Source organism: Streptacidiphilus sp. PAMC 29251, from assembly GCF_054208735.2.
Map to the genome: position 1 here is coordinate 111158 of NZ_CM135725.2, position 55952 is coordinate 167109.

57 protein-coding genes and 2 pseudogenes (2 of these 59 running past the window's edge) are annotated in these 55952 nt (G+C 70.2%); 14 read left to right on the plus strand and 45 right to left on the minus strand.

Features of this window, described 5'->3' with window-relative positions:
• Together ACXKR8_RS00620 and ACXKR8_RS00625 are read right to left on the minus strand one after the other, a co-directional pair.
• On the minus strand, positions 1-102 hold the 5' portion of the coding sequence (locus ACXKR8_RS00620) for an IS3 family transposase (RefSeq protein WP_458266876.1). It extends 831 nt beyond the left edge of the window; only the first 102 of its 933 coding nucleotides appear in the window; the start codon lies at positions 100-102; the stop codon falls past the left edge of the window.
• Entirely contained in the window at positions 78-368 is a 291-nt protein-coding gene (locus ACXKR8_RS00625; RefSeq protein ID WP_458266877.1) for a transposase, read from the minus strand. Before ACXKR8_RS00625 ends, ACXKR8_RS00620 begins: the two co-directional genes overlap by 25 nt.
• A gap of 39 nt (positions 369-407) precedes the next feature.
• On the opposite strand from ACXKR8_RS00625, the gene ACXKR8_RS00630 reads away from it, so the two are divergent.
• The gene (locus tag ACXKR8_RS00630) at positions 408-6143 is read left to right on the plus strand and encodes a LamG-like jellyroll fold domain-containing protein (protein ID WP_462100206.1); all 5736 of its coding nucleotides are present in this window, start codon (positions 408-410) and stop codon (positions 6141-6143) included.
• Between the two features lie 366 nt (positions 6144-6509).
• Here the strand turns inward: ACXKR8_RS00630 and ACXKR8_RS00635 are convergent, their stop codons facing one another.
• The 8 genes from ACXKR8_RS00635 to ACXKR8_RS00670 all read right to left on the minus strand — a co-directional run bounded on the left by ACXKR8_RS00635 (position 6510) and on the right by ACXKR8_RS00670 (position 13280).
• Entirely contained in the window at positions 6510-7142 is a 633-nt protein-coding gene (locus ACXKR8_RS00635; RefSeq protein WP_458270954.1) for a helix-turn-helix domain-containing protein, read from the minus strand.
• Positions 7142-9262 carry a hypothetical protein gene (locus ACXKR8_RS00640; RefSeq protein WP_458270955.1) on the minus strand — a complete coding sequence of 707 codons (2121 nt, stop codon included), beginning with the start codon at positions 9260-9262 and terminating at the stop codon, positions 7142-7144. Before ACXKR8_RS00640 ends, ACXKR8_RS00635 begins: the two co-directional genes overlap by 1 nt.
• A 311-nt stretch (positions 9263-9573) precedes the next feature.
• A complete protein-coding gene (locus tag ACXKR8_RS00645) occupies positions 9574-9939 on the minus strand; it encodes a GntR family transcriptional regulator (protein WP_458270956.1) in 366 nt (121 codons plus the stop codon).
• A gap of 551 nt (positions 9940-10490) precedes the next feature.
• Complete coding sequence (locus ACXKR8_RS00650; protein ID WP_458270957.1) at positions 10491-10793, minus strand: hypothetical protein; 303 nt, start codon at positions 10791-10793, stop codon at positions 10491-10493.
• A 170-nt stretch (positions 10794-10963) separates the two neighbouring features.
• Positions 10964-11614 (minus strand): YhjD/YihY/BrkB family envelope integrity protein, encoded by a 651-nt coding sequence (locus ACXKR8_RS00655; RefSeq protein ID WP_458275271.1) that lies wholly within the window; start codon positions 11612-11614, stop codon positions 10964-10966.
• Between the two features lie 15 nt (positions 11615-11629).
• Entirely contained in the window at positions 11630-12562 is a 933-nt protein-coding gene (locus tag ACXKR8_RS00660) for an IS3 family transposase (RefSeq protein ID WP_458266876.1), read from the minus strand.
• The gene (locus tag ACXKR8_RS00665) at positions 12538-12828 is read right to left on the minus strand and encodes a transposase (protein ID WP_458266877.1); all 291 of its coding nucleotides are present in this window, start codon (positions 12826-12828) and stop codon (positions 12538-12540) included. Before ACXKR8_RS00665 ends, ACXKR8_RS00660 begins: the two co-directional genes overlap by 25 nt.
• Positions 12829-12890: 62 nt before the next feature.
• Positions 12891-13280 carry a YhjD/YihY/BrkB family envelope integrity protein gene (locus ACXKR8_RS00670; protein WP_458270958.1) on the minus strand — a complete coding sequence of 130 codons (390 nt, stop codon included), beginning with the start codon at positions 13278-13280 and terminating at the stop codon, positions 12891-12893.
• A 622-nt stretch (positions 13281-13902) separates the two neighbouring features.
• Here ACXKR8_RS00670 and ACXKR8_RS00675 point away from each other — a divergent pair.
• The gene (locus ACXKR8_RS00675; protein ID WP_458270959.1) at positions 13903-14145 is read left to right on the plus strand and encodes a hypothetical protein; all 243 of its coding nucleotides are present in this window, start codon (positions 13903-13905) and stop codon (positions 14143-14145) included.
• A 255-nt stretch (positions 14146-14400) separates the two neighbouring features.
• Here the strand turns inward: ACXKR8_RS00675 and ACXKR8_RS00680 are convergent, their stop codons facing one another.
• Positions 14401-14544, minus strand: a complete 144-nt coding sequence (locus tag ACXKR8_RS00680; protein ID WP_458270960.1) for a hypothetical protein — start codon at positions 14542-14544, stop codon at positions 14401-14403.
• A gap of 50 nt (positions 14545-14594) precedes the next feature.
• Entirely contained in the window at positions 14595-15302 is a 708-nt protein-coding gene (locus ACXKR8_RS00685) for a hypothetical protein (RefSeq protein WP_458270961.1), read from the minus strand.
• Positions 15303-16018: 716 nt separating this feature from the next.
• Between ACXKR8_RS00685 and ACXKR8_RS00690 the strand changes: the two genes are divergently transcribed.
• Positions 16019-16207 carry a hypothetical protein gene (locus ACXKR8_RS00690; protein WP_458270962.1) on the plus strand — a complete coding sequence of 63 codons (189 nt, stop codon included), beginning with the start codon at positions 16019-16021 and terminating at the stop codon, positions 16205-16207.
• Between the two features lie 43 nt (positions 16208-16250).
• Here the strand turns inward: ACXKR8_RS00690 and ACXKR8_RS00695 are convergent, their stop codons facing one another.
• The 3 genes from ACXKR8_RS00695 to ACXKR8_RS00705 all read right to left on the minus strand — a co-directional run bounded on the left by ACXKR8_RS00695 (position 16251) and on the right by ACXKR8_RS00705 (position 17063).
• Positions 16251-16550, minus strand: coding sequence for a hypothetical protein (locus ACXKR8_RS00695; RefSeq protein WP_458270963.1), 300 nt, complete (start codon positions 16548-16550; stop codon positions 16251-16253).
• On the minus strand, positions 16543-16860 hold the full coding sequence (locus ACXKR8_RS00700; RefSeq protein ID WP_458270964.1) for a hypothetical protein: 318 nt from the start codon (positions 16858-16860) through the stop codon (positions 16543-16545). Before ACXKR8_RS00700 ends, ACXKR8_RS00695 begins: the two co-directional genes overlap by 8 nt.
• 71 nt (positions 16861-16931) lie before the next feature.
• Positions 16932-17063 (minus strand): hypothetical protein, encoded by a 132-nt coding sequence (locus ACXKR8_RS00705; protein WP_458270965.1) that lies wholly within the window; start codon positions 17061-17063, stop codon positions 16932-16934.
• 550 nt (positions 17064-17613) lie between these two features.
• Between ACXKR8_RS00705 and ACXKR8_RS00710 the strand changes: the two genes are divergently transcribed.
• Positions 17614-18915, plus strand: coding sequence for a hypothetical protein (locus ACXKR8_RS00710; RefSeq protein WP_462100207.1), 1302 nt, complete (start codon positions 17614-17616; stop codon positions 18913-18915).
• Positions 18916-19083: 168 nt separating this feature from the next.
• Here the strand turns inward: ACXKR8_RS00710 and ACXKR8_RS00715 are convergent, their stop codons facing one another.
• Together ACXKR8_RS00715 and ACXKR8_RS00720 are read right to left on the minus strand one after the other, a co-directional pair.
• Complete coding sequence (locus ACXKR8_RS00715) at positions 19084-19410, minus strand: hypothetical protein (RefSeq protein ID WP_458270967.1); 327 nt, start codon at positions 19408-19410, stop codon at positions 19084-19086.
• Complete coding sequence (locus ACXKR8_RS00720; protein ID WP_458270968.1) at positions 19411-19701, minus strand: hypothetical protein; 291 nt, start codon at positions 19699-19701, stop codon at positions 19411-19413.
• A gap of 433 nt (positions 19702-20134) precedes the next feature.
• Between ACXKR8_RS00720 and ACXKR8_RS00725 the strand changes: the two genes are divergently transcribed.
• A complete protein-coding gene (locus ACXKR8_RS00725) occupies positions 20135-21469 on the plus strand; it encodes a hypothetical protein (protein WP_458270969.1) in 1335 nt (444 codons plus the stop codon).
• 203 nt (positions 21470-21672) lie between these two features.
• Here the strand turns inward: ACXKR8_RS00725 and ACXKR8_RS00730 are convergent, their stop codons facing one another.
• Both ACXKR8_RS00730 and ACXKR8_RS00735 read right to left on the minus strand, forming a co-directional pair.
• Entirely contained in the window at positions 21673-23436 is a 1764-nt protein-coding gene (locus ACXKR8_RS00730; RefSeq protein ID WP_458270970.1) for an ABC transporter ATP-binding protein, read from the minus strand.
• Between the two features lie 170 nt (positions 23437-23606).
• Positions 23607-23744 carry a SapB/AmfS family lanthipeptide gene (locus ACXKR8_RS00735; RefSeq protein ID WP_458270971.1) on the minus strand — a complete coding sequence of 46 codons (138 nt, stop codon included), beginning with the start codon at positions 23742-23744 and terminating at the stop codon, positions 23607-23609.
• Positions 23745-23978: 234 nt separating this feature from the next.
• Between ACXKR8_RS00735 and ACXKR8_RS00740 the strand changes: the two genes are divergently transcribed.
• Positions 23979-24266, plus strand: coding sequence for a hypothetical protein (locus tag ACXKR8_RS00740; RefSeq protein ID WP_458270972.1), 288 nt, complete (start codon positions 23979-23981; stop codon positions 24264-24266).
• Positions 24267-24445: 179 nt separating this feature from the next.
• On the plus strand, positions 24446-24595 hold the full coding sequence (locus ACXKR8_RS00745) for a hypothetical protein (RefSeq protein ID WP_458270973.1): 150 nt from the start codon (positions 24446-24448) through the stop codon (positions 24593-24595).
• 10 nt (positions 24596-24605) lie between these two features.
• On the opposite strand, the gene ACXKR8_RS00750 is transcribed toward ACXKR8_RS00745, so the two are convergent.
• From ACXKR8_RS00750 to ACXKR8_RS00760, 3 genes are all read right to left on the minus strand, one after another.
• On the minus strand, positions 24606-24794 hold the full coding sequence (locus tag ACXKR8_RS00750) for a hypothetical protein (RefSeq protein ID WP_458270974.1): 189 nt from the start codon (positions 24792-24794) through the stop codon (positions 24606-24608).
• 93 nt (positions 24795-24887) lie between these two features.
• Positions 24888-25343: a hypothetical protein gene (locus ACXKR8_RS00755; protein ID WP_458270975.1), complete on the minus strand. Its 456-nt coding sequence runs from the start codon at positions 25341-25343 to the stop codon at positions 24888-24890.
• Positions 25344-25429: 86 nt separating this feature from the next.
• Positions 25430-25600, minus strand: a complete 171-nt coding sequence (locus tag ACXKR8_RS00760; RefSeq protein ID WP_458270976.1) for a hypothetical protein — start codon at positions 25598-25600, stop codon at positions 25430-25432.
• 398 nt (positions 25601-25998) lie between these two features.
• On the opposite strand from ACXKR8_RS00760, the gene ACXKR8_RS00765 reads away from it, so the two are divergent.
• The 3 genes and pseudogenes from ACXKR8_RS00765 to ACXKR8_RS00775 all read left to right on the plus strand — a co-directional run bounded on the left by ACXKR8_RS00765 (position 25999) and on the right by ACXKR8_RS00775 (position 28888).
• Complete coding sequence (locus ACXKR8_RS00765) at positions 25999-27417, plus strand: IS4 family transposase (RefSeq protein WP_458267007.1); 1419 nt, start codon at positions 25999-26001, stop codon at positions 27415-27417.
• Positions 27418-27491: 74 nt separating this feature from the next.
• Positions 27492-28159 (plus strand): annotated as a pseudogene (locus tag ACXKR8_RS00770) (IS6 family transposase).
• A 75-nt stretch (positions 28160-28234) separates the two neighbouring features.
• Complete coding sequence (locus tag ACXKR8_RS00775) at positions 28235-28888, plus strand: helicase associated domain-containing protein (protein ID WP_458275273.1); 654 nt, start codon at positions 28235-28237, stop codon at positions 28886-28888.
• 171 nt (positions 28889-29059) lie between these two features.
• On the opposite strand, the gene ACXKR8_RS00780 is transcribed toward ACXKR8_RS00775, so the two are convergent.
• The 4 genes from ACXKR8_RS00780 to ACXKR8_RS00795 form a co-directional block, all read right to left on the minus strand.
• On the minus strand, positions 29060-29257 hold the full coding sequence (locus tag ACXKR8_RS00780) for a hypothetical protein (RefSeq protein ID WP_458270977.1): 198 nt from the start codon (positions 29255-29257) through the stop codon (positions 29060-29062).
• Positions 29258-29421: 164 nt separating this feature from the next.
• Positions 29422-30750, minus strand: a complete 1329-nt coding sequence (locus ACXKR8_RS00785; RefSeq protein WP_458270978.1) for an alpha/beta hydrolase family protein — start codon at positions 30748-30750, stop codon at positions 29422-29424.
• Positions 30751-31192: 442 nt separating this feature from the next.
• Positions 31193-31621 (minus strand): hypothetical protein, encoded by a 429-nt coding sequence (locus ACXKR8_RS00790; RefSeq protein ID WP_462100208.1) that lies wholly within the window; start codon positions 31619-31621, stop codon positions 31193-31195.
• A complete protein-coding gene (locus tag ACXKR8_RS00795; RefSeq protein ID WP_462100209.1) occupies positions 31618-31908 on the minus strand; it encodes a hypothetical protein in 291 nt (96 codons plus the stop codon). The genes ACXKR8_RS00790 and ACXKR8_RS00795 overlap by 4 nt, the downstream gene beginning before the upstream one ends.
• Before the next feature lie 623 nt (positions 31909-32531).
• On the opposite strand from ACXKR8_RS00795, the gene ACXKR8_RS00800 reads away from it, so the two are divergent.
• On the plus strand, positions 32532-33008 hold the full coding sequence (locus tag ACXKR8_RS00800) for a helicase associated domain-containing protein (protein ID WP_458270980.1): 477 nt from the start codon (positions 32532-32534) through the stop codon (positions 33006-33008).
• A 335-nt stretch (positions 33009-33343) separates the two neighbouring features.
• On the opposite strand, the gene ACXKR8_RS00805 is transcribed toward ACXKR8_RS00800, so the two are convergent.
• Positions 33344-33628, minus strand: a complete 285-nt coding sequence (locus ACXKR8_RS00805) for a hypothetical protein (RefSeq protein WP_462100210.1) — start codon at positions 33626-33628, stop codon at positions 33344-33346.
• Positions 33629-33736: 108 nt separating this feature from the next.
• Between ACXKR8_RS00805 and ACXKR8_RS00810 the strand changes: the two genes are divergently transcribed.
• Positions 33737-34168, plus strand: a complete 432-nt coding sequence (locus tag ACXKR8_RS00810) for an SMI1/KNR4 family protein (RefSeq protein ID WP_458270982.1) — start codon at positions 33737-33739, stop codon at positions 34166-34168.
• A 337-nt stretch (positions 34169-34505) separates the two neighbouring features.
• Here ACXKR8_RS00810 and ACXKR8_RS00815 read toward each other — a convergent pair whose 3' ends face one another.
• From ACXKR8_RS00815 to ACXKR8_RS00830, 4 genes are all read right to left on the minus strand, one after another.
• Complete coding sequence (locus tag ACXKR8_RS00815) at positions 34506-34892, minus strand: hypothetical protein (RefSeq protein ID WP_458270983.1); 387 nt, start codon at positions 34890-34892, stop codon at positions 34506-34508.
• Positions 34893-35187: 295 nt separating this feature from the next.
• On the minus strand, positions 35188-36465 hold the full coding sequence (locus ACXKR8_RS00820) for a carbohydrate-binding protein (RefSeq protein WP_462100211.1): 1278 nt from the start codon (positions 36463-36465) through the stop codon (positions 35188-35190).
• On the minus strand, positions 36459-38228 hold the full coding sequence (locus ACXKR8_RS00825; RefSeq protein WP_462100212.1) for a glycosyl hydrolase family 65 protein: 1770 nt from the start codon (positions 38226-38228) through the stop codon (positions 36459-36461). Before ACXKR8_RS00825 ends, ACXKR8_RS00820 begins: the two co-directional genes overlap by 7 nt.
• Positions 38219-39388: a hypothetical protein gene (locus ACXKR8_RS00830; protein WP_462100213.1), complete on the minus strand. Its 1170-nt coding sequence runs from the start codon at positions 39386-39388 to the stop codon at positions 38219-38221. Before ACXKR8_RS00830 ends, ACXKR8_RS00825 begins: the two co-directional genes overlap by 10 nt.
• Positions 39389-40032: 644 nt before the next feature.
• On the opposite strand from ACXKR8_RS00830, the pseudogene ACXKR8_RS00835 reads away from it, so the two are divergent.
• Positions 40033-40985 (plus strand): annotated as a pseudogene (locus ACXKR8_RS00835) (transposase).
• 199 nt (positions 40986-41184) lie between these two features.
• Here ACXKR8_RS00835 and ACXKR8_RS00840 read toward each other — a convergent pair.
• The gene (locus ACXKR8_RS00840) at positions 41185-42237 is read right to left on the minus strand and encodes a helix-turn-helix transcriptional regulator (protein ID WP_458270985.1); all 1053 of its coding nucleotides are present in this window, start codon (positions 42235-42237) and stop codon (positions 41185-41187) included.
• 66 nt (positions 42238-42303) lie between these two features.
• Positions 42304-42882, minus strand: coding sequence for a hypothetical protein (locus ACXKR8_RS00845; protein WP_458270986.1), 579 nt, complete (start codon positions 42880-42882; stop codon positions 42304-42306).
• Positions 42883-42961: 79 nt separating this feature from the next.
• On the opposite strand from ACXKR8_RS00845, the gene ACXKR8_RS00850 reads away from it, so the two are divergent.
• The gene (locus ACXKR8_RS00850; RefSeq protein WP_458275274.1) at positions 42962-44578 is read left to right on the plus strand and encodes an IS1182 family transposase; all 1617 of its coding nucleotides are present in this window, start codon (positions 42962-42964) and stop codon (positions 44576-44578) included.
• Positions 44579-44669: 91 nt separating this feature from the next.
• Here ACXKR8_RS00850 and ACXKR8_RS00855 read toward each other — a convergent pair whose 3' ends face one another.
• From ACXKR8_RS00855 to ACXKR8_RS00910, 12 genes are all read right to left on the minus strand, one after another.
• A complete protein-coding gene (locus ACXKR8_RS00855) occupies positions 44670-46088 on the minus strand; it encodes an IS4 family transposase (RefSeq protein WP_458267007.1) in 1419 nt (472 codons plus the stop codon).
• Positions 46089-46175: 87 nt separating this feature from the next.
• Entirely contained in the window at positions 46176-47195 is a 1020-nt protein-coding gene (locus tag ACXKR8_RS00860) for an AAA family ATPase (RefSeq protein WP_462100214.1), read from the minus strand.
• A gap of 724 nt (positions 47196-47919) precedes the next feature.
• Positions 47920-48804, minus strand: coding sequence for a recombinase family protein (locus tag ACXKR8_RS00865; protein WP_458270988.1), 885 nt, complete (start codon positions 48802-48804; stop codon positions 47920-47922).
• A 210-nt stretch (positions 48805-49014) separates the two neighbouring features.
• On the minus strand, positions 49015-49473 hold the full coding sequence (locus ACXKR8_RS00870; RefSeq protein ID WP_462100215.1) for a hypothetical protein: 459 nt from the start codon (positions 49471-49473) through the stop codon (positions 49015-49017).
• Entirely contained in the window at positions 49395-50198 is an 804-nt protein-coding gene (locus ACXKR8_RS00875; RefSeq protein WP_462100216.1) for a hypothetical protein, read from the minus strand. Before ACXKR8_RS00875 ends, ACXKR8_RS00870 begins: the two co-directional genes overlap by 79 nt.
• A gap of 33 nt (positions 50199-50231) precedes the next feature.
• The gene (locus tag ACXKR8_RS00880; RefSeq protein ID WP_458270990.1) at positions 50232-51908 is read right to left on the minus strand and encodes a radical SAM protein; all 1677 of its coding nucleotides are present in this window, start codon (positions 51906-51908) and stop codon (positions 50232-50234) included.
• A 50-nt stretch (positions 51909-51958) separates the two neighbouring features.
• Positions 51959-52096: a hypothetical protein gene (locus tag ACXKR8_RS00885; RefSeq protein WP_462100217.1), complete on the minus strand. Its 138-nt coding sequence runs from the start codon at positions 52094-52096 to the stop codon at positions 51959-51961.
• Positions 52093-52686: a TIGR04283 family arsenosugar biosynthesis glycosyltransferase gene (locus ACXKR8_RS00890; RefSeq protein WP_462100218.1), complete on the minus strand. Its 594-nt coding sequence runs from the start codon at positions 52684-52686 to the stop codon at positions 52093-52095. The genes ACXKR8_RS00885 and ACXKR8_RS00890 overlap by 4 nt, the downstream gene beginning before the upstream one ends.
• Positions 52683-53357, minus strand: a complete 675-nt coding sequence (locus ACXKR8_RS00895) for a TIGR04282 family arsenosugar biosynthesis glycosyltransferase (RefSeq protein ID WP_458270992.1) — start codon at positions 53355-53357, stop codon at positions 52683-52685. Before ACXKR8_RS00895 ends, ACXKR8_RS00890 begins: the two co-directional genes overlap by 4 nt.
• Complete coding sequence (locus tag ACXKR8_RS00900; RefSeq protein WP_458270993.1) at positions 53354-54142, minus strand: MTAP family purine nucleoside phosphorylase; 789 nt, start codon at positions 54140-54142, stop codon at positions 53354-53356. The genes ACXKR8_RS00895 and ACXKR8_RS00900 overlap by 4 nt, the downstream gene beginning before the upstream one ends.
• A 4-nt stretch (positions 54143-54146) precedes the next feature.
• Entirely contained in the window at positions 54147-55580 is a 1434-nt protein-coding gene (locus ACXKR8_RS00905; RefSeq protein WP_458270994.1) for a radical SAM domain-containing protein, read from the minus strand.
• On the minus strand, positions 55580-55952 hold the 3' portion of the coding sequence (locus tag ACXKR8_RS00910; protein ID WP_458270995.1) for a MauE/DoxX family redox-associated membrane protein. Its footprint extends 89 nt past the window's final position; the window shows 373 of its 462 coding nt (coding positions 90-462); its start codon lies off the right edge, out of view — the gene reads right to left on this strand; the stop codon is at positions 55580-55582. The genes ACXKR8_RS00905 and ACXKR8_RS00910 overlap by 1 nt, the downstream gene beginning before the upstream one ends.

The window sequence follows — 55952 nt, forward strand, 5'->3', positions numbered from 1 at the left end:
CATGAAGTTGATGGGATATATGAAGCGGCGTGGCTTGCCGACCTGCTCGTCGTGGACTTGCAGGATGAAGGCGAACTTTATTGGTTCTGGCTCGCAAACCACGCCGCTGCTTTTTTTAGGAAGTCCCGCTCCATGCGGAGCTTCCGTACTTCGTCTTCGAGTTCCTTCATATGGACGCGCTCGTCGATGGTCAGCGGCTTGTCTTTGATGCTTCCGCTCCTCTTCGCGGCATTTACCCAGTTTCCTAGGGTTCCCTCGTTCAGACCGAGGTCCCGGGCAATCTCAGCCACGGGCCGGCCGGAGCTCACCACTAGCTCTACGGCCTCTGCCTTGTACTCCTGGGTGTACTTCTTCCGCTTTGAAACCATCGTGCACTTCCCACTTGACACTTGAGTGAACTACTTCCAGTGTCCACGAAAGTGGTCGGGGTTCAGTTCTCCCGCTGGCAGGTCTTCGCTTCGGACGGCGAGGCCATCTACAGCTACAACCTGGAGCAGAGCGCCGAGGGGCTGTTCAACGTCGCGGGGACCCAGCTCTACACCAGCCCCGATCCGAGGTTCGCCGGCTCGGTACTGGAGCGCGCCCCGGGCATCGACTCGAACACGATGCGGCCGCTGGTGCCGGTGGCTGTGGCCAAGGACCGCGGTGGTACGGCGCTGCGTTTCGAGGGGAGTGCTAGTGGGCCGGTGATCGCGGGCAGGGTCGCCATGGCGGTGCCGCAGGGCCCTTACACGGTGGAGGCGTGGATCAGGCCCACGGCGCCCCGGGGGCTGATCGTGGCGCGCACCGATGCGTCTACCTTCGGGACTCCGGTGTATGTGAGCCTGAACGCGGCGGGGAACCTCGTGTTCGGCCATGGCGCCCAGACGCTCACCTCCACCGCTGCGGTTCCGATGGGGGTGTACGCGCATGTGGCGGCGGTGTTCGACGGGGCGGTGATGCGGCTGTTCCTGGACGGCGCGGCGGTGGGGACCTGTGAGACGACCGCGGCGGTGGCGGTCACCGCTCAGCTGTTCATCGGCAAGCGCATGGTCTCGGGCACCGCGTCGCCGGACCCTTTCACGGGCGAGATCGACGAGGTGCGGATCTGGGGTGTGGAGCGCACTGATTTCACCGATCGGGCGCGGCGGCTGGTCGGCACCGAGCCGGGCCTGTTCGCCTATTTCCCGTTCGACGAGGGCGCCGGCAGGAAGGTGTCGGACCGTACCGACAACCGCTTCTCGGGCACGCTGGGCCCCAGTCCGGTGTGGGTGACCTCGCAGGCGCCGCTGTACGAGGGCCCGGGGGTGTCGCGCACCTCCTTCGCGGTCTCCGGGCGCACAGTGACGTCCGGGCTGTCGGCGACGCTGTACTTCCAGCAGGAACCCGCGGTGACGGGGTATGCGGTGACCGCGTCGCAGGAGAAGCGGCAGGCGCGGGTGCTTTTGGCGTTCGCCACCGCCGGGCCACCGCCCCAGGGCGAGCCCGCGGACCGCTCGTACGTGGCGAGCGTGGACTGCGCGCTGACAAAGGACGGCCGCGTGGCCACACCCTCGGGGTCCATCGACCTGGCCTGGGTGGGCCGCCCGGATCCCACCGCCGATATACAGAAGCTGGGGGCGGCGCAGGCCGCCGTCACGGCAGCGCGCGGCCAGCTCGCCAACGACCAGGCCCTGTCCAACAGCCTCGATGCCTACACCGCGCGCCTGAACTACCTGTACGACAAGGTCTACGGCGGCACGCCGGGTTTCACGCTGCGCGACCTGAACAGGAACATCGTCGGGCCCGCCCGCAACAGCCAGCGTGAGGAGGAGCGGAACTACCTCGCGGAGGCGGCCACCTTGGAGCCTCTCAAGGCCCAGGCCATAGCGGCCCGGGGGCGGTTGGGTGCGGACGGTGCGGCGCTGAGCGCGGCGTTGAACACACTGTCCACGCTCAGCGGCGGAATGCTGGGCGCGGCCGAGGCGGTGCTGCCGATGCCGACGGTGTACACCGACCGGTCGGGTCTGAGCGTGCTGGGGGCGCTGCTGTCGTTCGCCTGGACCGGGCAGGCGCCGTTCCTGCTGGACAGCTCGAGCGGCGAGGTGGTGCTGTACTTCCGCGGCGGGCAGGGCCAGTTCTTCGCCGTCTACTACGCCACCACCGTCTCGCGGGCCGTCAAACGGATCACCGTGCCCGACGGGGCACTGTGCCTGACCAGCAGCGACGCCGCTACCACCCAGGCGGACCTCGAGGTGACGGTGAGCGCGACCGGCACCGGCACACGCACCGTGGTCATCACCCGGGGCACGAGCACCGAGACGTTCACCTCGGTCCCGGAGCGGGCCGACCTGCTGGCCGGCGTCCTGAACGGGACCCTCAGCGGCGTCGACCTCGGCACGGTCCTGTCGGCCAAGGACACGAGCGTGACGCTGCAGGAACCGCTCACCACCACCCTTGTCCCGGGGTCAGCCGTCACCATCGGCCAGGAGAGCCGCACGGTCGCCTCCGCCCAGGCCGGCTCCGCCCAGATCACGGTGACCACCGGCAACCTCACCCCCGCGCCGGGCACCAGGGTCCGCACGGCGGCCTACGACTACAGCCTGGCCTCCGCCAACACACCCGGCGTTTCGCTGGCCCGCGGCTCCCAGCTCATCAGCGCCCACGCCGGGACCGCCGTCGGACCGGTGGCCGCCGGAACGGCAGAGAACCTCAGCGAACCGCTGGTGCCGCGGTGGCACGGCGACGCGCCGGGCCGGGCATTCTCCTTCGACGGCACCGGCCAGCGCCTGGAACTGGCGAGCACAGCGAACCTGGCAGGGCTCGCCACCCCCGGGGACCTGACCCTGGAGGCCTGGGCCTTCCCAACGTTCGTCAACGCAACCGTGCGGATCCTGAACACCGAACTGGGCGACACCCGCTACTCCCTGGGCCTGGAAAAAGCCGTGCTGCCCTCAGGCACGGCCGGCTACACCCTCCTGGGGGTGGTCAACGACCAGGTCGTACGCGGCACCGAGGTCTTCCCCCTGTCCCAGTGGGGGCAGGTCGCGATGGTGTTCGAGCAGAACTGGGCCATCGCCATGAACGGGAGCGGCTACCTGGACGCCGGCGGCCCCGGCGGCCTGGACATCGTCGATGACCTGACGCTCGAGGCGTTCGTCAGACTCGACTCCCTGGGCACCGTGCAGGGACTGATCGGCAAGGGCGCGATCGGCGGCGCCGCCTACCAGGCCGTCCCCTACTCCTTGTATGTGGAGGCCGACGGGCAGCTCGCCTTCACCTTCGAGTCCGGTTCCGGCGGCGCGGGCGCGCAGGTGACCCACCAGTCGGGGGTCAACCTGATCGCAGGCGTCTTCTACAAGGTCGCCGTGACCCGGAAGAACCCCACCAGCCCCGGCGGCAAGGTGGAGATCCGCTTCTACGTCGACAAGGCAGGCTTCACCCCTGTCCAGCAGACCTACGCCGGTGCCAAGCCGGTCGGCAACGACGCGCCGGTGCAGTTGGGGCGCCACCGCGTGGGCAAGGACGCCTTCGGGCTGCGGGGCGCGCTCGCGCAGGCGCGGATCTGGAACATCGTGCGCGACGCGGACCAGATCGGAGCCCCGATCACGGAGAAGGCATCCGGCCTGGTGGCGTGGTGGACCTTCGCGGAGTCCACCGGCGCACAGGCAGCGGACCGGCTCGGCTCCTACCCCGCCACGCTGTACTCGGTGGCCCGCGTCCGCACCCCGGACCCGGCAGGCAACCGCTTCACCCTCTACCTCAACGGCACCGCCACCCCCGCCAAGCTGTCCCCCCCGCCCAGCCTCGTGTCCAGGGACGACGGGAAGAGCCCCCAGCACAGCGCCGTGGCCGGGCGCAGGTCGCCCACCGGCTACGGCCAGGCCTTCACCGGGGACCTGGACGAGATCCGGGTCTGGCGCACCGCCCGCACCCAGGAGCAGATCCTGGACAACATGTTCGGCCGCATCCACGGGGACCGCGAGGACCTGATCGCCTACTACCCCTTCGACACCGACGACACCCTCGCCGGCGCGCAGATCCGCGACCGGGGACTGGGCGGCCAGGACCTGCTCCAGTCCTCCCCTCCCCCGAAGATCGTCCTGTCGACGGCGCCGATCTCCAACGACAGCTCCCAGGTCCGCTCGGCGCTGACCGGCATCCGCACCCCCTTCCACCTCAACATCGCCGCCACACCGGCCACCACCGAGTACGGCGACGTCCAGCAGGCCGTGCACGGCGCCACCTTCGGGGTGATGAAACGCGCCTACAGCCACCTGCAGGGCACGGACTGGGTGCTGACCAGCGGGTACAAGATCGGCGAGCTGGCCACCACCTGGGTGGGACAGGTCCAGTTCGACCCCCAGCTCATCGGCTACATCGAAGGCGCCCCACCGGTCCCCTCGGAGAACCTGGTCGCCGGCACTGCCACCGACTACGCCGGCGCCTCCTCGATCGCCTTCGTCCAGGCCGACAACGTCGTCAACGCCCTGTCCTCCTCCAGGAACCACAGCGTCGACGCCTCCGTGAAGCTCAAATTCGACGTCTCGGTCAAAGACGAGACCTTCCTGATCGCCGCACCGCTGGGCGTCGGCACCGCCAAGCCCGCCGGCTCCCTCGCCTTCGACTTCGGGGCGAGCCTTGAACTGAAGTTCTCCAACAGCTGGACCAACGAGACCAAGGTCACCCAGGGCACCAACACCACCCGCACCAGCCGCGTCGACCTGACCGGCGGCTGGGAGAACCCCAAGAAACAGGTCAACCCCACCGCCGGGCAGCGGTGGGTCCCGGCCAACACCGGCTTCGCCGTCGTCCAGTCCGAAACCGCCGACCTGTACGCGCTGCGCCTGGTCCACACCGGCGCCATCGTCGCCTACCGGACGCTGCCCAGCCCCGACATCCCCCGCGACTGGAACCTCATCCCGTTCCCCATCAACCCCCGCTACACCAAGCAGGGCACCCTGGACGGGGTCGTCGGCTACGCCGAGCAGGGACCCGGCAAGGAACTGCGGCCCTTCGCGGACCCCAGCTTCCCCAAGGCCGCCGACGGGGTGCGCGGGGAGTTCAGCTACTACCGGCCCGCAGAGGCCTACCGGATCAAGAAGCGGATCCAGCGCGAGCAGCAGCAGCTGCAGGGTTTCTACGAATCGACCTCCACCGAGACCCACGCCCCGGACCCCACCCACGGGCAGGCTGCCAAGGTCCTGAACGGGATGATGGGAGGTACCGGCGCCGAGGCGGCTCTGGGCACCGACCCCGGCAAGGCCCGCGAGGCCGCACGCTCGGGGTCGCGCCGCAACATCGTCAACACCTACGTGTGGACCGCCGCGGGCGGGTTCTTCGCCGAGACCACCGGCACCACCGACCAGGTCACCGAGACCACCACCGGCAGCTTCACCTTCACCGGCACCATCGGCGGCAGCTTCGCGGTGAGCTTCGACGTCTTCGGGGCCGGCGGCAAGTTCGGCATGGAGTCCTCCTACGGCACCGGCTACAGCGTCACCCGCAGCAAGTCCAAGGACGCCACCCGCACCTTCAGCCTGGACGTCACCTGCACACCCGGGCGCCAACTGCAGAAACACGACGGCGACACCCCGCTCTTCGACGCCCAGGACCGACCCGTCCTGGTACCCGGCCGCGTCGACGCCTACCGGTTCATGAGCATCTACCTCGACACCACCACCGACAACTTCGAGGACTTCTACGGCAAAGTCATCGACCCCGAATGGCTGGACCGCGGCAAGGACCCTGGCGCCCTGGCCCTGCAGGGCGCCCGCCAGTCCGACCGCAAACCCCCCTGCTGGCGCATCCTGCACCGCGTCACCTTCGTCAGCCGCGTCCAGGACACCACCCCCACCACAACCCCCTCCCTGGCCCAAGCCATGGGCACCCTCGGCATCACCAGCGACTACCAGCTCATCAAGCAACTGGAGCCCTACCTCGCCGGCGCCACCACCAACCCCGCCGCCCTGACCGCCGCGGCAAAAACCGCCCTGGCCGCCCACTTCCCAACCCTGACCCCCTACACCGACACCATCACCACCCGCCTGGCCGACTACTACACCACCCCCACCCCGCCCCCCGCATCGGCACCCATCCCGGCCCCGACTCCAATCGCTCCCATCCCGGCCCCGGCCATCCCCGATGCCACGCCGGCCCCCACCCCACCCCGACCACCACGCTGACCAGCAGTACCGGCACGGTCCCCAGCGGAACCGGCATCACCTTCCAGTACGCCACCACAGCCGCCACCGCCGGCCCCAAGAACTGGATCGGCATCTACGTCGCAGGCGTAACACCCGGCACTGCGGCGTCCCTCACCTACCTCTACGCCCCCGGCACCACCGGAAGCCTCACGTTCCCCACCACCGGCAACATCACAGCCCCGGGAAGCTACGCCGCCTGGTACCTCCTCAACGACGGCTACACCCCCATGACCAAACCCGTCCCCTTCACCGTGACCTGACCTGACCTGACGAGTAGCCGGGGACAACCACCCCCGGCTCTCCCACCCGGCACACCGCGACGTCGCTCAGTCACAGCGGGTTTGGTCAGGTGACGTCGAAGTCGTTCTCGTCCCAGGTGAAGTCGTCTTGCCCGAAGCCGCCGTAGGCGCTGCCGCCGTTGAAGTAGTCGGCGAGGGCCTGGCCGATGACGCCCCGCACCTGGTCCTCGTCTTCGGCTATGGCCAGGGCTGCGGCCTGATCGCCGGTCAGGTTGACGTGGACGTCGCGGGCGCGGACGGCGTCGGAGCCGCGGATCTCGAACGTCATGGCGCGTCCGACCCGGGCGGTGTGGGCGGAGAAGCGGCCGGTCTGCTGCAGCTGCTTGGCCTTGCGGGCGCGGCCGCGTTCGGTGGTCTGGACCTTGACCGCGTCGGTGGCGAGGCGGTCGGCCGTCGTGGCCGGGCGCGGCAGCGGAGTCTGGCCGGCCGCCGCCCGGGTCTTGTTCGTCTTCTCCCACCGCCGCTCCGCCGCTTTCGAGAGCTTCGGCGGGGTGCGGGTGCCGTCGATCCAGCGCTCAACGGTGCGCGGGCTGACCCCGCAGGCGGCGGCCATGGCCTTGGTGTTGCCGCCGAACGCCTTCTCGCGGACCTGCCCGGCCTGCGTGGTGGTCTGCACGGGGGCCTTCCGCGAGGGGAACAGCGCCTCGCGCACGCGCCCGAACATGCCCTTGCCGGCCATCAGTTCCTGCCTTCCTCATCGGCCCGGGCACGGTCGGCGTCGGCCTGGGCCTGGTCGACGGGGGTGCCGTCGGTGGTGAACATGTGGACCAGCTTGGAGGGGTGCTCGCGCCGCCCCAACGCCTCGATCACCGCCGTCATCGGGATGGACGCCTCGTGCTTGTGGCTGCCCGGGGCGATGCCCATCCGCAGCGCGCCGGGGACCGGGCTGCCGTCCGGCTTGACCGGCAGGAGCTCCAGCGGGGACGGCTGGTTTGCCGCGTAGAGGTAGGAGTCGACGTTGACCGCGATCGGGGCCCGGCCGGTGAGCTGGAACGTCTTGCGCATCCGGCGGTGGGCGGCGATGCGGGCCGCGGCGATGATGTGCAACCGGATCTCGGGGCGGTAGGTCCAGGAGGTGGCGACCTTCTCCAGCCAGGTGTCATCGTCCAGGTGGCGGGCGGAGTCGGACCACTTGCCGATGCCGCCCTTGTAGACGTTCTTGTAGAGGCCGGCCAGCACCAGGGCGTCGGCGAGCACCGGGTCGGCGCCGGTCTCCTTGTGGGCCGCGTAGGCGGCTAGGAACTCGGTCGGGCTCTGGCCGTCGACCAGGCCCAGTTCGGCATAGGTGCGTTTGTAGCCGCCGCGCAGGTGCCCGGTCCACTCCTTCAGCAGCGGCACCGTGTGCGTCGACAGCAGGGCGTCGGTGATGGTGGCCGGGTTGAAGCCGTAGGTGGTGGCCATGTAGGCGATGGTGGGGGTGGCGTACCAGCCCGGTCCGGTCGGTGCCAAGCCGTGGAAGGTGGCCGGGTGCGGCAGCAGCTCGTCCACCGCTGTGGTGGTGAAGTCGCACCACCACAGGCCGGCGACCTTCCCGCCGTCCCACGCCGGGTGCTTGACGTGGACCAGGAGTCCGGCGGGCAGGCGCAGGGACTCGGTGACGGACAGGTAGGAGGCGCAGACGTCGACCGCGACCGCGTACGGGCACCCCGCCTCCGCCTCGGTGGGCATCCTCGCCCACCACTTGTAGTCCTCCTCCTCGCACACCGCCTCCTTGCGGGACAGCAGCTCGCGGGTCAGCGGGTGCCGCGCCCCGGCGGCCGGGGCCACGCACAGGTCGCCGACCGGCAGGGCGCCCTCGCGCAGGTGCGAGGACCACTCCCCCGTCGTCTCGTCCTTGGTCCACTCCACCCGGGGGCGGACCGCGTCCAGGAGCAGCATCGCGGTGCTGGCCGTGGAAGCGCCGGGGGCGACGCCGAGGTCGGCGGTGAAGGCGCGGATCCGGCGGGCCAGGGTCAGGCCGTCCCGGATGCCTTCGGAGGTGGTGGCCAGGGGGGTGACCACGGCGTTGGTGGCCTGCTGGCGGTTGTCTCCCTGGCCCAGCCACGGGGCGGCCAGGATGCCCAGTGAGGTGCGGGGGCCGCCGGTGGCGCCCTTGCGCCGGAAGGCCCTGAACGTGGGGCCGATGGCGTCGGAGACCTCCATGCCGACCGTGGCGGCGGCCTTGGCCAGCTTGGCGTGCAGCGCGGCCAGGGCCTTGTCGGTGGTGGGCAGGGCGGCGGCCAGGCCGAGCTGGTGGAGGGCGGCGGCGGTCAGCACGACCATGCCGTCCCCGCCTCGTCCGGCCGGGTGGGCGCGCTCGATGCGCAGCGGCAGGCCGGTGCCCAGCCACGCGAACCAGTCGCCCAGCTTCGCCCCGGCCGGGACCGGCATCTGCTCCACGTCCGGCAGCCAGCTGCCATCGGCGGCCACATCCAGCGCGACAGCAGGCCACCACCGGGCGACACCCGCTGGGGTGGCACCGGCGGCCGGGCGGGTGGCGGTGGGTCGGGAGGCGGTGCGGGACGGGGTGGAACGGCGGCCCTGCCCCGGAGGCGGGGTCCACGCAGTGGCGGCCGACACCGGCGCGGGGGCCGCGGCCGGGACGGCGGCGGGCAGTGCGGGCGGGGCGGGCACGGCCTGGACCGGTATGGCGGCGGGCTCGGGCGCGGCGGCGGGCGGCTGCTGGGTGCGGCAGAAGCCTCCGACGTGCTGAGGGACGCCGCCGACGCGGATCGGGGTGGGCTGGCCGCACCACCGGCACGGCAGCGGCTCGTGCATCAGGTAGCCGCCGTCCGGGCCGCTGCCGGGCACCTCGGCCACCGGCGCAGCGACCGGAGCGGCCGGGAGCGGCCGGGAGCGGGGCGGCGGCCGGAGGAAGGGGCTCGGGGGCGGGGAAGCGATTGGCCAGGCCCTCCAGCAGACGGGCGTAGCCCTGGACGGTCTGCCCGGTGGGGGCGGCGGTGCCGGCCTCCCAGGCGAGGACGGTGTCGGAGTCGACCCGCAGCGCGGCCGCGATCTGCCCGGGGGTCAGGCCCGCGGCCAGGCGCAGCCGCTGGCGCTCCGCCGGGACAGGCAGCGCGGGGCCGTCGACGGCGGCCAGCAGGGCGTCAACGCCCGCGAACACGTCGTCGTCACCGCTGGACATCGGACTCCCCCTTCGGTTCGAGTTCTTCGAGCTGGTCGGCGATGGCGGCGATCCGGTTCGCGGCCTCCAGGGCGGCGATGGCGTCGCCGATCGCGGCCTGGGCCCCGCGCAGCCGCACCAGCAGTTCGTCGTTGCTGGGCTGCGGCAGGGCCGCGAGGAACGTGCCGTCGCCCTGGGAGATCCGCAGGACGCCCTCCTGGCGCAGATCGCCGGTGGCGCGGCGGACCGTGTTCAGCGAGACCTCGTAGTGCTCCATGAGGGCGGGCAGGTCCGGGAGACGGTCGCCTACGGCCCATTCGCCTGCGGCGATGCGCCGCCGCAGGTCGGCGTAGATCTGTTGATAGCGCGACATGGCACCATGCTAGCAGACTATCGGTAACTTTGCAAAGTTTGCATAGTTTGATCGGATGGTGCCGACCTGGGTGACATGGAAATTCCAGGGAGGCGTTGAGTCACTGGTTTGCGCAGGTCAGGTCCGACATGTCGTGCTTCCATGTCAGGCATTCGGCCGTCCTCATGTCAGCCATGTCACCCCGTCATGTCACTGCCGAACCGTCTTCATGTCAGCGGAGTATCGCGTGACGTCAGCGAAAGCGGGGCTGTGCTCCGGGCCCACGGCCGCTTTGTGGCGGCGCGGCGCAGCGCGGGCAACGGCACAGCAGCAACCAGGAGGTGGGCGTGAGTTGGGGCCTGGCGGTGTCGGCTCCCAGAACCAGCCGTAGTCCGCCATGGATGGGTGGTACGAGAGAGGGACGAGTGGATGCCCCTGTGCCGGACATCGGCGGCGTGTTCCGGGTCACTCCCCTGCCACCAACAGCCGGAGTTCCGCCCTCTTGTTCCCCCGGCGGCCGTGGTGCCGCCGTTGTGGAATGGGCAGGTCAGCGCGTTGCGGTCGGGGCGGGGTCAGATGACCGCAGCTGCGTTGTTCGCGGCGTCGAGGTGATGGGGGTGGGTCAGGCTGATGCGCAGTGTGTGGGCGGGTTCGGTGTCCTGGCGGTGCCAGCGGACGTCGAGGACGGTGTAGGCGGGGCCCTGGTTCAGCCATTCGGCGGCGGCCTGGAACAAGGAGGCGGGTTCTTGGGCGGCCAGCACCAGGGTGCCGTCGTCGTCCGCGGTGACCCACAGGTCCATGTGATTGTTCACGTACGCGGCCGCGCGCTCCCGCAGTTCCTGGGCGACTGTCATACCGTCCTGAGCCGTGATCATTTCGTCCCTCTCCGTACGCACTTGAGAGCCGTTACTGTACGGCCCCGTGCCCGCCCCATCGCAGGCCGGTCACGGACCGGATCGCCGGCATTCTACGGAATCGTGGTCAGTGCCCTTGCTGTGCTGGGCGATGCGATCGCTGATGCCGGGCGGTGGCACACGCTGGGTCGTTATGGGGTGGAGGTGGGCGGCGGGTTCTGGTCGAAGGCGACGTGGATGTCTTCGAAGGGCTTGTAGGTTTCCGTGGTGGCGTAGGAGATGTACGCGCGCTTGTCGGCACTCGTCAGGGCGGCGTCGTCGGTGAAGGGGGCCAGGAGGTTGCGGGGCCACAGTCGGCGGGTGCGTACCGCGGCGCTCTGTGCGCAGAGCACGAACGTCAGGGCGCCCAGGTACAGCCAGGCGATCAGGCCCAGCACGATGGCGAACATGCCGTAGGTGGCGGTGGCTCCTCGCAGGGCGTGGTTGACGCCGTAGGTGCTCAGGCCCAGCAGCACCTGCCAGACGGCTGCCGCGCCCAGGGCTTCGGGCCACAGGGCGGCACTGTTCAGAGCGCGGGCGGTCAGCACACGGAAGGTCAGCAGGACCAGGGCTGCATTGACGGCCACCGACAGTGCTGTCGCGCCGATCCGGGTGGCCCAGCTGATGTCGAGGCCGAACACGTGGGAGGTGGCGGCCAGTGCGGCCAGCGCGGTGGTCCCAACGACACCGGCGGCCAGGACCAGGAGCAGGAGCAGGCTGCGCGCTCGGGCGGTGAAGGGGTTAGGTCGGTTGTGCTGGGGGACGGCCCAGATCCTGTTGAGGGCGTTTGGAGGCCGACCGATTTCGAAGACAGTCTTTTATGCTGCTAGTGCTGCGCTTAGTGTGGACCCACTCTCGTATTCATAGGGAGATAGGTAGCCGAGCTCACGTTGAATCCTGTGTCGATTGTAGTAAGACTCGGTGTATTCAAATATTGCACTCCCGACCTGCTTTATTGTTGTCCACACGTGCAGGTGGATCAATTCCTTTTTCAGGGTTGCGTTGAACGACTCTGCTGCGGCGTTGTCGAAGCAGATCCCCGTCTTTCCTACCGAAGGCAGGATTCCGCTGTCAAGACATTGGTCGCGAAATTTACTACCGGTGTACTGACTGCCACGGTCTGTATGCATGACGACTTCACCCTGTGCCGGCTGGCGATTTCGGATCGCCATGTCTAGCGCCTGGATCACCATGTCTTCGCGCATGTGGTCAGCGACCGACCAGCCGATGAGCTTCCGCGAATACCCGTCGATGACTGTCGCCATATAGGCCCAGCCTTCTGCGGTGTGAATGTAAGTGATGTCACCGTACCATATCTGGTCTTTCTTTTCCGGGACGAAATTCCGCTCGACGAGGTCCACCAGGCCGCGCCTGTTCGCCGGATCCTGGACGGTGGTGGCCTTGTAGGGCCGTGGATGGATGCACGCCAGCCCAGCGGCCCTGGCCAGGCGTCGGACGCGCTTGGGTGACACGCGCTCGCCCTGGCGGGCCAGCTGCGCGTGTATCCGGTCGATCCCGTAGCGACCCCTGTTGACTTTGTCGATAGCGATGATGAGTCGGGTAAGTTCGACATCGCGTCGTGCGTGTGCGGACTCCTCACGGCGGATCCACGAGTAGAATCCGGTACGCGATACGTCCAGCATCTTGCACATGAAGTTGATGGGATATATGAAGCGGCGTGGCTTGCCGACCTGCTCGTCGTGGACTTGCAGGATGAAGGCGAACTTTATTGGTTCTGGCTCGCAAACCACGCCGCTGCTTTTTTTAGGAAGTCCCGCTCCATGCGGAGCTTCCGTACTTCGTCTTCGAGTTCCTTCATATGGACGCGCTCGTCGATGGTCAGCGGCTTGTCTTTGATGCTTCCGCTCCTCTTCGCGGCATTTACCCAGTTTCCTAGGGTTCCCTCGTTCAGACCGAGGTCCCGGGCAATCTCAGCCACGGGCCGGCCGGAGCTCACCACTAGCTCTACGGCCTCTGCCTTGTACTCCTGGGTGTACTTCTTCCGCTTTGAAACCATCGTGCACTTCCCACTTGACACTTGAGTGAACTACTTCCAGTGTCCACGAAAGTGGTCGGGGTTCAGTTCTGGGCTGCCTGGGCGGCGCCGAGTGCGCCGTAGAGGCTGCCTGCGATGCCGACGTAGAGCGCGACGGTGTTGCCGTGGAAGGAGTGGATGTTGGCGCCTATCTGGTCGCCGATGACGGGGAACTGGCCCAGGGCGGAGTTGAGGACCTGCTGTTGCAGCTGGGGGTTGCCGTGCAGGGCGAAGCCCAGTGCGGTGGTCAGTAGCAGGAGCATGGGGAACAGGGACAGGAAGCCGTAGTAGGTGAGCAGGGCGGCGAGGTAGGTGCCCTGGTCGTCGATGAACTTGTAGACCACGGCCAGGGGCAGGCCCAGCCAGCGGTGCCGGCGCTGGTAGCTGTCCAGTCGGCTGAACCAGGTCACGGGCTCGGTCCCATCAGTGGTCATCGGGTAAAGGTTGGGCGAGGTGGTACGAGGGCCGGCACAGGGCCAGGGGCGGTCGCACCGCGTGGCGCTTCGGAGCTGGCCGGGGGCGGCTGACTGATCGCCATTGCCTCGGGTGACGAGGAACGAACGGGCAGCACGCACAGTAGCGGTTTCGCAGTCGCTGAAGGAGAGCACCGGCACGAGGCAGGCGGCCAGGACGATCCAGATCCACAGCGGGGCGCCCGGGACCACGATCGCCCCCATCAGCGGCCCAGGACGGCTCTCTCATCGAAAGAGCCCCCTGTTCTGGTGTCGTCAGCAGGAGACCTCCACGGCTCCAGATCCGGCGTGGTGGGCGTGAGCACAGCACCCTTCGTCCGCCGCTGCTGCGGCTTTGCGCCGAGCTTCAGACGAATGAGTTAGTGAAGGATCGTCGCTGTTCAGGATCGTCGTGATCGGCGACGTGCACAGCGGGGTCGGTCCGGTTCGGCCAGAAAGGGCGGGTTGGGGGCGGTGCGGGGCACTGCGCCGTGGACGGCGAGGGGCAGGGGTGAGACTGCGGTCACCGGGCAGGGGTCCGGGGCCGGGAGTGGTCGACCGATCGGGCCCGGCCTGTGTCGGACGAGTTTGAGGATGTGGGCGTGTGAGCGGCTTCCGGGTGACCACCACGGTTGAGGTCTCGATGGAGCTGGGGGCCTACGGGGCCGACATCCAGCCCCTGATCAAGGAAGCGCTGGACCAGCTGTCGGACGAGTCCGCGATGGTGGCGGGCATGCCCGACGGGCCTGGTCGACACGCGGAACTCCTGCCGGGAACGGACTTCTACTGGGTCGTTCTGGAACGGCCCCGGCTGGTGATCGTCTGGCAGATCACGACCCGCAGCTGACACAGGACCGACCAGGGGCGACCCACCGGGGCGGCCCTGGTCGGATCCTGTCTCAGCCGGCGCGGACCCAGCAGTGCCCCGCACGGTGCGTGCGGGGCACTGCTGGGTCCGTTCGGGGTTGTCTCACCGCAGTGGTGGTGTCGGTGTGAAGGTCGGGTCTGGTGGGATGTCAGATCAGTGGGTTGGTCGTACGTGCCGCGGTCCGCTGCCCCTGCCGGGGTTCGCTGGCAGGGGCAGGGGCAGTGCCTGTGCGCTTCAGCCGATGCCTTTGAGGGTGCGGCGCGCGATCCCGCCGGCTATGAGGGAGAACAGCGCGGCTATGCCGTAGTTCAGCAGGGTCTGGATCTTGAGATTCGCTGTGGTGAACAGGTCGATGAACCAGGTGGCCAGCCAGTGCACTCAGTGAGGCATCAGTCCCCGTGGACCTAGGGACCACCGGCAGCCGGGGGTCAGGGGCAGTCGGCGCCGTCCGCGCCGTTGGCGCCGGCGACGCCGTTGGCCAGGCCGGCCGCGCCGTTGCCGCCCGCGCCGCCCTGGCAGTTCAGGCCGCCGTTGCCGCCGCGCCCGCCGTGGCCGCCGTGGCCGTCGCCCGGGCTTGCGCCGCTGGCGCCACCGAATCCGCCCGCACCGCCGTGACTGCCCGCCAGGAGCGCGGAACCGCCCGCCCCGCCGTACCCGCCGTCAGCGGTGGCGCCCACACCGCCGTAACCACCCGCGCCACCGACACCGGCCAGGGCCGCCGCACCGCCCAGGCCGCCCAGCCCGCCGACACCGGAGCTGCCGCCCGCACCGCCGTAGCCGCCGGCGCCTCCGACACTGTTGGTGCCGTTCGCGCCGCCGCCCTTGCCGCCCGCGCCACCGGCCACCGTGTTGCCGTGACCGCCGTAACCACCGCCACCGCCCAGGCCACCGGCCGCGTCCCCGCCGTCGCCGCCGTTACCGCCGTTGCCCGGGCTGCCGGTGGTACCCCCCGCGCCACCGGCACCCCCGGTACCGCCGAAGGAACCGGTACCCGCGCTGCCGTTGCTGCCGTTGGCCGCGTAGGCCACCCCGGAGGTGCCGGCCAGGAGACCGCCGATCGCGAGCGCCGTGACCACCACGGTCCGGGGCGCGGCCGTGGTGAAGAACCGACGAAAGGACAGAGTTTGCGTACGCATGAAGGACACACCTTCCAAGAGGCCGCACAGTGGCGAAGCCACTTTCCGCAGCTTTTCCACCAACCTACCCACCTCCGCAACCATCCGAACACGAAGTGTGACGAAATCCGGAAAATCACCCACCCGGAGAGGCCCCAAAGAGAAAGCCGAGGCTGAGGCATCCGCCGCCCCCGCCGCCGAGGCGCCGGTGAGCCGGTGGGCTCTTCGCCAGGGATTGGCCCATGCCCTGATTTAGAATCTGGACGGCTCCATTTCATCACTCTCCGGAGCGGAATCATTTCCCAAAGCGACACGTGCGGCTTTCGGTGCTGCACTTTCGCCGACGTCATGTACCACCAGCGCCTCGGACTGCTGAACGGGCCCGGCGATTGCGTCGCGTAAACGGTGGATCACCTTTGCTGCTCATACTCGGCTGCAGTTCCCAGCCGTGCCATCAGGGAGCTGATCCACCGCTACACCCGTCGGGTCGAGATCAATGAGCTGGCCGGGGGAAGTGCTCATACCGGTGCTGCTTGGCTGGCGACCGGTTCCCGGTAGGGGATGCAGCGTTGCAGCAGTACGGCAGGCTCTGCGGCGTCGAGGACGGTGCCCTGGTTCATCATGATGGAGCACGCCGCCGATCTCTTCGGGGAGGGCGTTGCCCATCTCCTGGTAGAAGTCCATCCGCGCTTCGGCGGGCAGGGCAGCGGCGACCGCGTTCTGGGTGCGTGCAAGCGGTGCGGGACGGGCCCCGTGGACCGGCTGTACGCACTCGCTGGTGGCTGCTGGTCCAGGCCGCTGCTGACCCCGCCACCTCCGCCACCGCGGCCGCCGTGAAGGCCGGCACGGGGCCCGGCCGCGGTGCCACCGCCGTCCTGCGCGAGCTGCACCGACGCAGCACGGACGTCAGCGCACAGCCGGGCTGACCGGCTATGACCAGTCACCCAGCAGGGGTCGCCGACAGGCCCCTCAGATCGGCTGTACGCGCGTCAGGATGCTGTACGGCTCCACGGCGTCGGCGAGGACGGTGAACTCCGCAACGAACATCGCCGCGTCCGTGCTCACCACCACACGCCGGAACGCGGGAGCGGCCGGGTCCACGGTGTAGCCCTTCGGGTTGCCGCGCGTCTCATTGATCTCCACCGACAGCGCCAGCACCGCCGACAGCAGATCGAACGTCGCGGCGGGATCCTCCAGCAGCGCGGCTACGGCCTGCGAGAACAGACACGGCCATCCGTCGTCGTGCAGGTCAAGGTCGCCGTCACTCAACGGGCAGGCCCCGCGCCTCGCGCCTCGCCAGGACCTCCGCCATCGAGACCACCGGCAGCGTCCCGGCCGCGGCCTGCTGCTGGACCCGGGCCCGGTCGGGGTCGCTGTCCAGCATCGCGTGGCCCCACCAGGTCCGCAGAACCGTCCCGATCTCATCGGGACCGGCCGCCATCAGCTCCTTCCGGAACTGGCTGCGGTTGCCCTCGCTCAACGCGGCCATCACGTCCGCAGGAGTGCACGCCACCCGGGGCCCAGCGCTGTAGTGCACCGGCTGCGCGCTCATCACGGTCTCCTCCAGTAGAACGGCCATCGGCCCCAGTCTACGAGAGCCCCACCCCCACCACAGCCGGATCCGCCCTGCGCCCAGAACTGTCGCCCAGATCATCGAAATCCTCGACGGCCGGACAGGTAGGCACGGGCCTCGACGAACGTGCCGAACCGGTCGTGGGTCTCGCGCCAGAACTGGAGGCTCGCCAGGGTGTCGCCGCCGGCGCGGTCCACGAGGATCATCATGCTTCGTACCCTGCCGATCACGGTGCGCGACCGGGGCGGGAATCGGCAACGCCGGTCCGCCCGCCGGGACCTGACATGCCGCCAAGCCTCGTGTTCCCGCAGGTTGTCGGCAGTATCCCCGATGATGGAGCTCCACAGGCGGATCAAGGGAACGGAAGGGCGCGCACATGACGGTGGAGGCCGACACCAGGGCGGATGAGCGTGTCGCGGGACGGCTGTGGGTGGTGCGCCTGGACCCCTACGGCCGTCCCTGCGCCGGCACGGTCAAGCTCACCTGCTCCCGCCCCGCCTGCCCCGAGCAGCGCTTCCCCCAGGGAACCGCGGCCGGGCGCGCGGCCGCGGTCGAGCACGTCAAGCAGCACCTGGCCCAGATCCGTACGGGCGGCGGCCCGCGCCCACTGGCGTGGTGCGCGTGCCGGGCCGCCGACTGCGCCTGGCACACCGCCGACCCCACCGCCCGAGCACACGGACGCCCCAAGCCATCGACGGGAGCGGACAAGTGCGGGGGCGCCGTGGCCCTGAGCGTCTACACCGACCGCACCGGCCGGCTGTGGCGCATCGCGGAGACCTGCACGCGCTGCGCGGCGCTGATCCCCGACTGCCAGGTCCTGGCCGCCGCCGTTCCCCCGCCCGCGAGCCGACCGGGGTGCAGCGGCCCGCGCGCGAGCCGGGCGCCGAGCAGCAGAGCGGGGTGGCGGCGGGGCCGGGTGTGGCGGCGGTCTTCTCCGGCACCAGCCCCGCAAGCACCGGCGCCGCTTCATCTGCGGGCGATGCCGCACCAGCATCTGTTCCCAAGGCCCGCACCGACGCCCCGGCCGCCTCGCGGCGGGTGGGGCAGCGGCAGTGGGGGAAGGTCGGACGATGGATTGTGCCCGCCGGCCTTGAGCCGGTCGACCTGCGCGACGAGCTGATCGACCTCGGGGACGCCTTCCGCGCCTACCAGGCGCGCACCCAGCCCGACCTTGCGGTCCTGGCCGCCCTGCACGAACGCAAGGCCCGCGCATTCGAGACCTGGGCCGCTGCCACCGGCGACCACAAGCTGCGCCAGGAAGGGCTGCGAGCGGGGAAGGCAGCGGCCGAGACGCACTACCAGCGCACCGGCCAGGCCGCCTCCACCGCCTCCACCGGGACCGCAACGGACACCGGTGTCGCAGTGCAGGCCCGTGCCGAAGTCGGCGGGCCGGTGGTGGACCGCCTCCTGACCGCCGGTCAGGCTGCTCACGCGCGCACGGTGCTGGACTACGCCGCGGCCGCCGCTCCCGGCCCGGATGCCGGGCAGCGCCTGGCGGTCCTGATGCTCGGCCTGCGCGCGGCCCGCGCCGGCACCGGCAACATCACCGGCCAGGACCTGACCGGCTGGCTCGCCGACGACGCCCAGCAGGTCCTGGACCACCTGGTCCAGGCCGGCTGGCTGCAGTTGCCCGGCACCGTCGCCGAGGTGATGGCCTCGCGGCCCGAGGACCCCACCGCGTTCACCGTCCCCTCCCTGCTTCCCGACCAGGCCAGCCCCTTCGGCTTCGGGAAGACCACCCGCTCCCGGATCTCCGGCTGGGCCCAGAAAGTGGTCGGCGACCGCAAGCTGCGCAAGAAGAAGGCGGGCGCCGCCGACCGGCTCCTGGCCCTCTACACCGCCGCCCACACCCGACCCGACGGACACCTCGGCCACCCCCGGGACAACGGGCTCGACCTCGCCCGGGCCGCCGTGTTCTGCACCCTGACCGTGGACCAGGTCGCCGGGCACATCGAGGTGCTGGTCGCCGCCGACTGGCTCACCGACACCACACTCACCGGCAACCGGCTGTCCGGGAAGCTCACCGAACGCGTCCTGCCGCTGGGCGGACTGCTGCAGTGAACCCCCGCGGTCAGCGCGTGAGCCGCTTGCAGCCGGGCTCCGAGCGGTGGGAACCGCGCCGGTTCGAAGTAGCCAGGCCCTCGGACAGCGATCACATCGTCTGCCTGAGCACGGACAACGCGGAATCTGCTGAACAGACCCTGCCAGCTGCCGGCCGTGTCGGCCTCGTCAGAAAGCGGTGTGGCCGCTGTCGGGCTCGGTGGGCCGGTCGGCGATCCAGACGATACACAGCAGGACGATGTGCCGGGTGTCGGCGGGTTCGGGGTTGATGACGTACTCGACGACGGCTGGGTGGCCGGGGACGGGGATGTCGCAGTACAGGCCGGTGGCGTCCAGGGCGACGCTCTCGGGCGGGGCCGGGTCGCGGTGCAGGACGACGGTCAGGGCCATGACGGCGGAGAACAGCTCGGCGGGGGCGGCGACCATGGCGTCGCCAACCTCGGTGGAGGGCACCACAGGCCAGGCCTGGCCCTGATCGTCGTAGCCGTCGGACACTCAGCGCTCCTGCGCGGCGTCGCGGCGCCGGGCGATGTCGTCCCAGGTCGTGGTCGCCAAGGTGCCCGTGCGGGCGGCCCGGAGCCGCGCCTCGCGGTCAGGGCGGCTGTCGTTGGCCGCCCGGCACCACCACACGTCCAAGAGACGTTCGAATTCCTCGCCCGAGCGGATGTGGCCGAGTTCCTGGTAGAACGCCATGCGGCGGGCACCACTGAGCGCGCTGGCGATGCCGTCGGGGTCGCGCGGGATCTGCGGCGATCCCGCGGCGTAGTGCACAGGCTGGGCGCTCACGGACTTCCCCTTTCCACCGGACCCGGGCACACAGTGGCCCGCTCGCTTCAGGCTACCGGCAGCGGGCTCCACCCCGGAGCCAGTCCCCGCCGCCCGCCGCCCGCGTGCACGGCAACGCTCAGGGGGTCGGCCGCACGGCGGTCGGTGACCTACCGGCGCCGGCGCACGGTGGCGGGGCGCTCCATCGGGTGGGTGAGGCGGGCTTGCCAGCAGGGGCAGGCCGGGCCATGGAGTGGGCGATGCCGGCGAGGGCAGGACCAGGTGCAGCAGGGCGATCCGCAACCGGGCCGTCACCTGATGCACGGGTCGGCAAGAGTGCTCCGCCGGTCACGTGAGGTTGATTTGCGGTCGCGTACCGTCAAGGTTCTGGTCGGCTGTCGCCTCCACCGCCACCGTGGCCTACGGCGAAACAGTGACCATCCAGGGGGCAGCGATGGCGGTTTTCAACCGGCGCATCACCGAGCTGATCGAATCGGGGCGCGCCGACGCCGAACAATACTTCCAGCAACTGGGCGGCGGCGCCGACGCCCTGCGCGCGGAGACCGCCACCGCCCTGCGCGAGGTGCGCGAGCACCTGGACGCCGCACAGCGGAGCCTGGCGCGGGAACTGGGTGACCAGGGCCGGGAGCAGTTGGCCCAGTGCCTCACCGCTGTGGCCGGTCTGCGGAGCGAGGTCGCCGCGCTGCGCGCGTCCCTGCCCGAAGCCCTCCCCGCGGCGGGGGCTGTTCCGGTCCTGTCCGTCGTGAAGTCCTGTGCACCCATCGAACCGGAGGCCGGCATGGACGATGACCACTCCCGCATCCTGACCGCCCAAGCGTCGCAGGAGGACGGCCTGCAGGAACTGTTCGACGTCCTGACCACGGTCGCGCTGATCAGCACCGTCGAGATCCACTTGCACCCGCACACGTGGGCGTTCATCGTTCGCCACGTCGCCCAGCAGGACCTGATCCACGAGCTCCTGCCCGAGCCCCAGGAACAGGAGTCGGACGTCCTGGTCACCGTCCACGTCTCCGGGCCCGTGCTGATGGGCATCCTCAACGCCCTCCACCACGCCATGCAGCGCCCTCGGGGGAAGGCACTGACCCGCACCGATATCGCGGAGAAAGCCCTCGCCGGAGCCCTCTACACCCGCCTCAGCAAGAACCCCGCCACAGGCTCCGGACCCGCCGGCGGAACCCGCACCCTGATCGTCATCGACGACCGCGCCCCCGACCAGGACCCGCCGCCCGAGCCCGCCCCGACGGGAACCGCCCCCGGCAGTCCACCGGCCACCGGTTCACCGGCTGCCGCCGACGCCTCTGGTGGCACCGAGGACGACGGCGCCGGCGCCGGCGCCGAGGGCGACGGCCCGGTCAGCGGCAGCGGCAGCGGTGAAGACGTCGGCGCACAGGACATCGGTGCGGACAGCGTGGACGATGGCGCAGAAGCGGCCGCCCACGTCGCGGCCGCGACGGCCGGCGGAGCCGAGGAGCTTCCCCGGCCTACGTACTTCCTGATCAACGGCATTCTCCTGTACGCCTCCTACCCCGTGTACTGCGTGGCTGAGAGGACGACGGGCGGGCGCTGCCGCAACCCCCTGGAATTCGGCCAGAACGGCCAATGGACCACCGCCACCACCGCCTCCGGCACCCAGGTCCACGCCTACGACGTCGGCCACAGCCCGCGCTGGATGAGCCAGCACTGCAACACCCACGACGACCCCGCCACCACAGACCACTGCCCCGCGCAGTGGCAGCCCCACCCCCACGACCTCGACGCCACCGGCTGACCCCCTGCGGGTCCGCGCCTGCGGGCTGCGAAGCGCGATACCGAACACCCGCCGACAGTTGCCGGTTGCGGCTACTGGGGGCGTCGTGGCGGTAGCCGCTGGCGGGTAGGTGGGTCAGGTACTGTCCGGTGCTGTCCTTGGCCGGCGCCGTGATGGGGCGGCGGACATCGGGTCGAGATCACTTGGCTGTGCCGGGAAGGTGCTCATACCGGTGCTGCTTGGCTGGCGACCAGTTCCCTGTAGGGGGTGCAGCGTCGGAGTAGGGCGAGGTGCTCTCCGGCGTCGAGGACGGTGCCCTGGTTCATCATGATGACGTAGTGGGCGTGCTGGACGGTGGTGAGTCGGTGGGCGACCACAAGGACGGCGCGGGTCGCCGCGAGGTCGTCCACGATGCCGCGGAAGCGTTGCTCGTTGAGGCCGTCGAGTTGGCTGGTGGGCTCGTCGAGCAGGACGATGTCGGCGTCGCTGAGCAGGGCGCGGGCCAGGGCCATGCGTTGGCGTTGTCCTCCGGACAGGTCGCAGTCGCGGCCCAGGGGTGTGTCCAGGCCCTGCGGGAGGCGGGCGATGTCGCGGGTCAGGCCGACCGCGTCCAGGGCGGCGGCGAGCTGGCTGTCGCTGGCTGGGCGGGTGCGGCCCAGTTGCAGGTTTTCGCGGGCGGTGGCTTCCAGCAGGGTGAAGGCCTGGTCGACGTAGGCGATGCGGGTGCGCAGCGCGTCCAGTGGCCAGTGCCGGGTGTCGTGGCCAAGGACGGTGATCGAGCCGGAACTGGGGTGGATGAACCGGTCGATCAGGGACAGGGTGGTGCTCTTTCCGGCTCCGGAGGGGCCCACGATGGCGGTCAGGCCGGTGCGGGCGGCGCTGAAGGAGATCCCGCGCAGGGCGGCTGCGGACTCGCTGGTGCCGGGGTGGGTGTAGGAGACGGACCGGAAGACCACGGCGGGGACGCCCGCCAGCGGGGTGGGGGTGGGCGGTTCGGTGGTCCGGGGGTCGGTTTCGGTGGGGAGGGACAGGAGTTCGTTGCAGCGGTCCCGGGCGGCCAAGCCGGCTTGCAGCCGGCCCAGTCCGGTGGCCAGGGTGCTCACGGCCGGGATCGTCTGCAGGAGGTAGAGCAGGAACGCGGCGAATCCCGCCACCCCGAGGTCGCCCGAGGCCAGCCGGGCACCGCCGGCCAGGATGACGGCGATCATCGCGAACTGGTTGCCCAGGGTCAGCACGGCGGGGATCAGGGCGTTGAGGCGGGCGCCCTGGAGGGAAACCGTCCGCAGCTGCCCGGCATCGGTGGCCAGGGCGCGGGCGGCCATCGGCTCGGCCCGGTAGGCCTTGATGGTGGTCAGGGCCTCCAGGTTGGCGGTGAAGCGCTGGGCGATGTGTCCCACCGCGTCCTGCTGGCCGGTCACGTTGGCCTTCATCCGGCGCAGGATCAGCAGGATCAGCCCGGTCAGGGCCGTGAGTGCGACCACCGTGGTCACGGTGAGGACCCAGTCGATCCAGGCCATCACCAGCAGCGTCGCCACCACGGTCATGGCTGCCAGGGGCAGTTGTGTGGCGACGTCGATGACCTGGCGCAGCAGGGCCGCGTCCGAGGTGATCCGGGCGGTGAGCTCGCCGGTGCCCTGGGAGCGGGCCACCGCCAGCGGGAGCCGCAGTGCGTGCTCCATGATGCGGATCCGCAGCCGGTAGATCATGTGCTCGCCGATGCGGGCGCTCAGGAACCCCGACAGCGCCTGGGTCACAGCGCCGACGACAGCGGCGGTGCACATCAGCGCGATGTCGGGGGTCATCGTGCGGTGGTCGGAGAAGTCGGTGATCACGGAGCGCAGCAGCAGCGGCAGGGCGAGGGCGGCAGCCGTGGCCGTCAGCGCGAGCAGGAGCGCGCCGGCCAAGGTGGCGGGTTCGGTGGTCAGTTCGCGGCGCAGCCGTATCCGGTCCGGCAGATGGCGGGTGCGGGGAGGCAACTGGTCTGCCACGGGCGGCCTCTCTGATGGGGCAGCGGTACGCAGGGCGGCGGGATCGGGCTGTGGGCGGGGTGTGGACCGGGCCGCAACGGCGTATCGCCGTTGCGGCCCGTTGGCTGGCCGGGACCGTGGTTAGGGTCCCGGCCGACCGGACTGTGGCTGGCCCCGTTAGGGGGCAGGGGTCACAGGCAGATCAGGGTGCTCAGGGTGCTGGTGCCGCAGGTGATCACGCTCAGGGAGCTGACGCTCGCGAGCGTGTCGTCCATCGGGGCCGCCTCGGTCTCGGGCAGCTCCATCGTCTGGAGGTCGAGGATCGCCATGACTGGTCTCCTTACTGGTGAGGATCCACCCGGCCGGTGGCCGGGGGTCTGTGGGGGGCGCCGGGCGCGCCCGGGGGTGGTGCGGAACGGGTGGTCGGGTCAGCTCGGCTCGGTCGCGGCCGCCGCCCCGGTCCAGGGCTTGGATTGTGCGGCTCTTCGACCTTGGAAGGCTCGCGAACGCCTTCGGCCCCGCGGCGGTAGGGTGGGGCCCGAGCAGTAGCAGGAGGGTGGCCGATGTCCGTACAGCCGATGCACGAGGCCGGTCCTGTACCAGTGGCCCGCACCCAGAACGCGGTCGCCGCAGCCCTGCCCGCCAGTTCCCGGATGGACTTCCACCGTGAGATGGGCGAGGCCTCCCCCGAGCAGATCGGCCAGGTGCTGACCCGCTGGTGGCTGCTGGTCCAGGTCGCCGCCGACCCCTCCACCGCCGCAACGGCGGCTGCGGTCACCGCCGGGACCGCGCCCGGGCGCGGCGCCACCGACGTCCTGCGCGACCTGCACCGCCGCGGCACAGGAGCGTAGCCGCCGGTGTCGTGGCCGGATGAGAACGGGGCCGACGAGCCCGACCCGCTGGTCATGTCCCCGCAGGTCGAAGCGGTGCTCCTTGACCCGGACACCCCGATGGACGTTGTGGGCGCGCTCGCCACCGCGATGGTCGCCCTGCGCGATGCCCTGGACGTCGGCGTCCTGCCCCCGACGCCATGCCCGTCCCCGGCATCCCCGACGCCTTCCTGCTTGCCCTGCCACGCAACCTGGGCATGCTCGAATTCCATCAGACGCAGGCAGAAGGCCGTCTCGCGGTCTACCTCTCGCGCGTCGTACGCACCGACTCCTACCCCGACGCGTTCTGACCCTGCTGCCTCACTCGTCCGGATCGAGGTCTTTCGGATCGCGGCGCAGTACAACGGGTGTGCTGCCGCCCTGGATGGTCAAGGTCTTGCCGAGGGGCGTGCCGTCGGCCCGGAACGTCGTGCGCAGTATCTGGGTTCGGGTCCCCACCGGGCTGCGGGTCATGACCAGCGCCGGGGAATCGGGTAGCAGTTCCAGCACTGCCGTGGCGGTGAAGAAGAGGTCGGTCTGTCTGTATCCTCAGCGTCCGCGAGATGGCTGTGACCACCTCTCGACTCCACCCGGCGAGTGAGGTCAGCGTGTGGACCGGTAGAGGGCCAGGGAACCGATCTGGAAGGTGATGGGTCCGGTGGTGGTGGGTGGGGGATGGATACTGCCGTCGTCGATGGACAGGTTCAGGACCGGGTAGGCGCGAAAGGCCCGGCCCACCCCGCAGTGGTCGCTCCAAGCAGGTCGCAGCCGCCGAAGACTGGTCCCGACGTACCAGGTGGTGTTGCGCGCGCCCAGCAGGACCGCCGTATAGAGCCAGGCCCCTGGGGCGACCTGCGGGGACGTCCAGGAAGTGAAGGCGGCCGGGCGGCGGGTGTGGTTGACGAACTCCAGGGTGTGGGGGCGGTCCGAATGCCACTCGAACAGGTCGACCTCGTTGCCCCCGTCGCGCCAGGACCACAGAGCCGGCCACGCGCCCGGGCCGTGCACATCCGGCAGACGCACCCGGGCGACCACCAGGTCCCCGGCACGCTCCAGCATTCCATCGCCACCTGTGGCACAGGAGTCACCGGTAGTCAGCAGCCCGGTGGTCCACCGGCCGTGCGCGGCCCGCCGGGCGGTGATCCTCAGGCCCCGTGCGCGGTGAGCGCGGTACGGGTGAGCTGGTCGAGTTTGTGCTGGCCGGGGTTCGTGGTGCAATCCGTGTAGGCGCCGCTCTGCCACCCCCACACCGCCCCCAGCCGCAGCCTGCCGAAGTCTTCGGAGAACACCGCGCGCTGCCCGGCCAGCAGGCTCACCCCGCTCCCGGGAGCGGCGCGAGCAGCAGCAACACCACTGCTTCTGCGGCTGCCGCCGGCTGAGCCCGCCCCGAGGGCGAAACACGCAGCAACCAGAAGGACCAGCACCGGACGCATGGGACGCATACAACCAACACTCATCCATCGAGCCCCACCCCGCACGGCAGACCACCGCCGAAGGTGTTGTCACGTTGTCTGGCGGCGGTAGGATGATCTTGTAGTTGCTCGTTGTCGGGAGGGTCGTTTCGTGGTGTCTGTGCCGCCGTCGTACAGCAACCACCGGTATCAACACCAGTGCGTTAAGCCTGTGACCTGCGGCGCAACCCCGGCGTGAACGTCGAACGGGACTCCTGATAGATCATCTTGCTGCCAAGCTCGGATGATCATCGGGAGTCCCGTTGCGCGATCAGTCTGCCACCACGCCCGCCATGCAGGTGATCCCGGGGGTCTACGCGCCGGGCCACTTGGGCGAGTTGACCCAGATCGTGGATTTTGCCCTGGTGGACGCCGTGCTGGAGGAGACCGGGGCGCGGGAGAAGCGGCTGCGGCTGCTGCCCGCCCGCGTGATGGTGTACTTCGTCCTGGCTCTCGCGCTGTTCGAGCACGCCTCGTACCGGGCGGTGTGGGGAAAGCTGACCGCGCACCTGCCCGCGGCCGTGATCGTCCGGCCAGCCGTCTCCTCGCTCGCCCGGGCGAGGCGCCGCCTGGGTGCCCGCCCCCTCAAGGTGCTGTTCGAGACGCTGGCGGGTCCTGTCGGCGAGCGCCACCGCCCCGGCTCCTTCTACCGGGGGCTGCGCACAGTGGCCGTCGACGGCACCAGTCTGCACGTGCCCGAAGACGCGCAGGTCACCTGGCTCTATCCCAAACGGGTCGGCGAGAAGAGGGAGTTCGGCTACCCGCTGCTACGCCTGCTGGTGATCGTCGAGTGCGGCACCCGGGCTCTGCTGGGCGCGGCCTTCGGCCCCGAGGCAACCGGTGAACTACCCTACGCCACACGCCTGTTGCACGTGCTAGACGCGTCGATGCTGCTGCTGGCCGACGCGGGCTTCGACGCCGTGCACTTCCTGGCCGACACCGCCGCGACCGGCGCCCACTTCCTGGTGCGCTCGGGCGCCAGCCGCTGCCCCACCGCCCTTCAACACCTCGCAGACGGCTCCTACCTGGCCCGCCTGCGCGCCCCCTACCGGGCCGGCCTGGGCTACTCGCCCCTGCCGGTGCGCGTGATCGAGGCCGAGGTCACCGTGACTCTGTCCGACGGCACCGTACGCACCGAGCAGTGGCGCCTGCTCACCAGCCTCCTCGACCACACCACCCACCCCGCAAGCGAACTCCTGCACCTCTACCACGAGCGATGGCAGGCGGAGACCGCCTATTTTTCGATCAAGGCCAGCATCCTGGACGGCCGCGTCCTACGCTCGCGCAGCATCGACGGCCTCGACCAGGAGGTCTGGGCACTGCTGACCGCCTACCAGGTGCTGATTCGCGCCGCTGCCGACGCGATCACCGACCAGCCCGCCCTGGATATGGACCGCCTCAGCTTCACCGTGCTGCTGCAGGCCGCCGCAGACACCGTCCTGACCGCCGCCGGCACCACGATCCAGGACAAGGCCGACCTGGTGGGAAGGATCGGCGCAGCGATCCTCGCCGACCTGTGGCCCGCGCACCGCCGACAGCGCGTCAAGGCCCGCAGCAAGAAGAACACCACCAGCAAATACGCCCCGAACGCGGGCAAGCACCCCCAGAGCGCACCCACCTACACCTTCAGCGCCAAGATCGGAATGCTGGAGAACGGACTCACTGCCCGCCCACGACGCTGACAGCCACGCAGGCCACGGTTGCACCGCAGGTCAACGCCCTAACGCACTGGTGTTGCCACCGGTATCCGCCGGAGATCATCGCGCACTGCGTGTGGCTGTACTTCCGGTTCCCGCTCAGCTTCCGCGAGGTCGAGGAGCTGATGCTGGAGCGCGGGGTGGTCGTCTCCTACGAGACGATCCGCCGGTGGACGCTGAAGTTCGGGCAGGACTACGCCAACGCGCTGCGCCGCCGCCCGCGGCCCGGGACAAGTGGCACCTCGACGAGGTGTTCGTGAAGATCAACGGTGAGCAGAAGTACCTGTGGAGGGCCGTCGACGCCGACGGAAGCGTCCTGGACATCCTCGTGCAGAACCGCCGTGACACCGCCGCGGCCAGGCGTTTCTTCCGCAAACTCCTGAAGGGGGCCGGGTCGGTGCCGCGGGTGGTCGTGACCGACAAGCTCCGCTCCTACGGGGCCGCGCACCGCGAGGTCATGCCCTCGGTCGAGCACCGCTCCCACAAAGGTTTGAACAACCGAGCCGAGAACAGCCACCAGCCCACCCGGCAGAGGGAACGCGCGATGAAGGGCTTCCGATCCGTCGGAGCGGCCCAACGCTTCCTGGCCGCGTTCAGCGGCATCTCACCCCACTTCCGACCCCGACGCCACCTCCTCACCGCCGGCCGGAACCGCCTCGAAATGACCATCCGCTTCACCATCTGGAACCAGATCACCGGTGCCACCGGCCTGCCCGCGGCAGCCTGAACCACCGCCACCACCCGGGCCCACCACGCCCCGACACACCACCAGAACCCCCCACCCCCAACAACGTGACAGCACCTGTTCGACACCGCGTTCACCGACAACGTCACCGCGGTGGCCGGCTACGCCGCTGAGCACGGCCACGCCTGCCCGCCCAACGACGCCGTATGGAACGGCAGACCTGTCGGGGTGATTCTCAAGAACCTGCGAACCGCGCAGCGGCGCACCGAGGCGCTCCAGCGCCGCGCGGAGGCCGGGGAAGGCGGGCTGGAGTGGGCCGGGGCCCTGTCCCCGGACCGCAAGGCGGCGCTGGACGCCATCGACCCGTCGTGGTGCCCGGTGGGGTGGTCCCTGGAGTGGCAGCGGTCCTTCACCCTGGCCCGCCGCCACGTCCAGGCCGGCGGGAAGCTGCTGGGGACGACGCCGGGCCGTGTCGCCGTCCAGGGCGAGGACCTCGCCGGGTGGGCCCGCGTGCAGCAGCTCGGCTGGGACAAGCTCGGACCGGCGCAGCAGTGGATGGTCGAGCACGTCCTCGGGCTGGAGCCCCTGGCCCCGGAGCAGCGGCCCACGGGGAAGGTCCCGCACGCGGAGACGGAGCGGCGCAACCTGCTGGCGGCTGCCCAGTACCGGGAGCGCGAGGGCACCTCAACGCCCCGCGCGGACACAAGGAGACCATCGTCCTGGACGCCGGGGACAGCGACGCCGACGACGACGGGCACGGCACCGAGGTGACCTTGTCGCTGGGGCTTTTTCTGGCGAACAGCAGGACCAGGAGGGCCACCATCCCGGCCGAGCGCGCGGCCAGGCTGTCCGAGCTGGGGATGCGGTGGGAGTGACCGCAGGGCGCAGCTGGTGGCGGCGGCCGGGGGTACTGGACCCCGGCCGCCGCGGCTTGTGCCCGCATCAGGCACCGCGCGGGGCCATGGTGATGGTGACCTTCGACCCGGTGTACGACGTCGTGACGTCGTACACCGGGTCGTCACCGTCCCGGCCGTCCTCGTCCGCGTCGGCCAGGGCGCCGAAGACGTCGGTGTCGCCCAGTTCCGCCACCAGCACCTCCACCGCCCGCTCCGCCGCCCCGGTCAGGACCGGCGCGGTCATGCGACTGCTGACCTCGAGTCCCGGTGCGCGAGAGTCGACGCACCGGCGTCGGGAGATATCTTGGGCCGCAAATAGCCGTGAGACACGTTTGGCACACAGGCTGCGGGGCCACCGGGAGGAGGACGTAGGCCGCCCGGTGGCGGACCCGGTGCGGCCGCAGGCGACTACCTCTCGTCGGGGACTGCGAGGCCGAGCTCGATGAGCCAGGTGATCAGCTCGTCGGTGTCGACGTTGATCGTCTTGAAGTGGGCCCCCAGCGGTTCGTCGTCGTCGGGCACCTGGGCCGCGGTGTAGATCTTTTCGGTGATCCTGGCGGCGCCGTTGGTTTTCTTGAGCTCTTCGATGAGGACCCTGGTGCCCGGGACGAGCGCGAGGGGGTTGTACTGGACGCGCCTGTCCGAGCGGGCCTGCGTGATGCGGACCGGGACGCGGATGGCGACGTCGGGGTTCATCTTCGTCAGCTGCTCGTTGAACTTCACCTGGTCGGGGTTGGGGTGGGTCAGGTAGGTGTCCGGAAGGACCTTGCGGAACTGCTCGTTGCCCGGCACCCCGCCGAAGAGTTCGCTGTCGCTCAGTTCCTCGCGGGACAGGGTCCAGACCTTGGGCCAGAACTCGTAGGCCCGCTCGGACAGCACCTGCTCGGGGTCGATGCTGTGGCCGTCGGCGATGGCGCCGCCGATGGCGCCGGCCAGGAACAGCGGGGTGAAGGCGTAGCCGTCATCGGGCGCGGGGAGCAGAGCGCCTGCCTGGACGATGTTCAGGGGGTGGTTGGCCGGGGCGATGGCGGCCACCGCGACCAGCCCGCTCACCCGCTCCCGCTCGGGGTTCTCCTGCTTGGCGTTGGCGGCGGCGAACAGTGCGGCCTGGCCGCCCTGGGAGTGTCCGACGATGGCGAACTTCTTGGAGATCTCGTCGCGGAACAGGTGGCGGGCGGCCAGCACGATGTCCAGTGCGGCGCGCGCCTCGGACTGGCCGAGCAGGTAGGGGTGGAGCTTGTCCTGGGGGCTGAGGCCGGTTGCGGTGCCGTCGTCGGTGCCGGTCCCCAGGGCCTCGTAGTCGGTCATGGCCACCGCCCATCCCTGGTCCAGGAAGCGGCCGAGGATCGTCTTGGGGTAGGCGTTCATCGCCGACGCCCCGGTCTCGCCGGTGTCGCGGGACGGCGCGACCCGGTTCGCGCAGCCGACCGTGCCGTGACACCAGGTGACCAGCGGGTAGCCGCCCTCGGGGACCGGGTGCTCCTCACGGTCGGGCAGGACGATGATGCCGGAGGTGGCGACCGCGGTCGGATTCTGGCCGGCGGTCTCGGACCGGTACAGGACCAGCCAGTTCTCCCCGCCCTCGGGCACCGCGAAGGTGTTGTCCAGCGGCCGCAGGTAGACGGGGTCGCCGACGGCCTGGCCGGACAGCGAGTCGGGCGTCGTGAAGTTCGTGTAGAACGCGTCGTCGTCGGGGGTCTGCTCGACCAGCTTCTCGATCAGGGACGTGTCTCTCATGGGCTTCCCTCCACAGGAACCGCCCCGGCACACGACCGCTCGGCTGAAGTATTCCCTCAGGCAACGAGCGGGCATGCCGGGACATTCGAAAACAGATGATCGGCCGGGCCTGCTTCGCTGCGCACCGTGAACACGGCGTCGGCGTCGGCGTCGGCCGGATGAACAGAGCGCGTACATGCCTCTTCACCGCACAACGGCCAGGACATACCGCGCCGAGGAGAGGCTTGGCCCCGGCCTGTCACGGCGATGCCGTTGGACGCGCAAGCACGGGACCCGCAGCGGCGAACCGGCGGGTCCAACGCCCCGGGTCGGTGCGCCAGACCGCCGAGTCGGCGGAACCGGGCACCCCGGGCCGACGGCCACTGCGGCGCCGCGTGGTGCTCCGCCTTCCCCCGGGCAGGCATCCGCGAGGCGGCCCGGCCGGGGACACCGCGCGGCCGGGTCAGAACCTGTCGGGGAGCATGGCGGCCACCTCGCTGCCGTAGCTGTACAGGTTGGCGATATTGCTGGTGGCGCCGACGACCAGACGGATGCCCTCTCCGGCCTTGCGCTGCCCGCGGACGAGGATGTCCTTCAGGCCGTCGTCGGTCTTGAAGGTCTCGTACTTCCAGCTCCCGGACGCGGATTTGTGCCCGATCGTCGCGTACTGCTGGGTGAGGGCGCCGCCCTGGCTGTCGGCATCCAGGGTTCCCCGCAGGATGTAGCCGGTCGGGCCGTCTGCCCAGGCGTGGCCCTCGAAGCGTACGTAGTAGGAGTTGTTCTCGTTCCCGTCGGTCTTCGTGTATACGACCACGACTGGCTGGAGGGGGCCGCCGGCCTCCAGTGTCACCGTCGACCCGTAGTGGTAGTTCCCCATGGCGGTGACGTTCACGCCGAGCCTGAAGTCGACCGTCTCGTTCGCCAGCCGCGCCCCTCGCCCCGGACGTTGATGGTGTCGCCCGTGATCCGGTACTCCAGGGTGTTCCAGTCGCCCGACGTGGCGCCGTGCTCGACCTGCACCGTGTTGTCGAAGCTCTCGGAGGACCGGTTGAGGCGGCAATAGCCCTTGACCGTGCCGGAGAACATGTAGCCCGTGGCGCCCTTCGGCTCCACCACGGCCTCAAGGACGAGGTCCGTGGCGTAGTCCTTCTCCTTGAACTCGGCCCTGACGATGCCCATAGTCCTTACCCCTTTTCTCCGGGCCTCGCCGCCTCCAGGCCTGCCCCTGTCATGATCATGAAGCGGGCCGGCGGGTAGCGTCATCGGATTCGGGGCGAGTCACTCGATCGAGTGAAGTTCGGGAATTTCCGGGACACGACACACGCGCCCCGTTCCGGAGGACCCTCGCTTGGGGCGGCCCGCCGCGTCCCCGTGTGGTCCGCCCGGATGGCAAGGATCCTGGCCAACTGGCCTGTCAATTCTGGCCAGGCCCGGAGTCCAGGCACATGGAGCTCCGCCGACACGGCACGCCCTTCCGTGCCGAGTCGGCCCGGTGGGCACGGACCGCGGCGCGCTGCTGCCCGGCCCTCGAAGCGCCGGGTGCTGTCGCCGTGCCGGGCCCGCGCGGCCGGCTTCCCGCGTCACCTGCACGGCTGGGTTCCGGAACGGGGCGGAGCCCCGCGGCAGCACGCCAGAACGCCACCGCTACGACCCCGCCGCTGCGCCGCTGGTCACGTCCCGCCACGTGGTGTAGCCGATCATGTGCATCAAATCAGCAAATCAGCAAGTCGCAAGGGGTCTGACGCCCAGTCGGAGAGCAGCGGCCTCCCGTCAGGCAGGATTCTCCACGATGAGCCCCCGGCATGGATATGCGCCCAAGATCGACCCCGCTGAACGGCATGATCGGCTACACCACGTGGTGGGACACCATCGCGCCGCTTCACCTGAGTTCCGCTGCCGCCGGCTACGCGGCTGAGCACGGGCACGCCTGCCCGCCAGGCGATGCCGTCTTCAACGCCAAGCCTGTCGGGGTGATCCTGAAGAACCTACGGACTGCGCAGCGGCGCACCGAGGCGCTCCAGCGCCGGGCCGAGGCCGGGGAGGGCGGGCTCGACTGGGCCGGGGCGCTGTCGCCGGACCGCAAGGCGGCGCTGGACGCCATCGACCCGGCCTGGTGCCCGACGGGGTGGTCCCTGGAGTGGCAGCGGTCCTTCACCCTGGCCCGGCGCCACATCCAAGCCGGCGGAAAGCTACTCGGAGCAGCGCCAGGCAGCATCGCCGCCCAAGGTGAGGACCTCGCCGGGTGGGCGAGGATGCAGCAGCCGTGCGGCTGTTGCTGATGAACAGGCCCAGGCTGATCTCCGCGGTGGTGCCGTCGTCCAGGACGATCGGCTCTCGGTGGGTGCGAGGGACATCGAGGTTCGACTCACGCTCCCGGTACTGGGCGGCGGCGGCCAGGTTCCGGCGCTCCTTCTCGGCGTGCGGCACCCGGCCGTTCCTCCGGTGCCAGGGGTTCCAGTCCGAGGACGTGTTCGCACATCCACTGCTGCGCCGGCCCGAGCTTGTCCCATCCGAGGAGGGCCACCATCCCAGCTGAGCGGGCAGCCCGGCTGTCCGAACTCGGCATGCGCTGGGAGAAATAGCAGCAGCGGGTCCTGGGTCCGGTTGGTCAGCCTCAGAACAAGGAGTCTTGGTTGGGGTCCTGATCGGGACGTATCAGCACGACGTCCTCGCCCCGCCACTTCGCTTCCAGGTACCTACGCCAGCCGCGCGGCGCAGGCCACGGGATACCCCACTGCTTCAGCTGCGCACGGCTCCAACCGCCAGCCTCGGTCTGCGCGGCAGCGACTTCTTCAGGTGAGGGAACCACGTCATCAGCCATGCGCTGATAGTGCCCAAGCCCGCCCCCCACAACCGTGGCCCATCCGAAGAGCCAGCGGAACCAGACGTCGATACCCACCACCCCAGAGCGCGTGTAGAGGCACAGCGCCGGTGCGGTGCACAGGGGCGCAAGGCGCAGCCGGGGACGGCGGTCCCGCTGTCAGGGCACTCTGGGACACTGCCGGACATGACCTGGAACGATCATGATCTGCGGAACTCGCAGACCCGTATCAACACCTGGCTCGCAGGCCACCGCCAGCGGGCCCCCGAGCGGCCTGCCGCCGCTGCGGAGGAGCTCCGCGCGCTCGAAGCGGACCTCGGGGCCACACTGCCCGCCGACGTGCACCGGTGGTGGACCATGGCCGGTGTCAGCGCCGACTTCTGGATTCCCGGGTCGTTCGCTCCGGTGGGCCTGGACGAGGCCCTGGAGACCCGGGAGATCTGGCTGCTGGTCGCCGAGCAGGAAGGAACCGCCCTGGACGCGAGCGGCAACCCGGAGCCCCGGTTCCACCCCTGGTTCCTGCCGATCGCCATGGACCCCGGCGGGGACGGCCTCATCGCCGACCTACGGCCCGGCGAGTCCTACGGCGCCCTGTTCCGCTGGGACCACGAGACCTAGATCCTCGAACTCCCCCTGTGGGAATCAGTCGCCTCCATGCTCCACGACACCGCCACCGCCCTCGAAATAGGCGCACCAGCCCTCCTGCAGCACGCCACCCACGGTGGCCAGGAGCAGCCCTGCATCGCCGCCGTGGTCAACGATGCCGGAGAACCCCTCTGGGGGGCAACCGCACACTGACCGCCTCCGTCCAGGACGGCAGTCGCAAGTCGCGGGTGTGTCATGAAATCGTGATAGACCCGGCGTGCTCGGCGGCGTCGAAATAGGAGATCCACGCCGGGGCCGGGGCGGCTCGGCCGCGGTGAGGTGCTGGTCGGCGACGGTGGTGATCGGCTTGCTATGACAGCTGTACGCCTGCGGAGGGCGTCCGCCCGCAAGTTCTGTTGCGGTTCGGCGGGAGTTCGATCACCTGGCAGCCCAGTCCCCGAAACTGGTCGACGATCGTGCGGGCCTTGGTGTCGCAAACTGAGAAGACGAACGGTCCTGGTACCAGGACGACCCGGATGATTTCCTGCGCCGCGAGTTCGATGAGGTGGGTCAGGGCGGGCAGGGGCCCGCAGGATCGCAGGCCGTTGTCCAGGAAATCCGAGGGCATCGGGAGCCCGAGCTGGTCGGCGAGGCGGTGCAGGGCGTACCGGTGGGCCGGCATCGCCATCAGGTCGAACGGGTAGCAGCGCAGGTAGATGGCTGCGGTTCGAGGGGCGCGGAGGTTGGGTGCGTTCATGTGGTGCTCCTGGTCGCACTGGCGCCCGGGGCGGTCCTTTGCGGGCGTTTTGTCTGTCGATATCCAGGACACCGTCCTTGGCCCCTTGGATCCATGGGTGGGAGTGGTGATTTCCCCATCAATTGGGCCCGGACGTGGGGGGCAGATGGGTAGGGGTCGTCGCACAGGGGCGGGGTGGGGTAGGTAGGGGGCCGGTCGGAGCCTCGGGGCTCCTGCGCAGCTGACAGCCCTGGGAATGCACCGTTCCGGCTCGGGGGGCTTCCCCGGGCCGGAACGGTGTGGGTGCGTGCTGCGGTCAGCCGGCTGACGCTGTGATGCTGTCGATGTTGACGTAGCCGTTGTCGCTGGGGCCGACGAGCAGCTGGACGGCGTTGTCGCCTGCCGGCAGGGTGACGGGGAGGGTCACGGTGCCCCAGGTGTCCCAGCTGCTGGTGACCGGCAGTTGGACACTGGTGGTGGTGCCGCTTGCTGCCAGCGACAGGGTGCGGGCGGAGCCCTGGCCGTTCGCGTAGCGGATCGCGATCGTGTACGCGCCGGCGGTCGGGGTGTGCACGGTCAGGGTGTCGGATGTGCCCGGTCCCCAGTGGTCCACGAAGCCCGACCCTGTGTAGCCGGTGTGGTTGGTGGCCTGCTGGGTGCCGCCCGCCAGGGCGCCCTGCTCGGCCTCGCAGACGGCGCCGGTGGCGCACGGCACAACATCAACGGTGATGCTGTCGATGTTGACGCTGCCGTCGTTGCTGGGGCCGACGAGCAGCTGGATGGGGTTGGCGCCCTTGGGGAGGGTGACGGGGAGGGTCACGGTGTTCCAGGTGTCCCAGTTGCCGGTGACCGGCAGTTGAACACTGGTGGTGGCACCGCCGAGCGTCAGCGAGACGGTGCGGGTCTTGCTCACGTAGGGGGCGTTCTTGCCGCCGGTGGAGTTCGCGTAGCGGATGCCGACGGTGTAGGTGCCGGTGCGCGGAGCGTTGACCAGCAGTGTGTCGGAGGCCCCTGGGTAGAGGTCGGCGAGGAAGCCGGTGCCGGTATAGCCGTTGTGGTTGGTGGCCGTTGCGGCGCCGCCGGCGAGGAGGCCCGCTTCGGCCTGGCACGCGGTGCCGGCGTCGCACGGTGGTGCGGTGAGGGTGAGGCTGTCGAGGTTGACCAGGCCGTTGTCGTTCGGGCCCACGGACAGCTGGATGGGGTTGTCTCCCTTGGCCAGGGTGAGGGGGACGGCGACGGTGCCCCAGGTGTCCCAGTTGCCGGTGGGCGGTAGTTGGACGCCGGTGGTGGTGCCGCCTGCTGTCAGTGACAGGGTGCGGGTGCCGCTGTTGCCGTTGGCGTAGCGGATGACGGCGTTGTAGTTGCCTGCGGTGGGGACGGTCATGGTCTGGGCGGCGGATGCACCTGGGCCCCAGTGGTCCACGAAGCCGGTGCCGGTGTAGCCGGTGTGGTTGGTGGCCACCGAGGTGCCGGTGAGGGCGGCGCTCTCCGTCTCGCACGGGGTGCCGGCGGGGCAGGTGGCCGAGACGAGGCCCGTGATGCTTCGTGTCGTGGTGATCGCGGAGTCCTGCCAGGTGGTGGTGGCGGTCAGCACCGCGGCCGGGCCGGGGTTCGAGGGGCGGTGACGTTCCAGGTCACGGTGGCGGAGGAGCCGGGGGCGAGAGCAGCCACGGTGGTGCTCGTGGTGGGGGTGGCCGTCCAGCCGTTGGAGACGTTGAGGGCGGCGGTGACCGCGGTCGCGTCGTGCCCGCCGTCTGAGGTCAGGGTGAGGCTGACCGGTGTGGACAGGCCGGCGGCCGCGGTGAACGAGGAGCCCGACAGTGCGGCCAGGAGGTGCGCCGAGCCGGCGGTGGGCACGTTCAGTTCCGCGACGCTGGCGTTGGCCCCGCCGCTGAAGGTCAGGGTCACGCCCTGGGCGGCGGTGCTCGGCCATGTGGCCTGCAGGTCGCCGGCGGCCGCAACGGCTCCGGTGGCGACCTGGGTCCAGTCGCCGGCCGGGGACTGGACCCAGGCCTGGTAGTTCGCCGGGCGCGTGGGTCCCCAGTGGATCTCGACGCGGTCGGCCTGCTTGCCCGCGGGCAGGGTCACGGCGAGGGAGGAGGTTGCCGAGGTCGCGGACCAGTAGGTGGTGTTGTTGCCGTCGACGGCGGCGGCCGGCAGGTTGACGGCCCCGGAGGAGGATGCGGCGGCGCTCTGGCAGCGGGCCTGGTTGAGGGTGGGGGCCTGGTCGGGCCTGGCGGTGGGGACGGTGAGCGGGGCGCCTTGGCCGAGGCTGTGGCTGCCGTCGGGCGTCTTGACGGTGATCGGCGCGCCGGAGGCGAGCGACACGGTGGTGGTGGCCGGGCCGATGGCAACGGTGACGGACCTGCCCTGGTACTGCAGGCCGGTCAGGGTGACGCCGTTGCCCAGTTGAGGGGGGAGCATGGGGTCGAGCACCAGGGCGTCGGGCTGCCAGCGCAGTCCGGCCAGACCGTAGGGGAAGGTCTGCAGGAAGCCACCGGCGCCGGTCGCGAAGGCGAAGGCCGGGTTGCCCTGGCCGGCGGAGGGGCCGGAGTTCTTGGTTTCGTTGAACTGCTGGAAGGGGCCGCGCAGGAACGGCTTGTAGGAGTTCTCGAAGAGCGTGTAGGCCGCGCAGCCGGGCTCGCGGGCCATGGCTGCGATCACGGATTCGACCGATGCGGTCATCGCCGGGCCGCCGACGTCGGTGAGCGGCATGTACCGCTCGAGGTCGGCCGCCGCAACCGCGCGGTCCGTGATGTACCCGATGGGGTAGGACATGAGGACGGTGTCGGCCTGCTTGATCGTCTTGTTGGTGTAGCCCACGTACTCGGGGTGCGTGCCGTCCGCGTCGACCGGGATGTTCAGGTTGTCGGCGATCGTCGTCCAGCGCGGGTCGGGGCTCTGCCCGAGCGCCTGGGCGGCGAGCACCGCACTGCGCAGGGACATGACGGCTCCGGCGTTGGTCATCGCGTTGTCGGTGACGCCGTTGGCGTACTCGTCGGCGGAGTCCACCCGTGCGAGGTGGTACTTGCCGTCCGGTGTCTGGTTGACCCGGCTGGTCCAGAACGCGGCGACGTCGCGGATGACCGGGTAGCCGTACGAGCGCAGCCACGGCAGGTCACCGGTGGCCTCGTAGTACTGCCACTGGGCCAGGGCGACACCGTTGTCCAGATGGACCTCGTTGTGCGTGCAGTCGGTGCAGCTCCCGTTCGGGCCGTTGTGCCAGGCCCAGGCGCCGCCCGCGTAGCCCTGCCGGGCGGCGTTCGCCTCGGCGGCGGCCTTGGTGTTGTAGCGCTGCATCACGACGGACTTGGCGAGTTCGGGGTGGAAGGCCAGCAGCGATGGCATCATCCACACGTCGGCGTCCCAGAAGATCTGGCCGGCGTAGTTGTCGCTGGACAGCCCGGAGGGGGGATGCTGAACGAGACCCCGGCGCGAAGGCTCGAGTAGAGCAGGTAGAACGCGCTGTTGGCCGCTGTCTGCACATCGTTTCGGCCCGTGACCGCCACGTTGGGTGCCCACAGCTGCGACCAGGCGCCCTGGTGGCGGGTCATCAGGTCAGTCCAGCCACTGGCCGCGGCCGCGGTGACGGTGGCGGCCGCCACCTGGCCCGGGTCGCCCGGGTCGTTGGACGTCGATATCCCGACGTACTTGGTGAAGGTGTAGGTCTGACCCGCCGTCACCGGGACGCTCCACTGCTCGCCGGCGGTGGCGGCGCTGCCCGCCGGGGTCAGCGCGGCGCGGGCGGAGACGGTGGCGCCGGGGCCGGCGACCATCAGCTGAGTCTCCGTGACGGCGGTGTTGGTTCCCGGGCTGACCAGGTTGACCGTCGAGGTGTCGGCTGCGGTGTCCACGCTCCGGGATGCGGGGTTGACGCGCTGCGCGTCCTGGCCATCGATCAGGCCGCTGAGCGAGAGGCCGCCGCTCCACGCGGGGGTGACGGTGACCTGGACCTGGCCCAGGTGCATCACGTCGCGGTTGGCCGCGACGTCGAAGGTGACCGCAGTCGACTTGCCCGCTGACGGCGTCCACGTCATCGACGTGGTGACGGTGGCCTTGCGCAGGTCGAGCGTCTGCCTGTAGTCCGTGATCTGAGCCGCCGACACCTTCGCGTCCAGGTTCTGGTCCCCGACGCCCAGGTTCATCGTCGACCATGTGGGCAGCGCGGAGATCAACTCCTCCTGGATGCTCGTCGCGGTACTGGTGTCCTGGTAGACGCCCGCCACCAGCGCCGTCGTGCTCCGGGGCGTGTACAGCGGCCATCCGGACTTGGCGCTGAACTGCTGATAGCCCTGACCGACGGCCGACACGCGCTGCGAGAGGTAGCCGTTGCCCACGAACGGGCTCGTGGTGTAGTCCTCCGGACTGAAGGAGGTGTTCGTCAGGACCCACGGGTCCGCGGGCCCGGCGTCGGGCTGCGTCACCGCGGGCGTCGGCGACCCCGCGGCCACCGCGGGAACAGCGGCCCACACCGGCACCGCGCACAGCAGCGCGGTGAGTGCGGCCGTGAAAGACACGGCAAGTCTGCGCCGCGGTACTTCTAGTCCAGGCATGGTGAGCTCCAAGGTGGTGCGGAATATCTGCGGTCGGCGAGCCGGGCAGGCGCGACACAGGAATAGGCAGTAAGAGTTGAAGAGCTAAGTCTGTTAAATCGGGCGAAGGCAGAAGGTTCCGCCAACAAGAGTTGAAACCTGAGACCTCTTGCTTCCGTGCTTTTCGCTTCCCGCTCCGAAGGTGCACCCGACCCTGCAAAGCCCTGTGAACTGGACGCCATCATCGAGAGGGGCGATGGCACTGTCAATGTTTCTGGCGAGTAAACCGCCCGGTGATTCCAGAACGTTTCCTTCATGTATTGATGACCATGAGCACCGAGTAACCGCCCCAGCCGCGTGCTGCCCGGGTTATGTGCCTGTGTGGGCGCGGGCCATGAGATGGTCGGTCCAGGGAGCTTCAAGGCCTGCGCCGGACGGCGGCGGCGCAGGCAGCCACCGATGACGGAAGAAGGCGGCGCCCCGCCCGCGTCGGCCGCTGGCCGGGCTCGAGGTCAAGGCTCGTGCCGGTCAGGGTGGGTTCACGCGTGAGTCTGCGCTCACGAGGCTTCGCGCGACCGATCACGGCTTACGGCGCGGTGTACGAATAACGATCGTGGTATTGCCCGGACATGAAGCAGGCCGTGCGGTGGAGTGGTGTTGTGACGCATCACCCGGGCCGCACGGCCTTGTCCAAGCGTATCTTCACCGGCCTCCAGCCGCGGCGACTCGGCAAACTCGTCGCCGAACTCGCCGGCGTCTGGACTGCTGCCGAGGAATCCCGGCTGCGTGAACGCCGAGGCCACGAGCGGTTGCGTGCGGCCGGGGCCGGCCCCGACCACGATCTGGTGTTCGTGGACCGGATCATCGTGACCCTGGTGGCGCTGCGCTTCCAGCTCCCGCACGCGGCCCTGGCCGAGCTGTACCGAGTGGACCGCTCCACGGTCACCCGCGCGATCCGTGAGATCAGACCGCTGCTGGCCGCACGCGGATTCGCCGTCAAGGACCATCCCGAGCTGCGGCTTCGCACCCTGGCCGACGTCTTCGCCTACGCGGCGGCCGAGGGCGTCGAGCTGCGATTCGACGGGACCGAGGTCCAGGTCCGCCGCCCGCGCGCCAACAAGCCCGGCCGACGTGCGTTCGTCTCGGGCAAAAAGAAGATGAACACCAAGAAGGCCACCGTCGTCACCGACGGCCAGGGCCGGACTCTGTGGGCCGGGGCGTTCCGCCCCGGGCGGATGCACGACCAGACGGCGGTGCGCACCGAGGGAATCGCCGACCTGTTCAGGCAGTTCCCACAGGTCAAAGCCAAGGTCGACGCCGGATACCGGGGCCTGGCGAAGGAGTTTCCCGACCAGGTCCAGGCTCCGCCGCTCAAACCGAAGAAGGACGCGACACCCAGGAACTCGCGGCCTGGAACGCGGAACGCCACCAGCAGTCGTCGGAGCGCATCTGCGTGGAGCACGCCAACGCCGAGCACAAGCAATGGCGCACCCTGCAACGCTTCCTCGGCCGCCGCGAAGACTTCGACGAGACCTACACAGCCGTAGCCGGCCTGGTCTCCGACCGCGCTGCCGAGAGGTGATCACCCATCAGACAACCCGCCAGGCCGACACGCCCTGACCTCAATCGCACACAGCGCCGTTAGCAGTGACGCGGGTCGATAACCCCGCCACGGGCGAGCGGCCGAAGGCCCGCCACTTCCCCGCGCACATCGAACAGGCGCGGGTGCGGTGCATGTACCCAAAGCGGATCCACCCACCGCTCGCGGAACGGACGCTCCTTCAGCCGGGCCCCTGGGCCCGATCGTGCCAGACCTCGCCTACCCGATCGCGTCGAACGCCGAGCTTCTGGAGGACCTTGGCGACGTGGTGCTCCACCGTACGCGGGGACAGGCCCAGCGCCCCGGCGATCGTCTGGTTGCTCTCACCCCCGACGAGCAGCCCCGCCACCTGCCGCTCCCGCGGGGAGAGGCCGGGGCCGTAGTGTCGGCGCGCGCCTGGGCCGGGCCGGTCCTGGCCGACCTCGCGCAGCACCTGCTCGCACCGCGACGCGGACGCCAGCGCGCCCAGCCGCTCGAAGATCTCCAGCGCCGACCGGAGCAACCGTTCCGCCTCCTGCGGGTGCGCCCCCACCAACTGCTCCCCGGCCCTCGCGGTAGCCCGGGCCGCGCCGACGGGCCGGGCGATGGCCCGGTAGCGACCAGCCGCCTCCTCCAACAGGTCCGTGCCGTACCTGGGCCCGGACAACGCCGCCAGGACGCCGCGGCAGTACAGCAACTCCGCCTCGACCGCCGGCGCGTTGCGTCCGGCCAATCCGCGCTGCGCCTCGTCCACGACCTGCCGGGCCTGATCGTGCAGGCCGATCTGTTCGGCGGCCAGCACGGCAGCGGGGATCAGTCCGGTGGCGGACAACCAGTGCTGCAGACGGCGGTAGACGGCCAGGACAGGCTGCAGTGAGTCCCAGGCGTCCTGCGGGCGTCCCTCCATCAGGCTGATCCGGGCCACAAGGGCCGCGCCCGCCTGGCCCAAAAACGTGCTGTGGAAATCCGGGGCCCCCAGCGATGCCAGCGCCTGCCTCGCAGTGCTCCAGTGCCCGCGCTCGGTTGCCAGGACCGCGCGCACGTAGCTCACCTCCGACGCGATCCAGGAACCTTCCTCGCTCTCCAGGGCCATCGCCCCGGCGCGCACGTCCAGACCCTGCCAGCGACCCGCCGCCAGGTCCAGGAGGAGCTCCAGGGCGTTGTGCGCCGCCAGCAGGGGCTCGTGACCGGTGCGATACGCCAGCGGTCCCGCTTCTGCGGACAGCCGACGGGCACGGTCGTCCTCCCCGCGCATATAACAGGCGTCCGCGGCGTTGTGCAGCGCCCGGGCGGTCTGCCGCAGGACGTCGCGATCCGGATGCTAACGCGGCAGGCCCTCGATCAGGTCCAGACTGCGCGGATCGGCGTCCGTTTCAAGGACAGCGATAGCCGTCGCCGTGACCGTCGCCCGTGCCACCGGCCGGTCGCACCGCCCGACGGTCTCCAGGGCCCGGGCGATCCACCCCCCGGCACGGTAGCCCAGGCTCTGCTGCTGGAACAGACCCAGCAGCGCCATCGCCATCGCGGCGAGATCGGGGCGGTCCTCCAACTCCCCGATCGCCCGTTGCATCTGCTCCATCCCGCCGTAGCCCGGGCTGTGGTTGAGCAGGGTGCGTGCCAGGTTGATCCGGATCTCACCGCGGATCGCTGTCGCAAGCTCGGTGTCGTCGGCCAACTCGCTCAGCAAAGCGATGCTCGACGCCTGGTCCACACGTCGAACCGCGATGCGGCTGAGTTCGAGCGCCGCACCGCTGCGCTGCTCCGCTACAACGAGCGGTTCGGCCAGGAGCTCGCGCAGCAGACCGGCGGCGACCCCGTCGTCCCCAGTGAGGGACTCTGTCGGGGATCTTGGAATTCTCAGGCGGAAGGGCATGGTGATCGGGCAGGCTCGGCTGGTCACAGCCGTTCGTCTTCTCTGAGGTGAGCCAGTGTCCCTCCGTCCGCGTTCTGGTGAGCAGGTTCCTTCCGCGACCGCGCGGGTGGCTCGGGCGAGCAATCCCCGTGGCACGACAGCGATGTGGGTGCGGGACCGGCTGGACGGGCTGTGGCACGATGAGGACTTCGATGCCTGGTATCCGCGAGACGGGCGACCCGGGCTCTCACCGTCCCAGCTCGCCACGGTATGCGTGCTGCAGTTCCTGCTGAACCTCTCCGACCGGCAGGCGGCCGAGGCAGTGCGCTGCCGGATCGACTTCAAGTACGCCCTCGCGCTGGATCTTGATGATCCCGGCTTCCACCACAGCGTATTGTCCGACTTCCGCGAGCGGCTGGCCCAGGATGATCGTGCTGATGCCCTGCTCGATCTGGCGCTGGCCAGGCTGAAGGAGGCCGGGCTGGTCAAGGCGCGTGGCCGACAGCGTACCGACTCCACCTATCTGCGGGCCGCCGCTCGTGAACTGACACGGTTGGAGCTGGTACTGGAAGCGGTTCGCGCTGCGTTGGAGGAGTGCGCCCGCACCGGGCCAGAACTCCTCGACGGCCTGGTGACCGAGGACTGGGCGATGCGCTACGGGCGCCAGGTCCGCCTCGTCAGCCAGCCCAGCCATCCGGCCGCCCGGCTCAAACAGGCCGGCGCCGACGCCGCCGAACTCCTCGACCGGATCTGGCGCCACCGCCCCGGAGCAGCAGTGATGCCCGCGGCGCAGGCTCTGCGGCAGATCTTGGTGCAGCACTTCCTCGTCGATGCCCGAGGCCAGCGGCGTCCGCGCGCGGAGAAGGACGGCCTGCCGCCGACGGGGCGGCGAATCGAGTCCCCCTACGACCTCGAGGCCCGCTACGTCCGTCGTGGCCACCGCACCTGGACCGGCTATCTCGCCCATGCCACCGAGACCTGCGACGAGGGCAGCGTCAACGTCATCACGGACGTGGCCACCACCGTCCCGACCAACGACAGCACAGCGCTGCCCGGCATCCATAGCCGGCTCAAGCGGCGGTGCCTGCTGCCCGCCCAGCACCTGGTCGACGGCGGCTACACCTCGGTCGTGCTTCACGACACCGCCGCCCGTACCCACCGCGTGACGATGGTCGGCCCGGTAAAGTCCGGCAATTCCTGGCAGCGCAAGCAGGGCACCGGGTTCGCCCGGGAGGACTTCACTATCGACTTCGAGAGCCGGACGGTCACCTGCCCCGCCGGCAAGGTCAGCGGCAACTGGTATGAACTGCCCGCGATGGCCCCCTACACCATCGTCCGGTTCAATCCCGCCCACTGTGATCCCTGTCCCGTCCGCGCCTCCTGCACCAGCGGCAAGGCACCGCGCACCGTGAACTTCCTCCCTCGCCACCTTCACGAACTCCAGACGCAGAACCGTGCCGACCAGCAAGATCCTCAGTGGCAGAGGCTCTACGCCTCCCGTTCCGGGATCGAGGGCACCATGAACGAGCTCGCCAACGGCCACCGTATGCGCCGCTGCCGCTACCACGGCGTGGCCAAGGCCCACGTCCAGCACGTCCTGACCGCGATCGCCATCAACATCGAACGCCTCAGCAGTCAAGAGCCAGAGGACTCCGCCTACCGACCCCGTCCACCGACGACGTTTCAGCAGTATCTCGACGACCATGAACTACCCCGCCCCCGCTGGTGGCGCCAAGGACAGTGATCAAGGAAAACCAAGATCCCCGACAGAGTCCCTCAACAACACCAGTGCGTTAGGGCGTTGACCTGCGGTGCAACCGTGGCCTGCGTGGCTGTCAGCGTCGTGGGCGGGCAGTGAGTCCGTTCTCCAGCATTCCGATCTTGGCGCTGAAGGTGTAGGTGGGTGCGCTCTGGGGGTGCTTGCCCGCGTTCGGGGCGTATTTGCTGGTGGTGTTCTTCTTGCTGCGGGCCTTGACGCGCTGTCGGCGGTGCGCGGGCCACAGGTCGGCGAGGATCGCTGCGCCGATCCTTCCCACCAGGTCGGCCTTGTCCTGGATCGTGGTGCCGGCGGCGGTCAGGACGGTGTCTGCGGCGGCCTGCAGCAGCACGGTGAAGCTGAGGCGGTCCATATCCAGGGCGGGCTGGTCGGTGATCGCGTCGGCAGCGGCGCGAATCAGCACCTGGTAGGCGGTCAGCAGTGCCCAGACCTCCTGGTCGAGGCCGTCGATGCTGCGCGAGCGTAGGACGCGGCCGTCCAGGATGCTGGCCTTGATCGAAAAATAGGCGGTCTCCGCCTGCCATCGCTCGTGGTAGAGGTGCAGGAGTTCGCTTGCGGGGTGGGTGGTGTGGTCGAGGAGGCTGGTGAGCAGGCGCCACTGCTCGGTGCGTACGGTGCCGTCGGACAGAGTCACGGTGACCTCGGCCTCGATCACGCGCACCGGCAGGGGCGAGTAGCCCAGGCCGGCCCGGTAGGGGGCGCGCAGGCGGGCCAGGTAGGAGCCGTCTGCGAGGTGTTGAAGGGCGGTGGGGCAGCGGCTGGCGCCCGAGCGCACCAGGAAGTGGGCGCCGGTCGCGGCGGTGTCGGCCAGGAAGTGCACGGCGTCGAAGCCCGCGTCGGCCAGCAGCAGCATCGACGCGTCTAGCACGTGCAACAGGCGTGTGGCGTAGGGTAGTTCACCGGTTGCCTCGGGGCCGAAGGCCGCGCCCAGCAGAGCCCGGGTGCCGCACTCGACGATCACCAGCAGGCGTAGCAGCGGGTAGCCGAACTCCCTCTTCTCGCCGACCCGTTTGGGATAGAGCCAGGTGACCTGCGCGTCTTCGGGCACGTGCAGACTGGTGCCGTCGACGGCCACTGTGCGCAGCCCCCGGTAGAAGGAGCCGGGGCGGTGGCGCTCGCCGACAGGACCCGCCAGCGTCTCGAACAGCACCTTGAGGGGGCGGGCACCCAGGCGGCGCCTCGCCCGGGCGAGCGAGGAGACGGCTGGCCGGACGATCACGGCCGCGGGCAGGTGCGCGGTCAGCTTTCCCCACACCGCCCGGTACGAGGCGTGCTCGAACAGCGCGAGAGCCAGGACGAAGTACACCATCACGCGGGCGGGCAGCAGCCGCAGCCGCTTCTCCCGCGCCCCGGTCTCCTCCAGCACGGCGTCCACCAGGGCAAAATCCACGATCTGGGTCAACTCGCCCAAGTGGCCCGGCGCGTAGACCCCCGGGATCACCTGCATGGCGGGCGTGGTGGCAGACTGATCGCGCAACGGGACTCCCGATGATCATCCGAGCTTGGCAGCAAGATGATCTATCAGGAGTCCCGTTCGACGTTCACGCCGGGGTTGCGCCGCAGGTCACAGGCTTAACGCACTGGTGTTGAGTCCCTCAATGCGCACCGCGTGCTCGGCTGCGGCCACCGCGCGGGGAACCCAGGCCGCCGCGTCGCTCGAACGCCGCGTGTGGTGAGCGATCTGCAGCAGCGGCACAGGTTCCCGCAGGGTCAGCGCCTCGACCGCCCGCCGGTGCATGCGCCGCCGCCGCGGCCCCGGGATGCTCTCGTACACCGTCCGCGCGGCAAGCTCGTGGCGGAAACCGTAGCGGCCCGAGGACGGCTCGACGAGGACCTTCTCGATCAGTGCCGTCGTGAGCGCGGCCTCGGCCGCCTCACCCTCCACGTCCGCCACCGCGGCCAGCAACTCCTCCTCGGCCGGCCGCGCCAGCACCGCCGCCGCCTGGACGAGGGCCAAGGCGTCCTCGTCCAGGCCCTCCACACGGCTCATCACCGCTTCGTGCAGCGCACGCGGCACCCTCGCATCCGCGAGCACGGCCGCCGCCCGGCCCGCCCGCGGCTCACGGGCCGCCAAGACCAGAAGATCCTCCTCCACCACCAGCGGCAGGCCCGCGCTGCGCGCGTACAACTCCGCTGAAACCGCCCGCGCGGCGGGCACCCCCAGCACCGCGGTCGCGAACTCCCGCACCTGCCGCTCACTGAACGCGACCATCCGCAGATCGACACCGCCGACCCCCACGGGCCGCCGGTACGGCGGCCCCAGCACGCACCCGGAACCCGGCAGGTCATCGGAGCGGTAGCTGAGAACGAGGCGCAGCTGCTGCGGCGGATTGCGAGCCAGCAGGAGCAGCAGCTCGCGTGTGGCCTCGTCCGCCCAGTGGACGTCCTCCACGACCAGGACGAGGGGCCCGAGGGCGCCAAGAACCTGGTGGACAGCTCGTACCAGCTCCTGGCGTATCGGTGGATCGAACATCTCGACCTTCGCCGGCAAGGCGGCCGCGAGTTCGGGGACGTAGGCGGCCAGCAGCGATTGTCGAGGACCCGAGGACGGTCGATGGCTCCAGGAGTGGGCCAGCTCCTCCAAGCGCGTCCATCACGGGCCCGAACGGCAGCGGCTCACGCAGAGGGTGACACCATCCCATCAACACCGGGACACCGGCTCGTTCGACCAGCGGCCTCACCTCCGCGAGCAGCCGGGACTTGCCCGCCCCTGCCTCACCGTCGACAAACACCACCGCCGGGGCCTTGACGAGCGCCGCCTTCAGAGCCCCGATCTCATCGCGGAATCCCACAAGCGCGAATCCCGCAGGCCCCCGACGCGCCCACTGCCGCATGTCCGCCATGCCCACATACTCCCTCCAGTGGGAGACCATGCCCTCCAACCCACCGTACGCCCGCAATGTCGGGTGCAGCTGCCGGGCGGGCGGCATCCGGGGGTCCTCATCAGCAGGAGAGCACCCCGCGCCGACACCGGCTCGTCTGGGGCCGGACCGCTCAGTAGGTGATCGTCGGCTCCGAGGATGCCGAACGTGCGGCAAGGCCGGGTTTTCAGCGGCACACTCCAGGCGGGCGGACCGGGACCGGGGGATGTCTCCGGCATGGAGTTCGGCGAAATCCGTGCGTGCTTGCTCGACGGCCTCGGGGTACGTTGGGCCCCCTCGCCCTCGGCGAGCACCCGGTAGATGCTGGCCAGGCCGGGGTTGTGGGGGGGCGGCCGCCGTGCCTGCCCTTGCGGGCGGCCGTGAAATCGGTAACGTGCGGTACGTCAATCCCCGCCGAACGCCGAACGGCTGCTGCCGCGCGTGAGCTCACCCGTCCGCGCCCGCGCCACCGGCCGCCACGGATGCTGACTCGTCGTGCTCGCGCAGCATCCGCATGACGGTGGCCGGCGACGGGTGCTGTCCCTTCTTCGCACCTTTGGTGATGACCAGCCGCGCGGCGATGTCACGCAGGCTCAGTTCCTGGCCTCGTAGGTGAAGGGCCATGGAGAGCATGTCGGTGTCGGTGACGCCCGCGCCGCCGATGGTCTTGCCGCGTTTGCGGGCGGACTCATGGCCCTCCAGGGTGCGGTCGCGGATGTACTCGCGTTCCATACCGGACAGGGCGGCCAGCACGGTGAACACGACGCCCGAGGGGTCGTGGGAGCCCTGGAGCTCGCCGGTCAGGAACTCCAGCCCGACACCGCTCGCCTTCAGCCCCTCCGCCAGGGTCGCCAGGTCGATGCCGCGGCCGAGCCGCTTGTGCTCGTGGACCACGAGGGTGACCTGGACGCCGGAGGCGCGCAGTTCGCCGGCGAGGGCGACGGCCCGCTCCAGTTCGGGGCGCTTGGCGGCGCGGGTGGAGATCTTCTCCGAGAAGACGCGGGTGACCTTGGCCTCGGCGAGGGAGTCGAGTTGGGAGTCCAGCGACTGGCGGGCAGTGGACGCGCGGGCGTACCCCAGGCGCACGTGCCCGGCCGGACCGGTGCCGGCCTCGGCCGGGCGGGGCAGTTCGCTCCACGCCGACCCGGGCCTGCGCACAGCGGGGACGGGGACGGTCAGTGCCTTGGCGAGCGAGGGCACCAGCCGGAAGCGGGCGGTAAGGTACTGGACGGCGACCTTCCCCCTGCCGGTGCGGCACGGCGAGCCCGCAGGGGCCGCACAGGCGGACATCGGACAGGGATGCGATTCCACGCGCTTGAAGTCGTCGCTCACGGCCCCGAGTGTTTCATGTGTCCGTTTCGTTTGTCGATGCGTTTGCAACGACCCATGAAACAGAGAACGTGCAGCCCGGCCATCGGCCGGCGCGGTGTTTCACAGGCGAACACCTATGAAACAGCGATCGGCGTGTGACGACGGGTCAGCGCTCGTTGCGGTAGTCAACCATGCCCCGCGGCCGCCCATCGTGCAGGTATGTGACCGCGCTTACGCTCCGGCAGGTAGCAGCAGTGATTCTTCGGTGTAGGCAGCGGTGAGCTGGTCGATCTGCTCGTAGCCGGTGCGCAGCAGGAAGGTGTTGAGGCGGCCGTAGGACTTGGCGCCCAGGATGAAGAAGTGCGGCTCGGGGTTGCGCAGCGCCTCGATCCCGACGGACGGCTGGGCGAGACAGTCGCCGCCTGCGGAGCCGAGGAGGGCTGCGGAGAGGTTGATGGGGGCGCCGGTGGCGTAGCACTCGTGAACCTGCAACTGCCGGTAGAGGGAGGCGTCGCCGGTGTAGCCGGTCAGTGCCACGACGTGGTCGCAGACGATCTCGCGCGGGCCGCCCTCGGTGGCGAGACGGGCACGCACCCGGTCACCGTCGGGGCTCAGGGCCTGGACGTGGGTGCCGGTGTGGACGGTGAGCCGGTCGTTGGCGCCGTCGGCGAGGGCCCGGGAGGTGTCCACGAGGTGCTGGCGGCCGGGCAGGGTGTCGTCCGGTACGGCGCCCCAGTTGGGTGCCGGGCTGCGTACGGCCCACTCGACGCGGGTGCCGGGCAGGGCGGCGAGGTCGCTGGCCGCGGTCTGGGCGGATTTCCCGGCGCCGACGAGCAGGACGGTTCCCGTCCAGCGGCCGGGGGCGCCGGTGTCCGGGAGGGTGCGGGTGATGCGGTCGGCGAGGGCGCGTTCGCCGGGGCGGGGATGCCGCCGTCGCCCAGGGTGTTGGGGTGGGAGTAGGTGCCCGTGCAGTCCAGGACGAGATCCGCCTCGGCGGTGTCCTCGCCGTCAGGAGTGTCCAGGAGGAGAGTGAAGGGTGCGGCGGCGCGGATGTCGGTGCCGATGTGCTCGTGTTTGAGCAGACCGGTGCGTGCGATGCCGGCCACGCGGGTGCGTAGCCTGATCCGGCCTTCGAGGGCGGGCAGGGCGGCGAGGAGGTCGAGCAGGCGGGTCGCGAGCTCGGCTCCGGTGGGGCAGTCGTCGCCGGTCGGGGCGTCCGGAAAGTGGGTGCGCATCCGGCCCGAGACGTTCAGGTCCCACGGGGTGAAGAGGCGTGCATGGCCCCAGGCCCGCACGTGGGCGGCGACGGTGTCCCCGGCTTCGTAGACGGTGAACGGCCATCCGGCGTCGGTGCAGGCGAGAGCGGCGTCGAGGCCGACGGGTCCGGCGCCGAGGATCGCGACGTGTCGCGGCATGTGGATTTCCCTTCCGTTCTGTACGGGTACGGGTCAGATGGCGCAGTGGACGGGGCGGGGCAGGGTGCCGTCGGTGAGGCGGGCGGTGAAGAACCGCTCGGTGACCAGTTGTTTGCCTGCGGTGAGCGGGGTTCCGGCGGGTGCGAGATGGAGATCGGGGCTGGTGGCGAGGTCGGCGCCTGCGGGGTGCCAGTGCAGTCCGTCGGTTGTGACGGTCAGTTCGGGGATGCTGGAGTCCTCGCCGATCTCCACTCCGCTTTCGGCGAATCCTCGGCGCAGTAGCGGGCGTACGGCGAAGTGGTCGGCGGGCAGGCCGAGTCCGGCCAGCAGCTCGGCGACATCGGTAATCTCGTGGGTGTTGTCCGGGGTTTCGGTGAGGACGACGCGCGGAGGCAGTCCGAGGCCGATCAGGTGGCGGATGCCGTCGAGGGTGCGCTGCCAGGAGCCGGAACCGCGGTGGAGGTCGTGGGTGTGGGCGGTGGCGCCGTCCAGGGACGTCTGGACGGTGAGCTTGCGGTCGGCCAGATCCGCGAGGCCGGCGGCGCGGCGGCCTCGCAGCAGCATCGCGTTGGTCATCACGACGGTGGGCAGTTCGGCGCAGGCGTAGTCGAGGAGGCCGACGATGTCAGGGTGCAGGAAGGGCTCGCCACCGGTGAGGTACAGCTCGGTGAAACCGGCCTGTACGGCCTCGTCGACGAGGGCGCGGAAGGTGTCGGTGGGCAGGGTGCGGGCGGCAGCTTTCGGGGAGGAGGCGACCGCGCAGTAGTCGCAGGCCAGGTTGCAGTGGAAGTTGGTGTAGATCCACAGCCGTGACGGGAAGTACGCCGTGCCGAAGAGCGGCACGACCGGACGCTCGCCTTCCAGGGCCTGGGGCGCGGCCTCTCCCCACCCGTCGTCCGCGGGCCGGAAGCCGGAGGGCAGGGTGGAGCGGTAGAGGTGGTAGCGGCCCCGGGAACGCTCACGCGGCGGCAGGATCTCCAGGCAGGTGGTCCACCAGCCGGTCTCGATGGTCTCGGCGAAGATCTCGGGCAGCCCGGCGGCGCGCATCGATCGGGCCTGCGCCCGCCAGTCGTACGCGAGCGGGATCAGTTCGGCGCTGACGTGCCCCTCGGAGAGGTCGAGCATTGCGTACCAGGCCTCGCGGCGGCCGTCGTTGGCGGGTTTGCCGAGCACGCCGACGTTGACGGCGAGGGTGTCGCCGATGCGCCGCTGCCAGGGCAGACCGCTGTGGGTGCACAGCACGACGTCGGCCCCGGATGCCTCTACTCGCAGGCGGTGTTGCTCCTCGGGGAGGGACTCCCACCAGAAGTCGTTCAAGGCCAGGGTCGAGCCGTGGACCATGTGGACGTCGACGCCGTCGATCGTCTCCCGGCGCTCGGTGGGCAGAGTGCCCATCCAGGCGGCGAAGTCACGGCCGGTGGTGGCGAGCGTGTGGTCGTAGATGAGTTGGGCGTACTCGTTGTCCTTGGCGTCGCGGTACCCGCAGCCGCAGTCGGTGTCGCCGCGGGCGATGGCCACGTCGTAGTTCCCCGCGACGCACTCGACGTTGTTGTCGGTCAGGATCGGCCACAACGCGTTCACGTCGGCGCCGAATCCGCCGAGGTCGCCCAGGCACAACAGCCGCTCGGCGCCCCGGGCGCGGGCGTCGTCGACGAACGCCTGGAGGGCGTACGGGTTCCCGTAGGGCCCTCCGCAGACTGCGATGCGCATGGGTCGGTCTCCAAAGTGTCGAAGGGCAGAAGATGAGGAAGGAAAGGCGTTCAGGTCCTGCTGATTCGTGCCGCGGACGGGCGCCGGGTCCGCAGGAAGCGGGGACCGGCGGTGTAGCGGGCGCGGATGGCCTGGGGGTCGACGCCGGCGAAGTAGAGGAGTTTGAGGTACTGCATGAAGGCGATCATGCGCCAGGTCCGTGAGCGACCAGCCGGCGTGAGGAGGCCGTCGAGGTGGCGGGCAGCAGGCGCAGTTGGCCGCGGCGGTGCAGGCGCCGCGACATCTCCAGGTCCTCCATGATGGCCAGGTCGGGGAAGCCGCCGAGGGCGTCGAAGGCGGTGCGGCGGATGAACATGGCCTGGTCGCCGAAGAAGTGGTGGAGGCGCCGCGCGCGGGCGTTGGATGTCCACGCGAGGTAGTTCAGGGCGGGTGTCCGGCGGTCGAAGCGGAGGGTGAGGCCGCCTGCGACCACGGCCGGGTCGGCAAGCGCGGCCCGGATCTGGCCCAGGGCTTCGGGATCGATGGCGGTGTCGGCGTGGATGAACCACAGGATGTCGCCGGACGCGTGCCGGGCCCCCTCGTTCATCTGCTGGGCCCGCCCGCGCTCACTGCCGATCACGGTGGCGTGGAGGGCGGCGAGTTCGACGGTGGCGTCGGTGGAGCCGCCGTCCACGACGATCAGCTCGCAGCCGGGGAAGTCCCGGCACAGGCAGCTCACCGCACCGTGGATCGTGGCCTCTTCGTTCAGCACCGGGACGATGATCGACACCCGCGTCATGGCCTCTCCTTGGACTGGAGCAGGGCGGCGATCGGCGCGGGCAGCGCCGGATCCGTCAGGAGCGCGGCGGCGTCCTCGGGGGTGTCCAGGTCCCGCAGTGGACGCAGCATTCCCATGCTCAGTGCTTCGCCGTCGGCGAGGGCGCAAGTCGCCGCGAGTACCCGCTCCGTGCTCCAGACATCCGGGTCGAGGGCGAAGAGCGAGGTGTGGGGTGCTCGAAGGCCGATCAGGTAGTAGCCGCCGTCGAGCGCCGGGCCCAGCGCCACGTCATGGTGTTCCAGGGCGGTGAACGCGGCGCTCAGGCGGTCGCCGGTGAGGGTCGGTGCGTCGGTGCCGATGACCAGCAGCGGGCCCGCGCCGTCGGCGAAGGTATCTGTGACGGCCGCGGCCAGGCGCTGTCCGAGGTCTTCACCGCGCTGGACGAGCAATCGGACATCGGCGGGCACTGCCGTGCTGATGGAGTCCCTGCCGTCGTCCGGGGCGTAGGCGAGGTAGGTCCGCGAGGCATGGGCGGTGGCCAGTTCCACAGTGTGGCGGATGAGTTCTGCCTGAAGTTCCGCGCAGCGCAGCGGGCCCAGCAAGGGATGCAGCCGGGTCTTGACCGTGCCGGGCCGGGGCGGTTTCGCCATGACCAGGATCGCGGGGGTGCCCCGGTGGCCGGTGGCGTTCACGCGTCGAACCGGTAGACGAAACCGGCCCCGCTCACGGCGCTCAGGGAAGGCAGCGCGTGCCCAGCCAGCGTCGCGAAGACCTCCTTGCTCGCCGCCATCCGGTCCAGCAGTGCTTGTACCGGTTCCGGTTCGGGGGTGACGCCGTTGGCGTAGTCGGTGACGAAACCCACCAGCGCCATGGGCAACTCGGCCTCACCAGCCAGGACGACCTCCGGTCCCGCGGTCTGGCTGACGGCGCTCACGCCGGCGGCGGCCAGCGCGGCCACCTCGGGGCGTGAGTTGAACCGGGGCCCGTCGACGTGCCCGTACACACCCTGCGTCGCAACGGGCACCCCACTCTGCCCGGCGGCCGTGATCAGCGCTTGGCGCAGCGGTTCGCTGAAGGGCTTCTCGAAGATCCAGTGGCCGCGGCCCGCCTCGCCAGGGGTGTCGCACCAGGTGCAGGGGGTGCTGTCGGGCAGCCGGTTGGAGGGAAAGTACAGGTCATCGAAGACCACCAGCGAGCCCGGCCGCAGATCCGGGTCGAGGGAGCCGCAGACGGTGAACGACACCACCGCCTCCACCTGCCGGGCCAGCAGGGCGGCCAGGTTGGCCTTGTGGTCGACCTGGCTGGAGAGCCGGTGGTGACCCGCGCCGTGCCGGGACAGCTGCACGATCTCCGCGTCCCCCAGGCGTCCCTCGGTGACGGTGACCTCGCCGTGGTCGGTGACGATGATCCGCTCCGCGGCTCCTTCCAGATGGGGCCAGTCGTAGCTGCCCGATCCGGTGATCACACCTATGCGCATGAAATTACTTCTCCTTCGGTGACGTGCCGGACGAGCGGCCGACGGTGGTGCGGACCTCGACGATCGGCAGCAGAGTGCGAAGTGCCGCGTTCTCGGCCGGGTCGAGTACGGCGTGCTGCACGCAGGCGGGGACCAGGGTGCCGTTCTCGGGGTGGGCCATGGCGTAGTGGCAGGCGGCCAGCCGCTCCTGGGTCTCGCGCAGCCGGGGCTCCACGGCCTGCTCGCCGCGCTGCATCATCTCCCAGGCCGGGGCGACGACGTCGGCGTCCATGAACTGATGCATGACGAACGTGACCGGGCGCACCCGCCTCCGGTGGCGGACCAGCCGCAGCAGCCCGACGCGGCGGGTGGTGCGGGCCAGCCAGCGAAGCGCCGTCACCGCGGTGGACGGGTGGCGGGCCACCACCCGCAGGACCCTGGCCGCGAGGAGGGCGGGCGGGGTGCCAGTGAAGGTGACCTTTCCGAAGTAGCGGAAGAACGCGTCGCGTACGGCGAGGTCGCGCGGGTCGCCGCCGTCGAGGAACGGATACCAGCGGCGGCCGACGTAGAAGCCGTAGGCGGTGCGGTTGCAGCGCACATCACCGTTCTCGAAGACCCGGTAGTCCAGCCGCGTCCCCGCGCCGCGTTCGATCTCCGCCCACACCGCGTCCGGGGTCGCCTCGCGGAACTTCTCCTTCCAGCGCCGCTCGTCGCCGAGGAAGGCGGCGGGCTGGAAGGAAAACATGCCGTAGCCCATGGCGTGGCAGTCGCGGACTACTTCCGCGACCTCGTCGAGGTTGCCCGGGGTGACGGTCATGTTGTGGGCGAGGAAGAACCGCACGCCGTGCTCGCGCCGCAGACGGGTGAACATGGCGGCGAACCGTGCCCGGTACGGGTTCAGCGCCTTCTCGTCCGGCGGGCGTTCGATGCCGCGCCGGCCGTACATGAACTTGTCGAAGTGCGCGGCGAAGGACAGACGCCCGATGCGCCGTGTGCCGTCCGGGCCGAGTGCGAGGCGGGTGAGGTAGTCGTCGTCGAAGTCGCCGTGGGTGAAGCTCATCGGTTCCCTGCCGTGCTGCCGCATGATCGTCAGTGCGGTGGCGTGGTCGTCGGGGGTGAGCAGGCTGACCTCGCCGCCGATGAGCTGGGTGTGGGCGCGGGGGCCCCGCAGCCGGCGCAGCAACTTCATCTGTGCGGCGATCTGGTCGTGGGTGTGGGGGCCGTCGACGCGTACCTGGTTGGCGTCCCGGGAGTGATAGCAGGGGGTGCACTTGAGGTTGCACTTGGGGAAGACGCCGTGGGTGCCCTCGCAGCCGACGCCGTGCCGGCCCAGGATCTGGCCGGGAGTTCTGGCGGTTTCGGGGAGTTCCGCCCAGCGGCGTTCCATGGCCTCGGCGAACTCGGTGTCGTAGGGGCGGGTGGCATGTTCGAGGGCGCGCAGTGCCGTGATGATCCGCATCAGTGGTTCTCCTGGGATGCCGGGGCTGCGGTTGAGGTTCGGTCGGTGAGGATGGCGGACCTGGCCCGCCGCAGTCCGCGCCACAGCAGCCAGGCGTACAGCAGCATCAGGGCGTCCTCGACGAGGACGTACCAGCGCAGCGGCTGGGCGAAGTAGGTCCCGAAGCAGCCGCAGTTGTCCAGGACGAGTCCGCGGGCGAACGCCTGGGCGGCGAGGGCCGACCACACCAGCGCGACGCCCGTGTACAGCCACACGGGTGTGGCGGCGCGGGAGCGTGGCCGGGTGAGGAACCAGCCGGCCGTCACCGCCTCAGCGCTGATCAGGGCCACGGCCAGAGCGGTTGAGGCCGCGCCGGACATCAGTCCGTACGTG

Coding starts and splice junctions, on each gene's coding strand:
- ACXKR8_RS00745 (WP_458270973.1), top strand. CDS start 24,446: ATGCCCGTCCCCGGCATCCCCGACGCCTTCCTGCTTGCCCTGCCACGC.
- ACXKR8_RS00700 (WP_458270964.1), bottom strand. CDS start 16,860: ATGGCCGTTCTACTGGAGGAGACCGTGATGAGCGCGCAGCCGGTGCAC.
- ACXKR8_RS00880 (WP_458270990.1), bottom strand. CDS start 51,908: ATGCGCATCGCAGTCTGCGGAGGGCCCTACGGGAACCCGTACGCCCTC.
- ACXKR8_RS00800 (WP_458270980.1), top strand. CDS start 32,532: ATGGATATGCGCCCAAGATCGACCCCGCTGAACGGCATGATCGGCTAC.
- ACXKR8_RS00900 (WP_458270993.1), bottom strand. CDS start 54,142: ATGCGCATAGGTGTGATCACCGGATCGGGCAGCTACGACTGGCCCCAT.
- ACXKR8_RS00875 (WP_462100216.1), bottom strand. CDS start 50,198: ATGCCGCGACACGTCGCGATCCTCGGCGCCGGACCCGTCGGCCTCGAC.
- ACXKR8_RS00755 (WP_458270975.1), bottom strand. CDS start 25,343: ATGCTGGAGCGTGCCGGGGACCTGGTGGTCGCCCGGGTGCGTCTGCCG.
- ACXKR8_RS00665 (WP_458266877.1), bottom strand. CDS start 12,828: ATGGTTTCAAAGCGGAAGAAGTACACCCAGGAGTACAAGGCAGAGGCC.
- ACXKR8_RS00785 (WP_458270978.1), bottom strand. CDS start 30,750: ATGAGAGACACGTCCCTGATCGAGAAGCTGGTCGAGCAGACCCCCGAC.
- ACXKR8_RS00645 (WP_458270956.1), bottom strand. CDS start 9,939: ATGTCGCGCTATCAACAGATCTACGCCGACCTGCGGCGGCGCATCGCC.
- ACXKR8_RS00625 (WP_458266877.1), bottom strand. CDS start 368: ATGGTTTCAAAGCGGAAGAAGTACACCCAGGAGTACAAGGCAGAGGCC.
- ACXKR8_RS00840 (WP_458270985.1), bottom strand. CDS start 42,237: ATGCGCGGGGAGGACGACCGTGCCCGTCGGCTGTCCGCAGAAGCGGGA.
- ACXKR8_RS00635 (WP_458270954.1), bottom strand. CDS start 7,142: ATGGCCGGCAAGGGCATGTTCGGGCGCGTGCGCGAGGCGCTGTTCCCC.
- ACXKR8_RS00705 (WP_458270965.1), bottom strand. CDS start 17,063: ATGATGATCCTCGTGGACCGCGCCGGCGGCGACACCCTGGCGAGCCTC.
- ACXKR8_RS00905 (WP_458270994.1), bottom strand. CDS start 55,580: ATGCGGATCATCACGGCACTGCGCGCCCTCGAACATGCCACCCGCCCC.
- ACXKR8_RS00885 (WP_462100217.1), bottom strand. CDS start 52,096: ATGATCGCCTTCATGCAGTACCTCAAACTCCTCTACTTCGCCGGCGTC.
- ACXKR8_RS00740 (WP_458270972.1), top strand. CDS start 23,979: ATGTCCGTACAGCCGATGCACGAGGCCGGTCCTGTACCAGTGGCCCGC.
- ACXKR8_RS00780 (WP_458270977.1), bottom strand. CDS start 29,257: ATGACCGCGCCGGTCCTGACCGGGGCGGCGGAGCGGGCGGTGGAGGTG.
- ACXKR8_RS00685 (WP_458270961.1), bottom strand. CDS start 15,302: ATGCGTACGCAAACTCTGTCCTTTCGTCGGTTCTTCACCACGGCCGCG.
- ACXKR8_RS00735 (WP_458270971.1), bottom strand. CDS start 23,744: ATGGCGATCCTCGACCTCCAGACGATGGAGCTGCCCGAGACCGAGGCG.
- ACXKR8_RS00815 (WP_458270983.1), bottom strand. CDS start 34,892: ATGAACGCACCCAACCTCCGCGCCCCTCGAACCGCAGCCATCTACCTG.
- ACXKR8_RS00810 (WP_458270982.1), top strand. CDS start 33,737: ATGACCTGGAACGATCATGATCTGCGGAACTCGCAGACCCGTATCAAC.
- ACXKR8_RS00650 (WP_458270957.1), bottom strand. CDS start 10,793: ATGATCACGGCTCAGGACGGTATGACAGTCGCCCAGGAACTGCGGGAG.
- ACXKR8_RS00890 (WP_462100218.1), bottom strand. CDS start 52,686: ATGACGCGGGTGTCGATCATCGTCCCGGTGCTGAACGAAGAGGCCACG.
- ACXKR8_RS00725 (WP_458270969.1), top strand. CDS start 20,135: ATGGCGGTTTTCAACCGGCGCATCACCGAGCTGATCGAATCGGGGCGC.
- ACXKR8_RS00795 (WP_462100209.1), bottom strand. CDS start 31,908: ATGGGCATCGTCAGGGCCGAGTTCAAGGAGAAGGACTACGCCACGGAC.
- ACXKR8_RS00670 (WP_458270958.1), bottom strand. CDS start 13,280: ATGACCACTGATGGGACCGAGCCCGTGACCTGGTTCAGCCGACTGGAC.